Below are 57,671 nucleotides of genomic sequence, written 5' to 3'. Positions count from 1 at the left end.
GACCTGGAGCGCGATGCGCGGTTCGCCCTGCTCGAGCGCCTGACGGGCCACGGCCGCCGCGAGCGCGCCGCCCGCGCTCTGGCCGCCTACCGAGAGCCGCGTCCCGTCCCAGCCGTGGTCGGCTCCGTGGTCGGCGACCCGCCGCACCACCTCGTACGCCTGGTGCGGCGGTGCGGGGAACCGGTGCTGCGGCGCGACGGCGTAGTCGACGTTGACGACGACCACCCCCGCCTCGGCGGCCAGGTACCGGCAGAGCGCGTCGTCGAGCGCCGTGTCGCGCATGACGTATCCGCCGCCGTGGAAGTTGACGTGCACCGGCAGGTCCGGGGCCACACCGGACGGTCGGCCGGTGGGCCGGTAGACGAACGCCCTGGCCGGTCCGATCGAGGTGGGGATGCTGATCTCGTCGACCTCCGCGCGGCACTCGGGGAACGGCACCTCCTTGCCGCGCGAGGCGAGCTTGAGGCCGACCGTGGACAGGCGCTGCATCCCGAGCGCCACGGCCGAGGCCACGTGCACATTGCGGAGTACGGACACGATGAAGCCTTTCAGTACCGGTAGACGGTCTGCGCGGTGTGCACACCGCGGGGACCGTAGGGCGCCTTCTCGAGCCAGACGGCCGCGGCGTCGTCCTGCGGGGCGCGCTCGGCGGCGGACCTGACCTCGGCGGCCGTCTCGGCCGTGGGACGCAGGTGCGCCAGCGCCTCCCCCGCGGCGTCCCGGTTGAACAGCGCGGCCGACCGGCGGGCGAGGGCGAACCCCTCCACCGCCGCGCGGGCCGACGCCCGCGTTCCGGCCGCGAGCGCCAGGACGACGGCGGACGCGGCCGCCTCGGCGTCGGGCACGCCCGAGTTGAGACCCCGGGCGCCGAAGGGCGCGAACAGGTGGGCGGCCTCGCCGACGAGCAGCACGCGGCGGGCGGGGTCGGCGAGGTCGTGGGCGACGAGCTGGAGGAACTGGTAGGTCGAGACCCAGGAGGCGCGGTCCGCGTACCCGGGTGGGAGGACGGCGTCGAGCCAGGTGCGCACGCCGTCCGGGGAGGCGAGCTTGTCCGCGTCGTCGCCGTCGACGAGCTGCAGGTCGACCCGGTAGCCGCCGGCGAACGGCACGACGAGGACGTTGCGGCCGTCGACGGCCGGGTGGGCGTAGTGGAAGTGCCGCTCCTGGGGCAGCGCGGGCTGCTCGATCTCGTCGACGTCGACGACGATGTACCAGCCGTCGTCACGTTCGCCCTCCATCCGGGTGCCGATCTGCTTGCGGACGGCGGAGCGTGAGCCGTCTGCGGCGATCACGTACTGCGCCCGCCAGCGGTCTCCGCCGGTGGTGGTGAGGCGCACGCCGTCGTCGTCGGAGGCGACGGTGTCGACCTCCTGCTCCCAGGCGAACTCCACGCCGGCCGCGACCGCGCGCTCGTGGAGGTACTGCTCGGTCCGCACCTGCGGCAGGCTCGTGAAGTGCGGGTACGTCCCCGGTTCCGGGTCGGGGTAGGTCTTGGCGTAGACCTCCTTGCCCTCGTGGAACGTGCGCTGGGTGTTCCAGTAGACGCCGTGCTCGTACAGTTCGGCGCCGAGGCCGGGGCTGAGGCGATCGAGGATCTGCAGCGTCTGGCTGTGCGTGAAGATCGCCCGGCTGCCCGGCCGCTGCCGCCCCTCCGGCCCGGCCTCCAGGACGGTCACGGGGCGGCCGTAGGACCGCAGCGCCAGGGCCGCGGTCAGACCGACCGGCCCCGCACCGACGACGAGCGTCTCGCGCTCGGTGGCGTCCGCGGCCTCAGGGCTGGCACCCGCGGGCGACCACGCCGTTGTGCTGGGTGGTTGCGTTCCCATGGGCCACGATGGCGTGGTCGACGCCGGCTCAGGGTGCTGCGTGCTGGTCATGGTTCTCCTCTGGTGGGGGTCCGACGACGACGACGGCGTCCAGGACGACCGGTCCGCGGGCGGTGACCCGGACCGGGTTGAGATCGATCTCGGTGATGTCGTGGTGTGTGGTGAGTGCGTCGCTCACCGCCCGCAGGATCGCCGCGAGCGACGCGCGATCCACGGGAGGCGCACCCCGGAAGCCGTCGAGCACGGCTGCCGGTAGCGCGTCCACCATCTCGGCGGCGCGTTCGGCGGACAGGGGGGCGAGGCGCAGCACGGGTTCGGCGCCCGGTCCGCCGGCCAGCTCGACGCCGACGCCGCCGAGGCCGAGCAGGACGACCGGTCCGAAGACCGCGTCGCGGATCCCGCCGACGATGAGCTCGGTGCCGGGCGGGGCCTGTTCCTCGACGAGGTAGCGCCGCCGGGCGGCGGTGGCTGCGTCGATCCCGTCGATCGCGTCGAGGGCGATGTCCAGGTCCGCATGGCTGCGCACTCCTACGTGCACCCCGCCGACGTCGGACTTGTGCAGGAGGGCCGCGTCGAGGACCTTGACGACCACGGGCCGGTCCGGGCCGCCGAGTTCGTCGAGCGCCGCGTGAGCCGCGGCCCGGTCCGCGACCGCGCGGCGACCCATGGTGCGCAGGCCGCGCGCCTCGAAGAGTGTCTTGGCCTCGTCCTCGTCCGGTGCGCGGCCGAGGGTCCGCGTCGCGGTGGCGGGCGGCGCGTCGGCGACGGCGCGCGCGGCGGCGTCGCTCACCAGCGCGGCGAGGCCGGCGGCGAGGTCGCCCGGGCCGGAGTAGAGCGGGACGCCGATCTCCGCCAGCCGTTCGCGGTGCCGCTCGACGACGTCGGCGGGCCCGCCGGTCGCGTAGAGCACCCGGCCGGCGGCGTCCCCGACGGCGGCCACCGGGTCCAGGACGCCGGGCTCGTCGAGCGCGTAGACGCCCACGGCGTCGATGCCTGGCTCGGCGGCGACGAGGCGCAGCACGTCGGGGAACGTGTCCGACGGCCGGCCGGTGTCCACGGGGTTGCGCTGGTAGGTCAGCGGCGGCAGCAGGTCCCCGAGCCGGTCCAGGGTCGCGGGCGCCAGCTCGGGGACCCGCACGCCGCGGGCGCCGAGCGCGTCGGCCACGACGAGGCCCGGCCCGGCCTGGCCGGTGAGTACCGCGACTCCGGTCGCGGACCTCGGCGCGGCGGGCAGCCGCACCGACCGCAGCGCCTGGAGGGCGGCGACCATCTCGTCGAGGCCGTCGACAACGACCGCCCCCGCCTGCGCGAGCGCGGCGCGGGTCAGTTCGTAGGATCCGGTGAGCGAACCCGTGTGCGACTTGGCGAAGTCGCCGACGTCGGACCGCCCGACCTTGAAGGCGACCACGGGCTTGCGGGCCGTGACCCTGCGCAGGGCCGCGACGACCCCGACGCCGTCGGCGATGCCCTCGACGTGCAGGCCGACGGCGGTGGTCGCGTCGTCGGCCGCGAAGAAGTCGAGGAGTTCCGCGAGGCCGACGTCGGCCGCGTTGCCCAGCCCCACGCCGAGGCGCAGGCCGATGCCGGCGCGTTCGAGCAGGAAGGCGATGGCGAGGTTGACGCCGCCGGACTGGGCGACGACGCCGACCGTCCCGGGCAGGAGCGCGACGGCCGCGGGCATGAAGTTCGCGGACACGCCGTCGACCGGGTTCATGAAGCCCGACGTGTTCGGGCCGAGCAGCCGGACGCCCCCGCGCCGGGCCGCCTCGACGGCCTGCTCCTGGAGGTCGTGGCCCGCGGGGCCGCTCTCGGCGAAGCCGCCCGCGCACACCACGGCGGCCCGCACCCCTGCGGCCGCGGCCTCCTCGATGGCGCCCGGGACAGCCCCGGGCGGGACGACCAGCACGGCGAGGTCCACCGGGCCGGGCAGCTCTGCCAGGCTGGTCAGCACGGTGCGGCCCAGGATGGTGCCGCCGCGGGGGTTGACCGGGTACAGGTCGCCGTCGAAGCCGTCGAGCGCCTGCATCATCGCGTGCCCGGCCTTGTCCGGGCTGGCCGAGGCGCCGACGACCGCGATGGCGCGCGGCCGGAACAGGGGGTCGAGGGCGTGCGCCGAGGCGACCGGCAGCGCGGACTGCCCGGACTGCCCGGCGGAACGGAACGGCGCCTCGCCGGCGCGGGTCGCGGTCATCGCGCACCCGGCCGGCGGTCGTAGGGGACCGCCCCGTCGTCGGTCACGGGTACGTCGAGCCGGCCGAGCCGGTCGATCTCGACGACGACACGCTGCCCCGCGGCGATCGGGCCGACCCCCGCGGGGGTGCCCGTCGCGATGACGTCACCGGGGTGCAGAGTCATGACGTGGCTGGTGTACGCGACGAGCTCGGCGACGTCGAGGATCAGCTCCTCGGTCGACACCCGCTGCCGCAGCTCCCCGCCCACCCAGCAGCGCAGCTCCAGCTCGCCGGGGTCGCCGACCTCGTCGGCCGTGGTGATCCACGGGCCGAACGGGGTGAACGTGTCGAACGACTTGCGCGTCGAGCGGTCCTCGGTGGACCGCACCGTGATGTCCAGGACCGGGGCGTACCCGAGCACGTGGTCGAGGGCGTCGGCCACGGCCACGCGGCTCGCCGTGCGCCCGACGACGACGGCGAGCTCGCCCTCCTGGTCGGTCCGCACGTCGGTGTACGGCAGCCGGATCGCGTCGTCGGGCCCGATCACCGAGGAGTTCGCCTTGAGGAACACGCCGTACTCGGCGATGGTCTTCTGCTCGCTCATCTCGGCCTGGTGGTCGAGGTAGTTGACCGGCGCGCCGATCACCTTGCCCGGCCGGGCGATCGGCGCGGCGAGGCGGGCCCCCTCCAGGGGGCGGCTCGGCAGCCCGTCCAGGTCCAGGGAGGTGAGCTCGGCGAGACTGCCGCCACGCTCGAGGAACGCGAGCAGGGGGCCGCCCGCGCCCGCGCCGGCTCCGGCCACGCCCACGGCATCGGTCAGGTCGACAAGACGGTCCCCCACGACGGCGTGCAGGCGGGCGTCGACGGTGCTGGCTAACCTCATCGTCAGTGGCTCCTTCGGTAAGTTGACACAACAATCAACGGTCGGCGGGTCCGCCACCGAGCGCCGCCCGCAGCTCCGCCGGGACCGCGCACGGCACGCCGTCGTCGTCCACGTGGACGCAGAGGGTGGAGCCCTCGACGCAGGTCACGCCGTCCCGCAGCACCCGCCAGCCGTAGGTGACCGACGTCCGGCCGATCGCGGAGGCCTCGATCTCGACCACGACCTCGTCGCCGAACCGCAGCGGCGCGAGGAAGTCCACCTCCAGCCGGCGGCGCGGGAACCGGGTGAGCTCGGACCGGCCGAGGGCGCGCAGCAGCTGGTGCTCCGCGCGCTCCGCCCAGCGCAGGGCGGCCGTGTGATGGATGCGGCCGCCCGCGTCCGTGTCGGCGAACTCGACACGGACCGGCTCACGATGCCGGAACACGGCCTGCTATCCGTCGACCCGGACCACGACGGCCCCGGCGGAGTCGCCGGCGGCGCACCCCGTGAACAGGCCCGTGCCGCCGCCCCGGGCGTGCAGGGCGTGGACGAGCTCGGTGATCGCCCGGGCACCGGTCGGCCCCTGCGGGTGGCCGTAGACGAGCGAGGAACCGTACGGGTTCATCCGCTCGAGCGGGTAGTCCATCTGCTCGGAGAGCCACAGGTCGTTCACCGCGAACGGGTTGTGCGTGGTGACGACGTCGACGCCGGACATCGCGATCCCGGCGTCCGCCAGCGCCACGCGGGCGGCCTCGACGGGGGCCTTGGGCATGTACGCGGGCTCGGCGCGGCCGAACCCGGTGGCCAGGATCCGCGCGGTCACGCCGTCCTGCCCGATCTCCCGGGCGCGGTCGCCCGTCGCGACGACGACGCCGGCGCAGCCGTCGGCCGGGTGGGTCTGCGCGCCGTAGGTGACCACTCCCCCGGGCTTGACCGGCGACAGCTTCGCGAGCCCCTCGGCGGTGGAGGGGAAGACGCCGTGGTCCGCCTCGAACCAGTCCTCACCCTTCCGGCGCGGGACGCGGACGGGCACCATGTACCGCCGCTGGACGGCGCGGTCGTCGGCGAGCGCCGTCGCGTACTGCTCGTAGCGCATCAGCGCCACCTCGTCGACCTGCTCGCGCGTGTAGCCGCCGTCGGCCGCGGTGTTCTCCGCGGTGTCGTTCATGCTCTGGCCGGTGGTCGGGTCCAGCTTCATCGGGTCGAGCACCCAGTGCTCGGCCACGGGCGCGCCGCCGGGGCTGTGCTGGCTCGACCAGAGCATCAGCGGGCCGTTGCTGGTGCGGTCGGTGATCACGCCGATCGTCGTGGCGTGCGCGCCGAGCTCGACCTGCGTCGCCAGGTGCTCCACGACCACCGCCGACGTGGCGCAGGCACGCGAGATCCAGGGCCCGCCGAACCGGCCGGCGCCCAGCCGCCGGGAGACCAGGGTCACGCCGTAGAACCCGTACTGCTGGGGCACCGTGCAGCCGAGGGTCCACTCGGTGATTTCCTCGGGCGGCAGGCCGCGGTCCTCCAGCGCGCGGCCGGTGACGTCCACGGCCATGTCGAGGCTGTTCATCTCCGCCAGGGGTCCCTGCCACTTGGCGAACGGCGAGGTCCAGCTCAGGCCGAAGGGGATGTGTGCGTCGCGGAACTTCATGCGTGGCGACCTGCCTGTCGTTCGGGGACCGGGGCAGGTTCGATCGTGCCTCACCACACAGCATGACGTCAAGCATTTTCGTGACGCCCGTCAAGAGAGTGTCGAATGTCAGGCGGCCGGCGACGCGCCCGACCGGCCGAGCCGCTCGAGGAGATCGGCCCGCGCCGCACCGACGAGGGCCTCGCGCAGGCGCCGGAACGTGGCCGCGGACCGCCCGGACGGCCAGGCGTCCGAGAGGTGCTCGGCGGGCAGCCGGGGATCGGCGCGCAGCAGCGCGATCCAGTCGGCGCCCAGCGCCGTCATGTCCCGCAGCGGGTGGGCCGAGGACTCCACGTCACCCCAGGCGCCGAGGAACTCGAGGTGGTGCGCCCGGATCTCGTCCAGCCGCCAGGCCGAGCGGACCGCCCGCGTCGCCGGGAAGCCCTCGATCTCGTACGCGCGGAACGCGGACAGCTCGACGTCGGCCAGGGCGCCGTCGAGCGGACGGAGCGCGGACTCCACGTCGACCTCGCCGGGGGCGATCCACAGCCCGTCGCGCAGCAGGCCGAAGCCCGACCACGTCAGGGTCGCCCGCACCCGGTGGCGCGTGTCCCGCTGGCTCTCGGGCACGGAGAACGTCACGAGGGTCCAGCCGGTGCCGACGGGCGCGAACGGTTCGTCCGCCTGCACGCGGCCGCGCGCCTCGCGGAGCACCGACTCGCCCGCCGGGGTGAGGCCGTACGCCACCTCGCGGCCGGAGCGCACCTTCGCGAGCAGGTCGCGGCGGCTCATCCGCGCGAGCGTGGCGCGCGTGGCCGCGTCGCCCACGCCGAGCTCGGCGAGCAGCCCGATGAGCACGGCGGAGGGAACGTGCCCGACGTCGCCGTCGAGCACGAACTCCCCGAGGAACGCGAGCAGCAGCTGCTCGGGACGGCCCGAGGCCCGTCCTGCCGCGACGCGTTCCGTACTGTCCTGGACTGCGGGCATGCCCGGAAGTATTCCAGAAGGGTCGCGGTCAGACGTCGTCCCTCGCGTGATGGCCGTGCACGTCGAGGACCCGGGTGAGGAGCCGCCGCAGGGTGACCTTCTCCTCATCGGTGAGGCCCGCGGTGAGCGAGGCGTCCACCTGGGCCGCGTGCGGGACGAGCCGCCGCAGCTCGGCACCGCCCGCCTCGGTGAGCCGGACGACATTCCGTCGGCGGTCCGCGGCGGCCCGGGCCCGCTCGACGAGGCCCCTCACCTCGAGCCGGGAGACGAGGCCCGCGACGGTCGAGCGGTCCAGGTCGAGCGCGTCGCACAGCTCACGCTGGCTGGCGCCGCCGGTCCGGTGCAGCACGTTGAGCACGCCGAACTGCACGTTGCTCAGCTCCGGACCCGCCTCCTCGGCCCACACGGCCAGATGCACCTGCTGGGCACGCCGGATGAGGAAGCCCACATGCTCGGGCAGGTACAGGGAGTGGCGGCCGGCGGCGTCGGCGGTCGAGGGGCCGGTCACTCCACTTCGCTGAGTCATGGACCGATCATCACAGCCAGCGCGGCGGCGCGGGAACTTCACCTCCGCCGGAGACGACCACGCCGTCGGCCCCCCGGCCGGTCGCCCACCGCGTCAGATCGGCCGCGGTCCCCCGCACCACCAGGCTCTCCCGGCCAGCGCCGACCACGCCATCTCGGTCCATGCGAGCGCTGCCATCGGCCGAAACGGCGTGGTCGCGGTCGGTGGGCGCCAGCACGAGGGGCGGCACGTCGGCCGGGTCCAGGCGGCGGCGCCACGCGCCGAGCACGTCGGCGAGGAGCGCGTCGATCAGCTCGGGCGGGAAGTCCCCGAACGAGCCGCCGTTGTCGAGGTCGACGGCGTGCACCCACACCTCCCGGGTCCGCATCCACACGGTCTCGGACGCGGGCACGACCCGCCCGAGCGCCGTGCGCACCGGGGCGCGCCACGCCTCGTCGGGCAGGTCCCGCCACTCCACGTCGAGGTGCACCGCACCATGGGCGGACAGGTTGCGCAGCGCCCGGGCGGGGAGCGTCGCGGCGAACTCGATCTCCGCGTCGCGCTCCCGGGGCGAGCCGTACATCGGCGTCTCGACGCCGGTGGCCGCCCACTCGGTGAGCCGGGTGAGCGCGCGGGCGTTGAGCCCGACGTGCGCGATCACGTGCCGCCGCGTCCAGCCCGCCACGAGCGACGGCGCGTCGAGGCGGTCGTTCCGCAGCTCGTTGAGCTTGCGGGAGAAGTAGGCCTGCCCGCGGCGGGCGAGCAGCAGGCCGGCGCGGAGCTCCGGGTCGGCGGTCCGGTCGGTGCGGGCGGCCACGGTTCAGGCCTCCTTGACGACGTCGTTGCGCAGGGCGCCGAGCCCGCCCACGGAGGTGACCAGCGTCTGCCCGGGCGCGAGGTAGCGCTGGGGCCGCCGCGCGTGGCCGACGCCGCCGGGCGTCCCCGTGGCGATGACGTCGCCCGGGTGGAGGGTGACGATCTGCGAGATGTAGGACACGAGCTCGGCGGGGCCGAACACCATGTCGTCGATCGCCGTGTGCTGCACCTGTTCGCCGTCGACCTCCGTGGTCAGCTCACCGGCCGGGTCCACGGCGTCGGGCGTCGTGAGCCAGGGGCCGAACGGCGTCGTCGCCTCGAAGGTCTTGCCCTGCAGCCACTGCGGGGAGCGGTACTGGAAGTCGCGCATCGTCACGTCGTTGAGCACGGCGTACCCGGCGATCGCGTCCTCGGCCTCCGCGGGCGTGAGCCGGCGCGCCGTCCGGCCGACGACGACGGCGACCTCGCCCTCCCAGTCGACGGCGTCCGCGGCCTGCGCGGGCAGGACGATCGGGTCGTACGGGCCGATGAGCGCCTCGGGGAACTTGGCGAAGAGCGTGGGGTGCTCGGGCAGCTCCCGCCCCATCTCCCGGATGTGGTTGCGGTAGTTGAGCCCGACGCACACGATCTTGGCCGGGCGCAGCACCGGCGGCGCCCACGCCCGCGGGTCCAGGCCCGCCAGGTCGTGCTCGGGGCCGGCCGCGTCGCGCGCGATCGCGGCCCACCGCGAGTCCTGGAGCAGGTGGCCGACGTCGGCGTGGCCCGGCACCTCGACCGCCGTCCGCTCGTCGACGCGGACGGCGGCGGTGCCGGTGCCGAGCCGGAGCGTTCCGAGCCTCATGCGAGGTCCTCGTTCCGGCGGCCGGGGACGTAGGTCCGCGTGAAGTTCAGCCGGTCGACGATCGGGCCGTCGTTGAACCGGAACAGGTCGAACCGGCTGTCGGCGTGCAGGGACCACGGGACCCAGCTCGGCACGGCGAACAGGTCGCCGGTGTGCAGGCGGTGCTCGGTCTCGCCGAGCACCACGGTGCCCTCGCCCTCGAACACCTGCCACACCGAGGAACCGACCTCGTGCGTGACCGGCGTGGCGGCGCCGGCCCGGAGCCGGTGGAACTCGCAGCGCAGCGTCGGCATGACGTCCCCGCCGGTGGTCGGGTTCACGTAGCGGATGGCGGCATGACCCTGCCCGACGGTCGCCGGGTGCCCCGCGTCCTCCAGCGCGAGCTGCTCGCTCAGCGCCCGGTCCGTGTGCTCCCAGCGGTAGGCGGCGAGCGGCGAGCTGGCGGTGTCCTCGAGCCCGCCGAGGGGGCGCAGGCCGGGGTGGGCCCACAGCCGCTCGGACCGGGAGACGTCGGGCGACGCCTCGTCGGTGACGCGCTCCGAGCCGAACTCGAAGAATCCGACGTCGGCGTAGTGCGAGAACGGCACGTCGAGGCCGTCGATCCAGGCCATCGGCTGATCGGTGTCGTTGTGGTGGCCGTGGAAGTTCCACCCTGGGGTGAGCAGGAGGTCCCCGCGCCGCATCGCGACGGGGTCGCCGTTGACGACGGTCCAGACACCCTCCCCCTCGACCACGAACCGGAAGGCGTTCTGGCTGTGCCGGTGCTCGGGCGCGGTCTCGAACCCGCCGAGGTACTGGATCGCGCACCACAGGGTCGGCGTCGCGTAGGCCGTGCCGGTGAGCCCGGGGTTGGCCAGGCCGATCGCCCGCCGCTCGCCCCCGCGCCCCACGGGCACGAGCTCGCCGGACCGCTCGGCGAGGCCGAACAGCGTGGACCACTCCCACACGTGCGGCACCGCCTTCGGCGAGGGCGTGAAGGGCATGAGGTCGTCGCGCTGCGTCCACAACGGCGCCAGGTGGTGGGTGTCGAAGTCCGCGTAGAGCTGCCTGAGCTCCGCGGTGTCCGCCGTGCCGTCCATCTCCTGCATCGCTGCTCCTCCTGGTGGCCTCGTCGCCATTCGTTGGCATGCCAACGATAAGCCCAGGAGCTGTCCCGCGTCCATCTCCGCCTCGTTCCAGGACCTTGACGGGGCCCGGGGAGCGGCTCTAGTTTAACGCTACACTTCCCGGATGGGGCGGCAGCGCGACGCGCTCTCGCAGGCACCCGGGGCTGTTCTCAAAGGAGAGACATGACACGTGATGTGACAAGAAATCCGGCGCCCCGCGCCGGACGGCGGCTGACGGCACTCGTCGCCGCGACGGCACTCATGGGCCTGGCCGCGTGCAGTTCGGGCACCGAGGACGGCGCCGGCACCGAGAACGACGCCGGCGCGATGGCCGACTACGCGGCGGACACCACGTTCCGGGCGACCGAGCCCGTCGAGCTCTCGTTGCTGTGGACCGACTGGCCCGAAGCCCCGATCGAGGACTCGTGGGAGATCTTCGACGAGATCGAGGAGCGCACGAACGTCTCCCTGGAGCTGACGAACGTCCCGTTCAGCGACCATGTGGAGAAGCGGAGCCTCCTGATCAGCTCGGGTGACGCGCCCGACGTCATCCCGCTCGTCTACACCGGTGAGGAGCAGCAGTTCGCCGCCACCGGCGCCGTGCTGCCGCTCAGCGACTACGCGGAGCACATGCCCAACTTCAGCAAGCGCGTCGAGGAGTGGGGCCTGGGCGAGATGGTCGACAACCTGCGCCAGGCGGACGGCAAGTACTACATGACGCCGGGGCTGCAGGAGGTCTCCGTCCCGGTCTTCTCGCTGATCATCCGCAAGGACATCTTCGACGAGGTCGGGGCCCCGGTCCCGGAGACCTGGGACGAGCTGCGCGACGGCCTGGAGATGATCAAGGAGGAGTATCCCGACAGCCTGCCGCTCGCCGACGGCTTCGAGGGCGGGTCCATGCTCAACTACGCCGCGCACGCCTTCGGGACCGTCGCGGGCTGGGGCTTCGGCAACGGGACGTTCTTCGACGAGCAGAGCGGCACGTTCGAGTACGCCGCCACCAGCGACGAGTACCGCGACATGCTCGAGTACTTCCACGGCCTGGCCGAGGACGGCCTGCTCGACACCGAGTCCTTCACCGCCACGAACGAGGGCATGGGCACGGTGACCGAGAAGTTCGCCGCGGGAGAGGTCTTCGCCGCGTCCGGTGCGAACGGCACGGTCCAGGAGTTCGCCACGGCGCTCGACGCGACCGACGCGAAGGGCGAGTACGAGCTCCTCCAGATCGCCCCGCCGGGCGGCCCGGCCGGCCAGGTCGTCGAGCCGCGCAACTTCTGGCACGGCTTCATGGTCACGGCCGACACGGTGGAGGACCCGCACTTCGTCGCGAAGCTGCAGTTCCTCGACTGGCTCTACTACAGCCCCGAGGCGAACGATCTGCTGCGGTGGGGCGTCGAGGGTGAGACCTACACGAAGGCGGGCGACACCTACACCCTGGAGCCGGACTACTCGCTGGAGTCCTTCAACCTCAACCTCGACGGGACCACCGACATCTCGGAAGATCTCGGCTACTCCAACAACGTGCTCAGCGGCTCGACGGAGTCCCGCGCGCTCAAGCAGTCGTACAACGCGCCGGAGTTCGTCGACTACATCGACTCGGTGCTGGCCGCGCGGACACCGCGCGACCCGTTCCCGCCGGCGCCGCTGGACGAGATCGAGCTCGAGCAGGCGTCGCTCCTGGCGACACCGCTCCGGGACACGGTCGACACCAACACGCTCAAGTTCATCCTCGGTGAGCGGCCCCTGAGCGAGTGGGACGCCTACGTGGCGGAGCTCGAGGCGCAGAACCTGCAGGGCTACCTGGACCTGATCAACGGTGCCGCCGAGCGCTTCGCCGAGAACGACGGCTGACCGAACGATGGTGATGTCCGAGCCGCGGCTGGGCAGCACAGGACGTCAGCGCGACCTTCCCCGCGGGCGGCGGCCCGCGGGGAAGGTCCCGTGGCGGCTGGTGCTGCGCCGGGACGGCGTGCTGTACCTGATGGCCGTCCTGCCGCTGCTGTTCCTGCTGATCTTCCGGTACGGGCCGATGGTCGGCAACGTCATCGCGTTCCGCCGGTTCCGCCCGGGCGGCAGCATCTTCGGCGAGGAGTGGGTGGGGCTCCGGTACGTGGAGCTGTTCATCAACGACCCCACGTTCTGGCAGGTCTTCGCGAACACCGCGATCCTCGGCGGCCTGACCCTCGTGGTCGGCTTCCCGTTGCCGATCGTGCTGGCGCTCCTGCTCAACGAGGTCCGCAAGAAGGCGTTCAAGCAGGTGGTGCAGTCCATCTCCTACCTGCCGCACTTCCTGTCGATCGTGATCGTGGCCGGCATGACGATGCAGCTGCTCTCGATGCAGGGCACGGTGAACCAGGCGGTCGAGGCGCTGGGCGGGGATGCGATCCCGTTCCTGCAGCGGCCCGAGTGGTTCCGGACGATCTACGTGGGGACCGAGATCTGGCAGACGGTCGGGTGGGGAACGATCCTCTACCTGGCGGCCCTGACCACCGTGGACAGCTCCCTCTACGAGGCGGCGCGGATCGACGGCGCCAACCGGTGGCAGCAGACGTGGCACGTCACCCTCCCCGGCATCCGCCCCATGATGATCACGCTGCTGATCCTCAACATCGGCACGTTCCTCAACGTGGGATTCGAGAAGGTGCTCCTCCTGTACACCCCGCTCACCTATGCGACGGCGGACGTCATCTCGACCTACCTGTACCGGGTCGGCCTGGTCGCGAACAATCTCAGCTACGCAGCGGCGATCGGCCTGTTCCAGGCATGCATCGGCCTGGTCATGGTCCTGACCGCGAACTACATCTCGCGGCGAGTGGTGGGAGCAAGCCTGTGGTGACCTCTTCCGACGTGACGATGCCCGCCGACCCCCGGGCGGGCGTACCGGTGGGCCCGCGCGACTCCAGGGGCTACCGATGGTTCACCCGGTTCAACACGGGCGTGCTGGTGCTGGTGTGCCTCGCGATGATCTATCCCTTCGTCACCCTGGTGGCCCAGTCGTTCTCGAGCCCGGGCGCGATCAAGGCGGGCCTGGTGAACGCCGTCCCGGTGGGCTTCAACTTCGACACGTACCGCGCGGTGATGCAGGACGAGCGGTTCTGGACGAGCTACGGCAACACGGTGCTGTACACCGTGGTCGGCACGACGATCGCGATGCTGCTCACCACCACGTTCGCCTACGTGATCGCCAAGCGGCACCTCCGGGGCCGGAACATCCTCATCGGCGTGGCCGTCTTCACCATGTTCTTCAACGGCGGGATCATCCCCAACTACGTGCTGATCTCGTCGCTCGGGATGAAGAACACGATGTGGGCGGTGGTCCTCCCCCCTGCGCTGTCCGTGTTCAACCTCCTGGTCATGAAGGCGTTCTTCGAGAACCTGCCCCGCGAGCTGGAGGAGGCCGCGCAGATCGACGGGCTCGGCTGGTTCGGGATCTACGTGCGTATCGTGCTGCCGCTGTCGAAGGCGGTCATCGCGACCATGGTGCTGTTCTACTCGGTGCAGTACTGGAACGACTGGTTCACGGCGTTCCTCTACCTCGACAAGAACGACCTGTTCCCGATGTCGCTGTACCTGCGCAACCTCATCGCGGGGGCGTCGACGACGACGGCGGAGAGCGCGGCGGCCATCGGGAGCACGACCGCGGCCATCTCGGCGAACATCCAGGCCGTGACGATGGTGCTGGCGATCCTGCCGATCCTGTGCGTGTACCCGTTCGTGCAGCGGTACTTCGTCTCCGGCGTCATGCTCGGGTCCGTCAAGGGCTGAGGAGCACCCGCACCTGATCCCGGATCTCCTGGACGACGTCGTCGACGGGCACATCGGTCCGTCCGTCCTGCGGGCATCTTCCCGCGCCGCCGCGCTACCGTGACCCCGGAGGCATCCATGGATCCGACAGGCACCCCGCGCGACCGCACCGATCTGCTGCTCGAAGCGGTCGTCACGGTCAGCCACGGCCTGGAGCTGGAGACGGTCCTGCACCACATCGTGGAGACCGCCGTCGAACTCGTCGACGCCCGGTACGGCGCCCTCGGCGTCCTGGGCGACGACGGCAGGATCGCCCGGTTCCTCACGGTCGGGCTGAGCGACGACCAGATCGCCGCGATCGGACCGTACCCGACCGGTCACGGCGTACTGGGCGAACTGATCCGCCACCCCGTACCCCTCCGCCTGCACGACCTGTCCTCCCACCCGGCCTCCGTGGGCTTTCCCGCACATCACCCGCCGATGCACCGCTTCGTCGGAATGCCGCTGCGCGTGCACGGCTCACCGTTCGGCAACCTCTACCTCACGGACAAACGCGGCGGACACGACTTCACCGGCGAGGACCAGAGGGTGCTGGAGGCCCTCGCCGCGGCGGCCAGCGTGGCCATCGAGAACGCCCGCCTCTACGACGACACACGCCTGCGCGAACGCTGGGCCCGCGCCAACGACCGGATCTCACGCCAGGTCCTGGCCGGATCCTCGCCGGACGACGTCCTGACACTCATCGGCAGCCAGGCACGCGAGGTGGCCGACGCCGACCTCACCGCCATCTCCGTCCCCGACCCGGCCACCGGACGCCTGGTACTGCAGGCGGCATCCGGGCTCGACGCCGAAGCACACATCGGATCGGTCCTCTCCGCCGACGGAACCTTCGCCGCACTCACCTTCCGAACCGGCGTACCGATGGTCACCGATGACGCCACGACCGACGAGCGGGCCGCATTCTCGCTGGACCTGCCCGTAGCGCTGGGCCCGCTCGCCGTCTGGCCCCTCGGCAAACCAGGAAGCGCCCGCGGCGTTCTCGCCGCGGCGCGCCTCCAGGGCCGCGCACCCTTCTCCCCCGTGGTGGTCGAAGCCCTCGGCGCCTTCGCCGCCCAGGGCGCCGTCGCCCTCGAACTGGCCGAAGGACGAGCCAGCGCCGAACGCGTCGCCCTGCTGCGCGACCGCGAACGCATCGCCCGCGACCTGCACGACCTGGCCATCCAACGGCTGTACGCGACCGGGCTGTCCCTCCAGCGCACCGCACGCACCGCACCACCCCAGATCGCCGAACACCTCACCACGGCCGTCGACGACGTGGACGAGACCATCTCCCTGATCCGCACCACCATCTACCGCCTGCAGCCGGGCGACCGGTACGGCGGCACGGGATCCCGGCGGGTCGGCCTGCGCTCACGGGTGATCACGGAGGTCGACGCCACGGTGGTGCCACTCGGGTTCGCTCCCCGGCTCCGGTTCGAGGGAGCCGTCGACACCCTGGTCACGCCGGAGGTCGCCGACCACGTCGTCGCCGTCCTGCGCGAGGGGCTGTCCAACGTCGCGCGGCACGCGTCCGCGACGCGCGCAGGGGTGCTCCTGACGGTGGCCGACGACGATGTGGTGCTCACCGTGGCCGACGACGGCGTGGGGATACCGCCCGGCGCGGCGCACAGCGGCCTGCGCAACCTGGCGCGCCGGGCGGAAGAGCTGGGCGGCAGCTTCGAGGTGGGGCCCGCGGACCCGGACGCGGACCGCCCCGGTACCCGCCTGGTGTGGCGGGTGCCGGTGCCGGCGGACACGGTGCTGCCAGGCTGATGCCGGGCCGTCGCGGCCGCGCTCAGGAGCGGGGACGCTCGTCGCGCTCCAGGCGGGCGGCGAGGGCGGCGGCCTGGGCCCGCCGTTCGAGCCCGAGCTTGGCGAAGATCCGCGAGACGTAGTTCTTGACCGTCTTCTCGGCGAGGAACAGCTCGGCGCCGATCTGCCGGTTGGTCAGGCCGTGCCCGATCAGCACGAGGACGCGGTGCTCCTGCACGGTGAGGTCGGCCAGCGGGTCCGGCTCGTGGTGGGCGTCGGCCCGGAGCCGTTCCATCACGCGTGCGGCGGCGCGGGGATCGAGCATCGAGCCGCCCGACGCGACGGTCCGCACGGCCTCGACCAGGTCCGTGCCCCGCACCTGCTTGAGCACGTAGCCCGCGGCACCCGCCAGGATCGCGTCGTAGAGCGCTTCGTCGTCCGCGAACGAGGTGAGCATGAGGCAGGCCAGGGAGGGCATACGGGAACGCAGATCGCGGCACACGGTGACGCCGTCGCCGTCGGGCAGTCGTACGTCCAGCACCACGACGTCGGGAGCGAGCGCGGGGACGCGGGCCAGGGCTTCGCGGGCGGTGCCGGCCTCGCCCACGACCTTCAGCCCCGGCTCGGACTCCAGCAGGTCGGCGACACCACGACGCACCACCTCGTGGTCGTCCACGAGAAACACTCGCACGTCCATGCGTTCTACCGTAGCGGTGGTGCCCGCCCCGGTCGCTGCCGGGGCGGGCACCACGGGGTGAGACGTCATCGCAGCACGGGGAACCGCTGCACCAGCCGGAGACGTGCCCACGACCTGCCGAAGCCGGCGGTGTCGCCTGCCAGGAACGCGGCCAGCCCGATGAGCAGGACGGCGTCGATCAGGTGGTAGTCGGCGAAGGGGTTGTTGGCCAGGGGCAGCACGGCCAGCCACATCAGCAGCATGAGCAGCGCGCCCGTCCCGGCCGCGATCCGCATGCCGATGCCCAGTGCGAGGGCGGCACCGATACCGAGCAGGCCGAGCATGAACAGCCAGTCGACGACGGCGTTGCCGGCCAAGGCCCCGAAGAACCCGGCGAACGGGCCCTCGACGCCGCCGAGGAAGCCCGCGGTCGGGGAACCCCCGTTGATCCAGGCGCGCTCGGCGGGCGTGGCCAGGCCCCAGCCGAGGAGCTTGTCGCCGAAGGCCCAGAGGAACTCGAACGCCAGCAGCAGCCGGACGCCGGCGAAGGAGTACCGGGCGACAGCCTCGCCCGTGACGTGCGTGGCGACGGCGGCATGCTCGCGCGGGACCGATCCGTGCGCCGGCAGTGCGGTGTGGCTGACCGAACTCATGATGACCTCCTGGTGGATCCGCCGGACCAGCTCCGGCGCCTGTGTTCACGATCCCGCCAGGGCCGTCCGCTCCGGCAGGGTCACCGGCCCCGCGCACACGGGACCTTGGTCCCGTGTGCGCGGATCCACTGCGCCGGGCGCCCTCGCCGGCGTCCTCTCAGCCGCGGAGCGTCAGCCGATCGCCGCCTCGGTCTCGGTGATGAGCTGGTCGGCCGCCTCGTCCGGCGACAGGTTGCCGTACAGCACCTCCTGCGAGAGGCGCAGGAAGATGGCGTTGATCTCGCTGGCGCCCTCGGGCGGCAGCGGACGCGGGTTCTCCGGGTCCTCGAGACGCTCGGCGAGGTACGCCGCGGCCTTCTGGTCGGCCACGCCCAGGCCGTCCTGGATCTCGGCCAGCACGTCGCCGTTCGGCGGCAGGCCGCGGTCGGCACCGAGGATCTCACCGGCGTCCGGGGAGTTGACGATGAAGTCGACCAGCTTCGCCGCCGCCTCCTTGTGCTCGGAGTTCTCCGCGATGGAGTAGTGCATCGACGGCTTGACCCAGTCACCGCGGGCCTCCGCGCCGTCCTCCCCCGGCATGCGCAGCAGCTGGAGGTCGACCTCGTCGTTGAGCGCGCCGACCTGGCCGAGCTGGGTCGCCCAGCCCGGCTTGAACGCCATCTCGCCCCGCGCGAACGAGTCGCCGTCGGTGGTGTTCTCCTCGAGCGAGCGCTCGGGCGACAGCATGCCCTCGGCCTCGGTGAGGTCGGCGACGTACTCCCACCACTCGACGAGGGTCTCCTTGCTGAAGCCCAGACCGCCGTCGTCGTTCCAGAGCTGCTCGCCGTGCTGGCGGGCGAAGAGCGTGAAGGGCTCGGGGTAGAACGAGAACTGGCCCGAGCCGACCGCGTCCGGCACGGCCTCGCCGACGTCCTTGGAGAACTGGGCGTAGTCCTCCCACGACCAGGTGTCGTCGTCGGGCATCTCGAGGCCCGCCGCCTCGACCACCTCGGGGTTGGTCCAGACCGAGTAGGTGGTCAGGCCACCGGGCACGCCGTACACCTTGCCGTCCTCGGAGCTGTCGGTGAGGAGCGCCTCGCCGTAGGGCGACAGGTCGAGCTCGTCGCCGAACTGCGTGAGGTCGGCGAGCTGGCCGTTGCGCCCGTACTCGAGCACGTAGGGGTCGACGGTCTGGATGACGTCCGGCATCTCGCCGGTCGCGGCCTTCGTCGCCAGCGCGTCCCAGTACGCGTCCCAGGTGCCGGGCTCGGTCTCGACCGTGATATCCGGGTTCTGCTCCTCGAAGAGGTCGACCATCTCCTCGGTCATCGCGTGCCGGGAGTCGACGCCCCACCACGCGAAGCGCAGCGTGACCTGGCCCTCCTCGCCGTCGCCCCCGGTGGCCTCGCCGCCGCCGGCGCAGCCGGCGAGCACGAGGGAAGCGCTCGTGAGGAGCGCGGCCACGTGAATGCTCCGTTGCCTGTGAATACGTGACACTGTGCTTTTCCTTTCACTTGAGTCCCGTGGTCGCAATCCCCTTGACCAGGAATCGCTGGCCGACGAGGAAGACCACGAAGAGCGGGACCAGGGTGACGAGCGACATCGCGAAGAGCGCACCCCAGTTGGACGCCGACGTCGTGTCGACGAAGTTGCGCAGCGCGACGGAGACGGTCTGCGTCTCCGGCTTGGTGAGGAACACCAGCTGCGAGTAGAAGTCGCTCCACGTCCAGATGAAGGTGAAGATCGCGGTAGTGGCGAGCGCCGGGACGGTGAGAGGAAGCATCACCTGGAGAAAGGTGCGCCAGTAGCCGGCGCCGTCGATGCGCGCGGCTTCCTCGAGCTCCCGGGGGATGTTGCGGAAGAACTGCACCATCAGGAAGACGAAGAACGCGTCGACCGCGAGGAATTTCGGGACGATGAGCGGGAGGAAGGTGTTCACCCAGCCGATCGACGAGAACATGATGTACTGCGGCACGATGAGCACGTGGATCGGCAGCATGAGCGTGAGCAGCATGGCGGCGAACAGCACGGGCTTCCCGCGGAATCGCAGCCGCGCGAAGGCGTAGGCCGCCGTCGTGCACGACACGAGGTTGCCGATCAGGGCGCCGATGACGACGATCGCCGAGTTCAGGATGTACCGGCCGAAGGGATACGTCAGGGCGTTCCAGCCGTTCGGGTAGTGCTCGAGCGTCACCTCCTCGGGAATCAGCCCCGGACTGAGGAAGATCAGGTCGTTCGGCTTGAAGGAGCCGACCAGCATCCACAGCAGCGGGTAGATCATCAGGATGCCGACGACGATCAGCAGCGCGTGCTGGAGAATGCTGCGCACGACGCCCCGCCGGCTCCGGCGCCTCCGGGGCGCCTGCCGTGCGCCGCGCGCCGGCAGCCTGTCGGTCTTTTCGAGGACGTCAGTCGTCATAGTGGACCCAATACTTCGAGACGAGGAAGTTGATCGCGGTGAACGCCCCGATGATGAACAGGAGCAGCCAGGCCATCGCGGACGCGTACCCCATCTGGTAGTCGGTGAAGCCGCGCTGGTAGAGGTACAGGGTGTAGAAGAGCGTGGAGTCGACGGGGCCACCGGTGCCGCCGCTGACGACGAACGCCTGCGTGAAGGACTGGAACGCGTTGATGATCTGCAGCACGAGATTGAAGAAGATCACCGGGGTGAGCAACGGGATCGTGATGCTGCGGAACTGCCGCCACCTCGTGGCGCCGTCGATCGCCGACGCCTCGTAGTACATCTCGGGGATCTGGCGGAGCCCGGCGAGGAAGATGACCATCGACGAGCCGAACGTCCACACGTGCAGCAGGACGAGCGTGCCCAGTGCGGTCTCCGGGTTGGAGACCCAGCCCGGGCCGACGATGCCGAAGAAGCCCAGCACCTGGTTGACCAGCCCGTCGACGCCGAAGAGCTGCTTCCACAGCACCGCGATCGCGACCGAGCTGCCCAGCAGCGAGGGCAGGTAGTAGACGGAACGGTAGAAGGGCAGGCCCTTGAGTCCCCGGTTGAGCACGATCGCGAGGAAGAGCGCCGCGGCCAGCTGGAGCGGCACACCGATCAGCACGTAGGTGAAGGTCACGCCGAGTGACTTGTGCAGCCGCGCGTCGCCGAGCATCCGCTCGTAGTTCTCCAGGCCCACCCACTGCGGGTCCCGCAGCAGGTTGTAGTCCGTGAACGAGAGCACCAGGGAGGCGATCATCGGCCCGAGCGTGATGAGGACCAGGCCGATGAACCAGGGGAACAGGAACGTCCAGGCCGCGCGCTCCTCCTTGCGCTCCGCCGACGTCCGACGACGGACGCGGGCACCCGCGCCGTCGCGCAGGTGCCGGAACTCCTCGACGACCGCCATCAGCGGCCTGGGTTCCGAGAGAAGGCGCCAGGCTCGGGCGCCCTGGACGCGGCGGAGGCCTGCGGGAACTTGGACACGTGATACTCCGTCGGATCAGCGGGACTAGTGATCGTTCACTAATCAGGTTGGCGGTCAACTTAGTGAACGATCACCTGATGTGTCAACATAAGACCATGACCGGCAACCCGAAAGCACTCAGGCAGGGGGCGACGTGACCCGATCTTCGACACGGCGAGCGACGATCATGGAGGTCGCGCACCTGGCGGGCGTCTCGCACCAGACGGTGTCGCGGTACCTGAAGTTCAGCGGCGAGGGCCTCAAGCCCGCCACCCGCGAGCGGGTGGAGGCCGCGATCGGCGAGCTGAACTACCGCCCCAACCTGCTGGCGCGCTCGATGCGCACCCGGACCACGGGCCGGGTCGCAGTGCTGATCCCCACGCCGGCGTTCAACCCCGCGCGCATGCTCGCCGGCGCCACCGCGACCGCGCACGCGGCCGGATACAGCGTCGAGGTGATCAGCCCCGAGGGCGGCGCCGCCGCGCGCACCGAGCGCATCCTCGATCTCGCCGACACCCGGCAGGTGGACGGCATCGTCTCGCTCTCCCCCGTGCTCACCGGCCGGATCGAGAAGCTGGACTCCGACATCCCCGTCGTCGTCTCGGAGGACTTCGACGACGAGATGCGCGGCATCGGCGACCTGGCGAACGCCACGCCCGTGGACGAGATGATCACGCACCTCGCCGAGCTCGGCCACCGGCGCTTCTTCCACGTCAGCGGCTCGGCGCAGTTCGCGTCCGCCCGCGCCCGCGCCACGGCGTTCCTCGAGTCGATCGAGCGCCTGGGGCTCGATTCCGTCGGCGTCCACGAGGGCGACTGGACCGGCGAGTCCGGGATCGAGGCCGTGCGTTCCCTGCCGGCCCGCAACGCGCCGACCGCCATCATCGCCGCCAACGACCTCGTCGCCGCGGGCGTGATGCGCGGAGCCGTGGAGCGCGGATGGGACATCCCCGGGGACGTGAGCATCACGGGCTGGGACAACAACCAGATCGGGGTGTTCATGACGCCGTCGCTGACCAGCGTCGACGTCAACCTCGAACAGATCGGCGCACGGGCGATGACCCGCCTCATCGGAACGCTCCGCGACGAGGAGCCGCAGTTCGGCGACGAGCCGCTGAACCGCGTCATCTGGCGCGAGTCGACGGCCGCGCCGCGCTGACGTCGCGCGCCGGAAACCCGTGGCACCCCTGCGCGACCACGCCGTGAAGGAGCACCGCATGAACCGGATCATCGGCGGGACGACCCGCCCCGCGCCGCACGGCACGATCGTCAACGGCGTGCCGTGGTTCGACGACCGCGGCGAGACCGTGAACGCCCACGGCGGCTGCATCGTGGAGGACGGCGGGCGCTACTACCTGTTCGGCGAGTACAAGACCGACGACGAGAACGTCTTCGCCGGGTTCAGCTGCTACTCCTCGCCCGACCTGGTCACGTGGCGGTTCGAGCGCATCGCCCTCCCCCGCCAGGCCGGCGGCCTGCTCGGGCCCGCGCGGATCGGCGAGCGAGCGAAGGTCATGCGGTGCCCGGCCACCGGGCGGTTCATGATGTACATGCACACCGACGACCTGACCTACACCGACCCCTGCATCGGCGTGGCCGTCAGCGACACGATCGCCGGCGAGTACGAGTTCCGCGGCGCGCTCCGCCACGACGGCGCCGCCGTCCGCGGCTGGGACATGGGCACGTTCCAGGACGACGACGGCAGGGGCTACCTCCTGCTGCACGAGGGCGACGTCCTGCGCCTGAGCGACGACTACACGACCGTGTCCGACGCGGTCGTGCGCGGCGTCGCCCCGGGCGGGGAGTCACCCGCGATGCTCCGCGGCGGCGACCGGTACTTCCTGCTGTTCTCGAACAAGACGAGCTGGGAACGCAACGACAACTACTACCTCAGTGCGGCCGCGATCGAGGGCCCCTGGGAACACGGCGGACCGGTCGCGCCGCCCGGCACGCTCACCCACAACTCGCAGTGCACGTTCGTGCTCACCCGTTCGGCCGACGGCCGCCCGCTGCCACCGATGTACCTGGGCGACCGCTGGTCGTTCCCGCACCAGGCGTCCGCGGCGACGTACGTCTGGCTCCCGCTCACGATCGAGGGCGACCGGCTCTCGATGACCGAGTACCGGCCGGCGTGGGACCCCGCCACCGCCGAACCCGTCGACCTGCGCCGGCTCGGGACGTGGCAGGATCTCGAGTTCACCTCCACGATCGCGTCCAGCGCGGTCGAGGCCCCCTTCGACGGGCGGCGCGTCGCCGTGCACGGCACGTCGACGCCGTCGGGCGGCTACGCGCGGGTCGATGTCCTCGCCGGCGAGCACGCCGAACCCCTGCACTCGGCGGTCGTCGACTTCTACAGCAAGGTGCCCGACGACGGCTGGCGGTACCTCAGCCCCGAACTACCCGCCGGCCCCAAGCGGATCCGAGTCACGAATCTCGGCGAGTCGCCCGTCTGGTACGACAAGGCACGCCACCGCTTCGGCTCCGACGGCACCCGCGTCACGACAGCCGGGCTCCTCACCCTGAACTGACACCCCGACCTGCGCGTTTCCCGTCGATTGACACAAAACGTGATCGATCACTACGCTAAGGTGAACGATCACATTTTGCTGTGTCGACGACGAGAGCAGGCCATGATCCTTCCTCCCCGTTCCCCGCACGGATACCTGACCGACGACGCCGGCAGCGGCGTGACCGTCGCGGAACGCGGCCGAGCCGTACGGATCTGCGTCGGCGAGGCGGAGTCCGCCGCGGTCCGCCGGGCGGCGGAGAATCTGGCCGACGATCTCGCGAGCGTCTGCGGCGCCGACGCGGTCCTCGTCGCCCACCCCGCGGGCGCACGCGTCGTCGTCGGCACGCTCGGCCGGTCCGCGGCGGTGGACGCCGCGGTGGCGGACGGCGCCGTCGACGTCGCCGCCCTGTACGACGACGACGGCGCGCCGCGATGGGAGGCGTTCCTCGTCACCGTGCACGACGACGTGCTCTACCTGGTCGGCACCGACCGCCGCGGCACGATCTACGCGATCTACGACTTCGCCGAGGCCATCGGCGTGTCGCCGTGGCGCTGGTGGGGCAAGGTCGAGCCGCGGCGTCGCGAGCACGTCACGGTCGCACGCGGCACGTGCCGTGCCGACTGGCCGTCGGTGCAGTACCGGGGTGTGTTCCTCAACGACGAGGAGGAGCTGCTGCACTGGGCGCTCGCCCACACCGACGACGGCACCATCGGACCCCAGACCTACCGGCGGGTGTACGAGCTGATCCTGCGGCTCAAGGGCAACTACCTCTGGCCCGCGATGCACGTGGGCGCGTTCAACCACGACCCGGAGAACGGCCGCCTCGCGGACGAGATGGGCGTGGTCATCGGCACCAGCCACTGCGACATGCTGCTGCGCAGCAACGAGCACGAGTTCCGGCCGTGGGCCGCGCGGCAGTCCGAGCCGGTCGCGTACGACTACTCCCTGCCCGGCCGCAACCGCGAGAAGCTGCGCGAGTACTGGCGGGGCAGCGTCGAGCAGAACCGCGACCACGAGGTCACGTGGACCGTCGGTATGCGCGGCGTGCACGACTCCGGCTTCCTGACCACCGCCATCGACGAGGACGACACGCTCGACGAGGAGCAGAAGTTCCGCGCGCGCGTCGAGCTGCTGCGGACCGTCATCGACGACCAGCGCTCCCTCCTCGGCCAGGTCCTGGAGACGGATCCCGCCGCGCCCCCGCAGCTGTTCGTCCCCTACAAGGAGGTCCTGCCCCTCTACGACGCGGGCCTGCGGGTGCCCGACGACGTGACGCTGGTGTGGGCCAACGACAACTTCGGCTACATCCGGCGGTTCCCCTCCGAGGCGGAACGCGCGCGATCCGGCGGGCACGGCCTCTACTACCACTCGTCGTACTGGTCGAACATGACCACGAGCTACCTGGCGACCTCCTCGACACCACTGGCGCTGATGAAGTCCGAGCTGCGCAAGGCCTGGCAGCGGGGCATCCGCAAGCTGTGGGTCGACAACATCGGCGGGCTCAAGCCGCTCGAGCTCGAGATGGAGTTCTTCCTGCGCAGCGCGTGGGAGGCGGGCAGGGAGTCACGCACCGCGGACGTCCGGGAGTTCACCGCGACCTGGATCGACGAGAAGTTCACCGGCGGGCACGGCCGCGCCGCCGGCGCGATCTACGCCGAGTACTACCAGGTGAACAACCAGCGCAAGTTCGAGCACCTCACCTCCGGCGTGTTCTCCCAGACCGGCTACGGCGACGAGTCGCAGCGCCGCCTGGACGTGCTGCGCGACCTGTTCGACCGCACGAACGACATCCTGACCGCGCTGCCGGCAGCACAGCGCGACGCCTTCTTCCAGCTGTTCGCCGTCAAGATCCATATGGCGTATCTCGTGAACGGCCAGTTCGCCCACGCGGATCGCAGTGCCCTCGCCCACCGCCAGGGGCGACTCGCGGCCGCCGACCACCACCTCGACGTCTCGCGCCGGTTCGACGAGTACAAGCGCGCGCTCATCCACTACTACAACCGCACGATGTCGGACGGCGCGTGGGACGGGATGTTCACGCCCGAGGACTTCCCGCCCCCGGTCATGCCCCTCCATCCCCCGGCCACGCCGGCGCTGCGGCTCGACGACGCGCCGGGCCTCGGGGTCGCGGTGTGGGGCGACGACATGCCCTCGCGGGCACCCGCGCTCACGTTCTGGCCGCACGGCGTGACCGACAAGTGGATCGACGTCTTCAACACCGGCGGCGGCGAACTCGCCTGGACGATCGACGCCGATCCGTGGATCGAGGTGTCGCCCCGATCGGGCACGATCCGCACCGAGAGGCGGATCGCCGTGCGAATCCCCGACCCCGTCCGGGACGCCGGACGCTCGGGCACCGTGCGGGTACGCCGCCCCGACACGGGCGACGAGGTGACCGTCACGGTCACGGTCGCATCCGCCCCGGCACTCGAGGACGGATTCGCCGGAGCGGTCGAGGCCGACGGCTATGTCAGCCTGGACCCGTCCCGCGCCGGTCTCCCCGCCGACGGCGCCGACTCGGCGTGGGCGGTCGTGCCGCACCTGGGACGGTACGGGAACGCCGCGGTCGAGGCACGTCGCACGACGCACGAGCACGACGGCGAGCCCGCCCCGCTGGAGCACCGTTTCCACCTGCGCACCGCGGGCGCCCACCTCCTCGAGCTCCATCGCCTGCCCACGCTGAACGCGACGGGCACCATCCGGGTGGGCGTGAGCGTCGACGGGCGCTCCCCCACGATCCTGTCGAGCCCGATCACCGACGAGCACCGCGGCGACTGGGAGCGCGGCATCCAGGACAACGTGGAGCGGCTGACCGTACGACTCCCCCGCCTCGACGAGGGGGCGCACGTGCTGCGCCTGCACGTCATCGACGAGGACGTGACCGTGTCGAAGCTCGTGATCTACACCTCGGACATCAGGCCCACGGCGCTGGGCCCGGACTTCAGCTCCTGCGTCACGGCGACGCCGGCCGGCACCACGACGCCCCGCATGCCGCCGTCCGATCCCGCCGATCCCCGGCTGGCCGCCGTCGAGCACGCGGCGCGGGAGTTCTACCGGACCGACCCCGCGCTCGTTCCGCCACCCCCGCAGGTCTACGCCGGCCCTGGGTTCTGGGACGGGGACACGACGTTCCGCCGCAACCAGGTCGTGCCGCAGACCGCACTCGGCCCCGCACGGCATCGGACGCGCGCCGACGGCGGCAAGGACGTCGTCGCCGGACTCGGCTCCGGCACGGTCGCCGAGAGCGGCGGACGCGTCGCCATCGAGGCGGAGTACGTCCTGGCGCAGGACGCCGGCGCATGGACCTCGCCCGCCGACGATCCCCACGAGCTCACGTGGACGCACACCCAGGCCGAGACCGACGGCCGTACCGGCCTGGCGATGCACGTCGTACCGCGCGGCCTGCGGTGGGAGGATCCGCAGACGGCGCCTGGCATGCACTTCGCGCTCGACGTCGCGACGCCCGGCCGCTACCACGTCTGGCTGCTCGTGAAGTACGACGACCGCACCGACGACGCCTGCCTCATCGCGCTCGACGGAGCCGTGCAACCGGCATCCGAGCAGTTCTCCGGCGGGGAGATGTGCACCTACGGCACCCGGCAGATCTGGCTGTGGGCGCTGGTCTCCGATCTCGAGATCACCGCGGGCCGCCACACCCTGTCGGTGCTCGCGCGCAAGTCGGGGCTGCGCATCGATCGCCTCTACCTCACCACCGGCGACGAACTGCCGCCGGCCGACGTGGCCTGGCGGCCGAGCCCTCGCACCGCGAGCACCCGCACCGCGCCCGACGTCGACCCCGCCACCGTCCGGTAGCCGCGTGAGCCGCCCGCGCGCAGGGTTCACGCGCGGGCGGCTCACTTGCGGGGCGTGAGCTTGCCGTCGGCTCAGTCCTCCGCCGACGCGGCGACGTCGAGGAGCGCTCGCGACACGATCGGCGCGTAGAACTCCTCGATGGCAGGGAAGTTGGGGTGGGTGCCGCTGGGGCGGTCCCCGTCGTCCCAGGAGCCGGTGGTCTCGGCCGTTCCTGGCAGGCCGTTGTCGGGCTGGAGGGAGTCGAAGGAGTAGGTGACGCGCATGTCGTCGTCGGTCGTGTCCAGGTCGCTCGTGTACACGTCGGCCACGGGGACGTCCCACTTGGCGAGGATGTCCAGCTCGATGTCTCGCAGCGTCTCCTGGACCGCGACGTCCCGTGCGCCGAGCTTGGCGACGGCGAGGTAGACGACGTCCGCGGTCGGGTACTTGGCCTTCAGCTGGGCGATGAGGTCCTCGAAGGCTCCCGCGAACGTGGTGGTGTCGAACGGGCCGTCGAAGCCCTCGGTGATCGTGCCGAGCTTGTCGAGTGTCGCCGGGTACGCGTCGTTGGTGCCGCCGTCGAAGAGCACGAGGTCGGGGTCCTCGCTCGGCGCCGCCTGCACCTGGGCCGCGATGTCGTTGGAGCCGTCGATCACCGAAGCACCGTTGACGGCGTACTTGCGGACCGTCATCTGCTCCTGATCGGCGACGAACTCGCCGATCCCGGCACGGCGGTACATGTGTCCCGCGATGATGCTGTCGCCGAACGTGTAGAGCGTGGATCCGCTCAGTGCCGCCGGGGTCGCGTCGCCGCGGCCGCGGATGACCAGGTCGTCGATCTCCTGGGCGTTCGTCGTCGTCTTGTACGCGCTCGTCGCGACGATCCGGTGCAGTTGCGCCGCACGGATGGGCACGTCGGCGTTCTCGACGAGCGTCGTGGAGCCGTCCGAGATCCGGTAGCTCACGGTCCGCGCGGCGAAGTCGGCGCGCACGCGCACCTGGTACGTGTGACCGACGGTCAGCGGCACGGACCGCCAGGTGGGCTCGATCGCGTACTTCGAGCTCGTGGAGTCGGAGTCGATCGCGGTGGTCGAGTACCGCAGCTCCCGCGTGCCGTCCGTCTTCGTCGCGCCCTGCATCGCGAAGGCGAGGCGGCCGTAGCGGTCGCGGAACTCGAGTCCGCCCTTGGAGTTCGACTCGCCGTGGTACGTCCAGTCGAAGGAAACGTCGGCCAGCGAGTCGCGCGCGACCGCGGGGTCGAACTTCTTCACGGCGACGCCCTCGTTCGACAGGTCGTTGGTGAGGCGCAGCACGCCGTCGGCGATCGCCGCGTCACGATCGAAGCCGAAGGCGGGCGCGGCCGCCGGGGAGTCGAACGACTCCGAGAGCAGCACGGTGGTCGCCTCGCGCAGCGTGATCACGTCCACGCCGAGACCGTAGCCGCTGCTCGCCTCGTTCTTGCCGGTCACCGTGTACCGGAGGGTGATCGGGCCCGGCTCGGCCACCGTGATCGCGCCGGCCGTGACCGACGGGAACGACGCGGTCTCGGCGTACAGGTCGTAGGGCTCCCCCACGTCGTCGCCGTCGACGGAGGCCTGCGCGATGCCGCGGATGCTCGCCGTCCGGTAGACGGTGCGCAGTTCGTAGGTTCCCGCCTCGGGCACGTCGACGGTGTACTCGATGTAGTCGCCGACGGCGGTCGCGAGCAGCTTGTTCCAGGCGGCGCCCGACGCGCCGTCGTCCCACGTCTCGATCGGCTGGTTGGCGACCGGGCTCGAGGACTCGGCCTCGAAGCGGTACTCGGCCACGGCCGGCGGGATGCCGGAGGTGGTCAGTACCCGTGCGACGTCGCCCGCGGGGACGGTGACGACGAGATCGTCGCCGTCCGTCGAGGTCTCGGCGTCGCCCAGCTTCGTCCACGAGTTGTCCGTCCGTGCGTTGCCGGTCGTGACGTCCCCGTCGCTCGCGTCGGCGTCATAGGTGCCGAGCTCGACGCTCGCGACGTCGCCGGCGAGGCCGGCCAGGCGGAACGTCGTCTCCTCGGTCGTGCCCAGGGCGATCTCGTCGGCCGCGCGCTCGATGGCGAAGCCGCGGGAGTTCGTGTCGAAGCCGTCCGGATCACCGACGACGGCGTAGGAGATGTTCACCGACCGGATCGACTGCTCGACCTCCTCGCCCTGCGGGGCCACGCCCTTCGGGTCGAAGAACTTCAGCGCCGAGCCGCCGACCGCGTCCGTGTTCCGTGTCGCGAGGTCGTGACCGACCTTGTTGTAGAGGTGGTTCACGAGGGCGACGCGCTCGATCTTCTGCGCGAAGGTCATCGTTCCCGGAGTCCCGTCTCCCGTTCTCGCGTCGGCGGGCCTGTCGGTCCGGCCGCAGGCATCCTCCTGGTTGAACGAGTCGTAGAGGCCGTCGCCGTCGAACGAGCACGCGTTGTAGCCGTTGTGCAGGGCTCCCCCGGCGACCGTCGCGAACTTCTTCTCCGCGGCGTACGTGTTGTTCATCCCGTCCTCCATGACGACGGGGAGGTTCTCACCCTTGTCGATGTTGAACGGATGCCGCCCGTTGCCGATGTTGTACATGCGCTCCACGGAGACGTTGTACGTGTCGATGCCGACGGAGTCCAGATACGTGCCCACGTCGGGGTTCGCGCGCATCGCCTCGTTGATGTCCACCATGTAGGTGGGCGAGTTCTGCTGGTGGTTCACCCGGGTCCACACCGGCAGCGAGCTCTCCTTGACGCGCCTGCCGAGGTAGTCGTTGTAGTACCAGGTCTGGTACTTGCGGAACTCGGAGTCACTGGTCACGAGATACCCGCCGTGGTCGGCGTCCCCCTCGGTGCGCCAGAGGTCGCGCTGCGCGAGCGAGATCGGCGAGCGGGACATGCTGTCGGTCGCGAGCCCGTCGTCGTTGTCCGGCCACCTGATCGGCGAGCCGTTGAGGGTGCCGTTGTACGGCTCGTTCTGGGTCTGCACCCCGATCAGCGTGTCGCCGATGCTCTCGCCGTCCTCGTCGGTAAGAGTGGCGGTGTGCTCCACGACGGCGTGAAGCATGTCGCCCTCCTTCTCCATCAGCGCCGTGTCGGCGCGGTCGCCGAGGAACGTGTACATCGAGTTCGGCTCGCCGATCTTCTTCTCGAAGAGCGGGGTGCCGACCGAGCCGTTGTAGAGCACGTTGACCGGGTCCTGGTCCACGGTGGTCATCTGGTAGTCGTGGAACACGTAGAACGGCACCCGGTAGTCGGAGGCCCATCCGGTCGAGTCGGAGCCGAACCAGATCACCTCGAACTTCAGCCCGTACTTCTCGGCGTACCGCACGAGCTTGTCGTAGTACGTCCAGTCGATGTTCTCCATGCTCGCGTCCGAGAAGAACATCCGCGGGCGGAGCGGCTGCTTGAGCCAGGCGTTGTTGGTGTCGCTGTCGTCGCGCGTCGAGGCCGCGGTCTCGAAGGTGACCGCCTCGGCGGCGACCTCGGCCTTGTCGGTGCGCTCCGGCGGCGTCGAGGAGGCGACGAGGAAGCTCACGCTCTCCTCGCCGGCGGCGTGCGCCTGCGCGACATGGTCGGTCACGTCGAGGTCGTAGAAGTAGGTGCGCTTGACGCGGTCCCACTTCGGCGTCACCGAGGTGGGCTCGATGACCGAGCCGTCCGCCGCCTCGACGTCCGTGCCGTCGTAGGTGATGTCCCCGAGACCGGCGTCGTCCCAGGTGAGATCCTCGACGGCCGGGCCGGAGGGCACGCCGTACAGGTTCAGGTAGTGGCTGTAGTACATCCCGCCGGTCCCCGGGAACTCCCCCTGACGCGGGTCCGAGCTGTTCACGTACAGCCGGATCTTGGAGCCGTCCACGTTCTCGACGTCGTCCGGGATGTCGAACCGCAGATAGCCGAGCTCCTGCGCCGAGGCGTCGTCCTCGACCCAGCCCGTCCGGAACGTCGTCGGATCGGCCGGCGAACCGTCCGCCGAGATCGTCGCCGACTGCGCCTGCTCGGGAGTCGTCACCTTGTCCTTCTGCAGGTCGGACCACAACACCTGGACGTTGACGGTGTTGTATCCGTCCTCCGCGACCTGCTTGTAGATCTGTTCGAGGCTGCGCTTCTGCGGATCCGACGGGTCGTGCTCCTCGATGGGCACGTCCGCCCGGTAGCCGATCTGGGTCAGCAGCTTGTCGGCACGCAGCTGGATGCCGTTGTACCAGTACGGTTCGCCGTCGACCAGCAGCACCTGGTCACGGTCGAAGCCGCTGCCCTCCGACTTCAGGGCCACCTCGGCATGGGCCTGGCCGTCCTCGGCCGTCGCCGGGGCGGCGACGCCCCCGGCCATCGCCAGCACCACGGCTCCTACCGCAACCGCGCTACCCGTTGCTCTCGCTCTCATGTTCGTGCTCCCTTGCACCTCATGGATGGACGATGCGAATGTGAACGTTCATCATTGCGCTGGCGCCGAGATTAGTGATCGATCACCATTGGTGTCAATCACTTCCGGTCGCACGCCGGCGGGGCGAGCTAGGGTGAACCCACCCACGCCTTCGACGAAGGAGTACCGCATGCCCGAGACCCTCCGTGACCTGCTCACCCGTCACGTCGACGCCGGCACGATGCCCGGGGCCGTCGGCACGATCGGCACGCGGTACGAGCCGGTCGCCGTCGGCCTGACAGCTCCGGGCGGGACGCCGCTACGGACCGACGCGATCTTCCGCATCCAGTCGATGACGAAGGCGGTCACCGCCGTCGCCACGCTCCGGCTGGTGGAGGACGGCGTGATCGCCCTGGACGACCCGGTCGCCACCTGGCTGCCGGAGCTGGCCGAGCCGCGGGTGCTCACCCATCCAGACGCTCCGCTCACGGACACCAGGCCCGCACGCCGCCCGGTCACCGTGCGCCACCTGCTCACCAACCAGTCCGGCTACGGCGCCATGACCACCGACTCCCCCCTGCGGAAGGCCATGACCGACGCCGGGGTGGACGCGGGTGCCGAACCCGTGGATCGCGGCGCACAGGACTGGCTCGACACCCTCGCCGCCCTGCCGCTCGCGTTCGAACCCGGCGAGGGATGGCGATACCACCATTCCTTCGGCCTGCTCGGCATTCTGCTCGGCCGCGTGACCGACCACGGCACGCAGCACGTGCTCGAAGCGACGGTGTTCGAGCCCGCGGGCATGCCGGACACCGGCTTCACCGTCCCGCGCGACCAGGCGCATCGCCTGCCCGCGGCATTCCGGCACGGAACCGGCGGCCTCGAGGAGGCCGAGCCCGCCGGAGCGGGCTTCTACGTCGCGCCGGCGCCGTTCGACGTCAGCCATTCCGAACTGGTCTCGACCCTCGCGGACTACCACGCGTTCCTGCGGGCGCTGGTCGACGGCCGCTTGATCAACCCCGACCTGCGGGACGAACTGCGCCGCGACCAGGTGGAGGCCGCGGCGAAGACGCCGGACAGCTTCTTCCCCGGCTTCTGGGAGAGCACCGGCTGGGGGTACGGCGTGTCCGTCGTGGCGAGCGGCCCGCACCGTGGCCGGTTCGGCTGGTCCGGCGGGCTCGGCACCGACTTCTTCGTCGAGCCCGACGGCACGATCTGCATCGTCATGACACAGGTGGAGATGGACGAGCGGATCTTCGCACTGCTCGGCGAGCTGCAGGGGCTGAGCGGGACATAACCGTCGTGGCCCCAGGCATGCCTTCGCGGCATCGAGGCGCGTTCGGCGTAGTGCCGGTGGCGTGCAGCGAGGAGGACCGGGGGGCTTTGGTCCGGTCCTCCTCGCCCGCCGATCATTGGCGCTCGAACGCCCACACCGTGCTGCCACTGGTCGATCCGGTGTTCCATCGCGGCTGACCGCCCGAGGCGTAGAGGTAGTCGCGGCCGTCGAGCTGGTTGTTCAGCCGGAAGCCGCCGGAGGCTTCTTCGAGACTCCACCGCGAGTCGTCGTAGACGAAGCCGGAGTTCCAGATGACCTCGTTGTCCGGCTGGGTGTCGAGGTTGCCGCGGCCGGACCTGGCGTTGCCGAACACCCAGGCGCCGGTGGAGTCCTTCGTGGCGACCCACTCCTGGTCGTCGTAGGAACTGGAGTCCGTCAGCACGAGCGCGCCGTCCAGGTCCGAGTCCAGGTACTGGCCGGTGGCCACGTTCCTGATCTTGTAGGTGGCGCCGCTCACGAGGGGGTCATCCCCGCCACCGCCGTCGTCGCTGGTGTAGGCGCGGAAGTAGTCGACGACGAACTCCTTCGGCCGCGGGTCGTCGGGGTCGACGCCGCCGGTCCAGCCGGCGTTCTCGTAGGCACCCAGCAGGAAGACGGCGGGGTAGTCGAGGGACTGGTCGATGGTGCGCACGTGGACGTTGTCGACGAACAGCTTCAGCTGGGTCGGGGTCCACTCGACGGCGTAGACGTGCATCTCGGTCGTCATGTCGAACCCGACGCCGACGCTGTCGGTGTCCCGCGTGAGGTTCGGGTCCGACCAGGGGAACAGGTTGTAGTTGAAGTGGCTGCGCCCGTGGATGCCGGCGTGCTCCATGATGTCGAGCTCGCCGCGCTGCTCCCAGGTGTCCTGCCGGCCGATCATCCAGAACGCCGTGTGGAAGCCGCTGCGTGCGCTGCTCTTCGCGCGGATCTCGAAGTACCCGTACTTCGGGGTGTACTTCATGTCCGTCGGGACGGAGTGGTCGAAGCGGTCGTCCTTGTGCAGGTGGGTGCGCTGACCCGTCTGGATGCTGGACACCTTCATCGCGTTGTCGTCGTAGTACGTCGGCTGATCGTCGTCGATCCGCAGGACGAGTGCGTCGTCGCGGAAGTGGTAGCGCGCCTCGGAACGCCATTCCGGGGTTCGCGACTCGAGGTAGTTCGTGATCCAGAGGCTTGAGTCGAGACTGCCGTTGAACTCGTCGTGCCGGTCGAGGCGCCAGCCCGGCTTCTCGATCGGGTTCGGCGGGAAGTCCGCCGCGGCCACGTTCTCGGCGGCGACGGTGGCCGCATCGGCCTCAGCGGCCTGGCCCGCGCCCATGGCGAGGGTCGAGGCAAGGAGCACGCTGAGCGCTCCCAGGCCGGCCATTCGTCTCGTGCCCCGGTTCGTTCTCGTCATTGACGTCATTGACAACGACCTCCTTCGACAGGTGCGGGCGTGCTCGTTCCCGCGGCGCGGCACACGACGGTGCCGGCCGATGTGCACGTTCACTGTGTACGTTCACTTTTTCGGCGAGGGAAGTCCACCATGCCGGCATTCGCGCCGTCAAGGCCTCTCGTGCCAGACGGCGCGGTCGACAAGGCGGGGCGCGACCAGCTCGCCGTCGGGCACCCACGCGGGCACGACGCGCAGGACCGCGGTGGCCGGGACGGTGCCGTACACATGCGGGAACCGTTCGCTGTCCGGGTCCGCGGGATCCGCCGGCTCGGACCGCACGTCGATTCCCGCGGCGCGGAGCGCCGCCATGCTGATCTCTAGGATCGCGAGCGGCACGGAGTCCGCGTAGAAGGCCGCGGCCACGCGCCGCACCTGGTCGACGTCGAACGACGCGTGGAGGAACCCGACCTCGGCGACACTGCGCCCCCGCGTGGACACGGTGTACACGCCGCTCGATTCGGCCGCTTCCCAGTCCTCGCGCAGGGCGATGTGCCAGATGGTCTGGTCCATGAGCTACGGCTCCCGGTCGAGGTCGAGGTGGCGGCGCAGCGCGGTCGTGACGTCGTCGACGTGCGCCAGTTGCTCCGGGGAGAGCGCGTCGACGAACAGTTCGTGCACGGCGCGCAGGTGAGGCACGGAACCGTGCCGGAACCGCTCCGCGCCGAGGTCCGTCAGCAGCACCTCGACGCCGTGGGGGTCGTCGGCGCACGCGGTCCGGTCGATCAGACCGCGCTTCTCCATCCGCCCCAGATGATGGGACAGGCGGCTGCGCTCCCAGCCGATCAGGGCGGCCAGCTCCGAGGAACGCAGCGCCCTCCGGTCCGCCTCGCTGAGCGCGAGCAGCACCTGGTAGTCGCCGGAGGACAGGGACGACTCGCTCTGGAGCCGCGCCGCCAGCCGGGTGCGCAGCGCTTCCGCGGTCTCGATGTAGTTGCGCCAGACGCGCAATTCCTCCCGCGTCAGCCTCGCGCCACGCTTCTGCTCGGACATTGCACCTCACCTGGAAGATTGACATGTCAACTCTAAGAGATGCAAGATTGACATGTCAATCTGATCGTCAGAGCCAGGAGAAACCATGTCCGGCAGCACACCCCTCGAGTTCGGCATCGACAGCTTCGGTGACCTCCCCCGCGACGACCAAGGCAACGTCGTCTCCCATGCTCAGGCCATCCGCGCCGTCGTGGACGAGGCGGTCCTGGCCGATCAGATCGGTATCGACGTCGTCGCCCTGGGCGAGCACCACCGCCCCGAGTTCTCGATCTCCACGCCCGAGACCGTGCTGGCGGGCATCGCCACCAGGACCGAGCGCATCCGCCTCGCCTCCGGCGTGACCGTGCTGAGCTCGGACGACCCGGTGCGCGTCTTCCAGCGCTTCGCGACCGTCGACGCTCTGTCGAACGGGCGCGCGGAGGTGATCCTCGGCCGCGGATCGTTCACCGAGTCGTTCCCGCTGTTCGGGTACGACCTGGCCGACTACGAGATCCTCTTCGAGGAGAAGATCGACCTGTTCCACAAGCTGCTGGACGAGGGACCGGTCACGTGGGAGGGCACCACACGCGCGGCGCTCAAGGACGCCGACGTGTTCCCCAAGACGGAGTCCGGGCGCCTGACGACCTGGGTGGGCGTGGGCGGGTCACCCCAGTCCGTCATCCGCACCGCGCGGTACGGGTTCCGGCTCATGCTCGCCATCATCGGCGGCGCGCCCGACCGGTTCGCCCCGTACGTCGACCTGTACCGGCGCGCCGCCGAAGAGCTCGGGACCACGGCCCACCCCGTCGGGATGCACTCCCCCGGCTTCGTCGCCGAGACCGACGACGACGCCAAGCGGCTCTTCTACCCCGGCTACAAGGAGATGCGCGACCGCATCGGCGCCCTGCGCGGCTGGCCACCCCTGCGCCGCGAGGAGTTCGAGGCCGACGTCGAGCACGGCTCCCTCTACGTCGGCTCGCCCGAGACCGTCGCCCGCAGGATCGCCCGCGCGGTCCGGGCGCTCGACGTCGGCCGCTTCGACCTCATCTACTCCGCGGCCGGCGCCGGCTCGGCCGCCGCGCGCCTGCGGTCCGTCGAACTGTACGGCACGAGGGTCATCCCGCTGGTGCGCGAGCTGCTCGCCGAGCAGCCGGAACGGCTCGAGGTCGCCCGATGAGCGCGCGGACGATCGGCATCATCGGGGCCGGCAAGGTCGGCACCGTCCTGGCGCGGCTCGCCCTGGCCGCCGGCTACCGGGTCCTCGTCGCAGGCTCGGGCGACCCTGCCCGGATCGCCCTCACCACCGAGGTCCTGACGCCCGGCGCGACCGCGGTCCGGGCCGACGCCGCCGCGCAGGACGCGGACGTCGTGATCCTCGCCCTGCCACTCGGCAGGTACCGGGCGCTGCCCACCGAGGACCTGCGCGGCAAGCTCGTCGTCGACGCCATGAACCACTGGTGGGAGGTCGACGGGCCTCGCGACCGCATCCTCGAGGCGGACGCCTCCTCCAGCGATCAGGTCCAGGAGTTTCTCGACGGCGCACGCGTCGTCAAGGCCTTCAACCACATGGGCTATCACGACCTCGAGGACGGGGCCCAGCCGGCCGGCGCGCCCGGTCGCAAGGCGATAGCGATCGCCGGCGACGGCGAGGCCGACGTCGCGGAGGTCGCGGCGCTCGTCGACCGGCTCGGCTTCGACCCGGTGCTCATCGGGCCCCTTGCCGAGGGCATCCGGCTGGAGCCCGGCAACGCCTCGTTCGGCGCCAACGTCGAGGCCACCGAGCTCCGGCGCCTCACTCGGGAAGACGTACTGAACAGGTGACGAGCAAGCGCGATCTGCAAGGCTTGGCGCCTGCCGGGAGATTCGAAGGACTCACAAGTTGGGAGTGGTTCAGATGAGCAACGTGGAAGCAACCTCCGAGGCGATCCGGTGCGGAGGGCAGACCGGAAGCGCGACCGGGGTCGACGTGCTCTCGGCGCGCGATGTGCCGCTGGGCGGACCGCGGGCCCTGGAAGTGCGTCGCACGATCCCGCAGCGGGCGCGGACGCTGATCGGAGCCTGGTGCTTCGCCGACCACTACGGCCCGGTCCGGGTCCCGGCGACCGGCGGCATGGACCTGCCGCCGCATCCGCACACCGGCCTGCAGACCGTGAGCTGGCTCTTCAGCGGCACGATCGAGCACCGCGACAGCCTCGGCACCCACTCGCTCATCCGCCCGGGCGAGCTCAACCTCATGACCGGCGGCCACGGCATCGCCCACTCCGAGGTCTCCACTCCGGACACCACGGTTCTCCACGGTGTCCAGTTGTGGGTGGCCCTGCCCGAAGCGGACCGGAATGCCGGGCGCGACTTCCAGCACCATGTCCCGGAGCCGGTGCGGATCGACGGGGCCGAGCTGCGAGTCTTCCTCGGCTCGCTGGGAGGCGAGACCTCACCGGTGCGGACGTTCACGCCCCTGCTGGGCGCGCAACTCGACCTCGAACCGCACGCGGCGGTCACGCTGTCCGTCGATCCCGGCTTCGAGCACGGCCTGCTCGTCGATGCCGGTGACGTGCACCTGGACGACACCGCGATCCGCCCGGCCGAGCTCGGCTACGTGGCGCCGGGCGCCGACACCCTGACGGTGACGAACCGCTCGGACGACCCGGCACGCGCCATCCTGCTCGGCGGCCCGCCGTTCGAGGAGGAGATCGTCATGTGGTGGAACTTCGTCGTCCGCAGCCACGAGGAGATCCTGCGGGCCCGCCAGGACTGGGAGACCGCCTCCGACCGCTTCGGCACCGTCGAGGGCTACGACGGGCACCGCCTCCCGGCGCCACCGGTGCCGGACGTGGTCATCACGCCACGCCGCAACCCGCCGGCCCGCACCGATCGGGCTGCGGGCGAGACCGCGGGAGAGGCTGCGGGCGAGGCTGCGGGCGAGGCTGCGGGCGATCCGATCGTGCGGCGGGTCGACGACGAGCGGCTCTACGAGATCACCCTCGACGGTGTCCGCGTCGGCCTGACCGCCTTCCGCGACCACGGCGACGAGCGGATCTTCTACCACACCGAGGTGAGCAAGGACGTCGGTCGTCGTGGCCTCGGGTCGCAGCTGGCCGCAGAGGCGCTGGCCGACACGCGCGCAGCAGGAATGCGGATCGTGCCCGTCTGCCCCTTCATCGCGAGATTCGTCGAACGACACGCCGAGTTCGCCCCCGTCACCGACGCCGTGACACCCGAACTCCGCCGGTGGCTGGCGGCCGAACTCGCCGCACCGGACGGGAGCTGAGCGGCGGACCGGCAGGTGCGGGCTCGCGCCGACCCGTTGCGTGAGTCCGCGCCTGCGTCCCAGCACACGAAGGAGAACGATCCATGGGTCTGTCCGGCGAAATCCTCCTCGCGCACTACGAGCAGCCGCTGGAGACGATGCCATTCCTGGCCGAGCAGGTCGAACAAGACCCTGTCGCGTCCATCGACCCGTGCTGGGCCAACGAGCACGGATGGCAACTCGTCGAGGTCGGGCCCGCGATCGTGGGCGAGGACCTCTTCGCCGACCTGGCCGAGCTGATCCGCATCACCGGCGCGCCCGTGGCGATCGCGACCGTCAACGACAGCGACTGGACCTGGATCACCGGCCAGGCCCCGGGAGGCGAACCCTGGCACGCAGCGACCCACCCGGACACGCTCATCGCACACATGAAGGATGACGCCTTCCTCCGCGAACACCTCATCGGCGCGCAGGACGCCACGTTGTTCGGCGCCGAGCTCAAGGCCCGGGTACCGCAGACCGCCAGTGACATCCTGCACTGGGCGCAAGCCGCCGGGTTCACCAGCGGACGCCAGGACACCATCGAGAGCCTGCTGCGCGCCAAAGACGTCTTCGCCGAGGGCCTCTGGCACGACATCCTCGAAGAGGCTTCCCCTGCGCCCCTTTCACCGAGTACTGACCGCCGCTCGACCGCACGCATCCGCTGGACCGGTTCTTCCTGCTCTCAGGCGGGACCATCCGGGGTTCGCGGCTGAGCGAAGCCACAGGCTGCGTCGGCTCTGATGGATCCGCCTCGGACTACTCCTGCAGCGACGGTGCGCGGCTTGGCAACTGCGTGGGGACCCTTCAGCTCAAGCCGCAGCCGCGCTGGCACCTCATCCCGGCGTTTTCACCCTCCCGGTCAGCCTGACGGGGCTCCGATGACGGACAGGACGGCCCACCGGTAGAGGGGCTCCTTGTCGTGCCGGCCTTCGCGGAGGATCCGGCAGAGCACAGCCGGCAGGTCGCTGTCGTGCGTGAGTTCCGTGTAGAGCCGCCTGAGGCAGTCCGTGGCCAGTCCCTCGTCCGCATCCATCTCGAACGACGAGGACACCACCTGCTGGACCCCCGCGGTCAGTGCCGCGAGAGCGAGACCGAGGGGTTCGTGCGGGTCTTCTCCGCCTGGGTACCCGCTGTGGCACGAGGCGAGAGACAGGAAGCGTGGTGGTTTCCGCTTGCCGTCCAGGTAATCGGAAGCGGACAGCACCGGCCGGTCTCCGTCCAGTACGGCCTGCGCCATGCCGGGCTTGCGGTTCCCGTGCGCCGCCAGAACCGCGGTCCGGAACCGGTGACCTCCGCGGACGAACGCCTCGCGAACCTCGGTGGGGTCGCTCAGTTCGACGGTCTCCCCGCCATGGTGTCGGAGCGCATCAATCTCCGGTGCGACGATCCCCTGGTCAGGCGCAAGCCAGGACACGGCACCGGTGCCGTGCTCGGCGTCCACCACGCGGCGGTTCGCGAGTTCGACGAAGAAACGGATCGACGGCGCAAGGACGATGTCAGCCCTGTCGACGAGGAGGCCGGCGCCGTCCTCGCCGAGCGGCACTCCTGCGAACGGGACTGCCCACATCCAGGACGTGGGGACGATGACCAATCTGACCGGCGACGACGCGTTCCTCAGCGCCGCGGCGAACTGCGGCGGCAGGAGGCGCCCCACGGGATGCAGGTCGGAGGTGGTGAGATCGACGCGCTCCGCCAGGCCGGAGTTTCCCGGGCTCACGAGCGTGTCACGCAGGCGCACCAGGTCCTCGTCGACCTCGGTGACGGCGACGGCGCTCTCCCCCTCCGACGAGCGCCAGACCGCGATGACCACGTCTCCCGTGTCGTCAGGAACGGTCACCAACGCCAGGATGTCCTGCTCTACGGCCACGATGGCCTCCCAGTCGACCGGGACCGCCCCCACGGCGGAGGCGAAGAGGTCAGAGGTATGCCGTCCCAGCTCGGCGTAGAGAGACTCCAGCCGATCGGTCAGCGCCTCCGCCGAAAGACCGGTCAGCGCTCCTTCGGCCTCCGCGGACCGCACGGCGCGAACGACCCTCGCGCCCGGTGTTGCGCCCAGCAGTACCGAACTCGTACGGTCGATCTCGGCGAGAAGCGCTCGCACGTCGTCGGGCAGCGCCTGGGTCTCGCTGCGTAGCAGCCCCGCCAGACGCTCGGTGCGAAGACGTTCGACGAGCTCGAGGGCAAGGTCCGCATCATCCAAGCGGGCAGCGAGTACCGCGGCCCGCTCGTAGTTGGAACGGGCGACGAGTCCCACGTTCCCCCGGGCGGAACCTTGCGAGACCGCACCCCTGATCGCCTCCGAATGACGCAGCATCGATCGGATCGCGTCCAGCGCCTCGTCCGCGGCACCGGCGGCATAAGCCGCCTCCGCGCGGCACGCCGTCGCGGCCACCGCCATCGCCGTCGCCTCGCAGGCGATCGCCCTCGACTCGGCCTCGACGTAGGCAGCCCGGGCAGCCTTCCATCGCCCTGTCGTCCGGAACCTCTCTCCCTGAACGAGCTTCTCCAGGGCCATGTCGAACTGGTTCGCGACGTCGGCCGACAGCCGGCGTTTCAAGGGCCTTCCCACAGCCATCAGATCCAGCACGCCGATGTGCCACTCGATGCTGCGCTGGCCGGGTTCGAGTCCCGCATCGCGATAGGAACGTGCTGCGCGACGCAGATCTCGACGCGCAGCGGTGACCGCGGCGATCAGGCGGGGAGTGTGCCGGACCGAGCGAATGGCCCCGCCACCACCTCCGCGAGCCAGGGCGAGCCGTGCCTGCGCCTTGTAGTAGTTGCCCGTACTGACCCTGTTCCCGCCGGCCGCCGTATACAACCGCATGTACTCGTCAAGCTCGTCCGCCGCCTGGTCGAACTCCCCTGCCGCCAGGTGGAGGTGTGCGAGCGGAAGCAACATCTCGGCTCGCGTGATCGAAGGGCGAGTGTCATCGACCTCCTCGGCCAGCATCGCCTCGGCAGCCTGCCAACGGGCCGAGTCGGGCGCGGCACCACGCTGGAGGATCTGCCCGAGATAGGTGACGGACAGCAGCCGCAGGTCGACCGAACCGATCTCGACGGATCGTGCGCGGACTTCTTGGAGCAGGTCGATCGCCCGGTTCTCGTCCCCGCCGGCGTTCCATGCCCGGGCCACGAGAACATCGGCGAGTCCCGCAAGGTACTGATCACCGGTTCGTCGATGGGTCTCCGACGCCACACCCGCGAATCGTCGGGCGGCATCGTGCTCACCGTCGATCAGCGCCCACGCCGCACGTTCCCGCTGCAGGTCGGCAAGGAGGTCCTCGTCGCGGACCTCGACTGCCGTCCGCTCGGCGGCATGGAGCGTCGACCGCTCGGTTCGTCCCACCGTGATCCGCTCGCAGCGCGCGAACCCGAGCTGCGCGGCAAGGCGTCCTTCCCGGTTCCCCGCCTGATCCCATGCTTGATAGGCAGCACCGTAGAGGGTCCTCGCCCGCTTCAGATCATCTTCGTTCCATCGCAGGTTCGCCTCGGCGAAGGTCAGCAGCACATGGTCCGGGCCATCACGGCGGACAGTCTGAAGAACGTGCGCAGCCTCGGGAAGGCGTCCACGCCTCCGGAGCACCTCGATCAGCTGGACCGTCTCGATTCCCTGAGGACGCAGGAGCCGTTCCGCTGCGGCGAGGTCGGTGCCTGCCAGCGCCCAGCCCGATGTCGCCGGGCCGGAGCCGACCGGATCCAGGCCCGGGTACCTCATGCGCCCTTGTCCTCGATCTCCACCGAGGCCTGGCCGTCAACCTGGCTCCTGGCGATCTGGGCGATCTCCTGCACACCCTTGCCCGTCATCCCGCCGAGGACATCAACGACGGCCTTGACGATCTCGAACGTCTGGTTGGGCAGTTCTTGCACGTGAACCGTCACGGTGCCGTCGACGGCGTGGACGATGACGTACCCGTACGCGAGCCCGGTATCGCGACGGGCCACCTGCTCCGCATCCGGCCGCAGATCGATCACCTGCCCACCGAGAAGCCGGTCGTGCCAGCGCTCCACCACGAACGAGACGACGGGCACCAGTCCGACGAGCGCCAGGAGCAGCACCGGATCCGGCGCCCGGACGCCCACCCGCTCAACCGCCACACCATGCTCAACGCACAGCGCCCGCAGGTACCGCTCCCCCTCCTCGTCGACAGCGTCGACCGTCTTCCGAACCGTCTCCGACCCCATCAGTCCAGCGCCCCTCTCCGATGCGGCGACAGCCGCGTTCGCCTTCGGCCCCACACTTGCTACCTAATTGTCGCTCTTGTCCGATCGTAGCCGTCGGCGGACATGCGCGCCCGGGGAACATGACAGGCTCTAGCCCCGGACCGTCATGAGCCCGACCTGCTCGGTGAGCCGTTCCGTCTCGGCCGTGTCGACGACTCCCTCGACGAACGCCTCGAGCCGCAGGGAGCGGCCCGACCTCGGCTCCCGGGCGGTCAGGGTCAACCGGCCGTCGAGGGCGATGTCGAAGGTCAGCTCGATGACCGACCCGGCGGGGAGCGTGCCGAACCCGCCCAGCTCGCCGTCGATGACGCGTCGGTTGCGGTCCACCTCGGGCACCGCGACGGCGCCCGCCTGCTCGAAGATCTGGATCCGCACGCTCTCCTGGTCGTCGAGGATCGTGCCGAGCCCGCCGACGACGACGTGCGCGGGCAGCGCGGTGTTCGCCGCGACCACGTGGTCCACGAAGGAGCGCTGGCCCGCCGGGTCGTGGCTGTCCTCGACGAGCACCCCGATCGCCCGCGGCGTGGCCGGGGTGACGCCGACCGCGAGCCCGGTCCGCCCTGGGTGCATCGTCTTCCGGGCGGCGGGCGGCGCGACGTCCTCGCTGAGCAGGGCCGCGTAGCGAGCGGCACCCTTGGCGACGGCGAGGTCGGGCTCGACGAGCCTCGGAGCGCGGCCGAAGCGCGCCGTGAGCCGGTCGGCCAGGGCCGGGAGCCGGCTCGACCCACCCACCATGATCACGTCGTCGATGCTTCCCACGCCCTTGGCCCGGGCCGCGTCGAGCACCCGCTCGACGATCTCCGTCGTGGTGTCGGCGAGGTCCTCGCAGGCGGCGGCGAGGTCGTGCCGGTTGAGCACCACCGTCGCCCGGTCGCGGGCCGTACGCACCGTCAGCGAACGGCTCGTGACCCCGCTCAGGCTTCGCTTGGCTGCCTCCACGTCAAGGCTGAGCTGCCCGAAGAGCGTTCGGTCCCCGGTCAGCTCCTCGTAGTCCTCCGGCGCGAGCTGCTGCTCGAGCTGCTCGAGAACGACGCCGAGCAACCGCTCGTCGACATCGGCTCCACCGAGACGGTGGTGCCCGTCCGTCGCGACGACGGTCACGGCACCGTGTTCGACCTGAAGCACGGTGGTGTCAAAGGTCCCGCCGCCGAGGTCATAGACGAGGACCGTCTGGGAGATCTCGGTGCTGAGCCCGTAGTGGACGGCGGCGGCGACCGGTTCGTCGAGGAGCGCGAGGACATGCAGTCCGGCGATCTGGGCTGCCTGCCAGGTGGCTTCGCGCTCGGCGGTCCCGAAGAAGGCCGGCACCGTGACGACGACCTTCGGCTCCGGGGCGTCGGTGGCCGCGGCGACGAGCTGACGCAGGATGAGAGCGGAGATCGCTTCGGGGGCATGCACCTGGCCCGCTACATGGACAAGGCTGTCCGTGCCCATGCTGCGCTTGATCAGCACGACGCCGTTCGCCGGGTCGAGGGACGCGAGATCGCGAGCCTCGCTGCCGACGACGACGCCGCGTGACGTCTCGAAGTACACGACCGATGGCGTGATCTCCTCGCCCGACGCGTTGGGAAGCACCCGGACCTCACCGTTCACGTCGAGCGACGCGACCACGGAGTTCGTCGTGCCCAGGTCGATCCCGAGGACGGATGGCCCCATCACTGCGCTCCCAGCTGGCCGGCGGTCCAGTCGACCGCGACGGCCATCGGGCCACCCAGGACGGCGAGCGGGCCGTGGCCGCCGAGCCCGAGCCCGAGGATCGTCAGCTCCGCGACGACAAGGGCGACAACGACGGTCCGGTGAGCCTTGTACGAGGGTGGCTCGGTGATGGTCATCCGTTCAGCTCCCCACAGGTTCCGGTGTCTTCTCGGTGGTCCGGCCGGGCTCCGTGGCGCCCGGGACCCGTGATCGGTGGACGCCGAGCAGCCAGTGGAACGGTGCACCGGCGTCATGTCCGAGGTCGGGTGGGATGGTCGAGGACACGGCGAAGTAGCTCACCGCCGCGAAGTCGGCCCGCGCGCCGGCCACGAGGTTGTGCAGGCCCTGGTCCCGCAGCCACGCTGCGAGATCGGCATCGTTCGAGGGCACGTCGACCCCGGCACGTCGCAGGAGGTCGATCTTCGAGACGACGACGGCGAGCCGTTGGTGCCGTGCCTGCGTCGTGGCCCGGATCCGCTGGACGACCTCGCTGTACGCGGTTTCGACGCTCCCCGTGGAGGGGTGCTTCCGCACGAGCGCCGGCGCGGCACGGGCCGCGAGACGCACCACGGGTTCGAGCGCGAACGGGTCGACGACGAACACCAGCCCGTGCGCCGTGGAGAGGAATCCGTGGTCGTCGTGGAGTGACCCGTTCCGGTACCTGTGGCCCGCGACATCGAAGACGTGTACGTGTGTCGCCGAGAAACCGCCCCGGAACTGCACGACGGCTGCCGGACGGGCGCCGCCCCCGGTCGGGTCGAGATCGGAGTCGTCGAGGATCCTGTCGCGTTCCTCTTCGAGGACCAGGCCCGCTCCCGAGAACGAGGCCTCGACCCCGGAGGCGGTAGCGGCGCTGACGAGTCGGTGCAGCCCGGCGGCGACGAGTCGCGACTTGCCGGCACCAGGGTCGCCGAACACCGCGATCCGCACCTGGGTCGCGACACCGCTGAGTCTCGGGAGCGTCTCACCGCATCGCACGCAGACCGGGTCGAGGTGGTGGGAGGCGCGGACGACGGTCAGAGGGAGTCGTGTGCCGCACTCGCACCGGCGCCAGAGAACTCCCAGCAGTCCGGGCCGGACATCGGAGTGCGTCGCCCCGCAGCCGCCGCACCGGTAGGAGGGCCGTGCCATGACGTAGTAGCACTTCGGGCAGGAGGCACCTCGACGACCTGTCACGGCGTCAAGGACGTACAGCGTGATCCTGGCGAGGCCTCGTAGCGGCCTGCCCACCCCGTTCTGGAGCATGTGGGCGAGGGCGTAGGCCACCATGATGACGAAACCGAAGAACTCCGCCAACAGCACGGTCCCCCCGGAGACGGCCCCGAGCACGATGGACGCGCCCCCGGGAATCGCCGCGATTCCGAGCCACCATATCGGGACGTCGGCACTCGCCACGGCGATCCATGCGACGAGGGGCAGCACGACGACTGCGAGAAAGCCCCACTTCCACAGGAACGCCATCGCCACGCGTGAGAGTGTCCAGGCTCGCCCGTAGCGTCTCCGGATGTCCTTCCCCAGCAGGTCGATGTCCGTCCCGGGCTGCGAGACCAGGTACCCGGGCCAGGCGCGGTCGCGGACCCCACCACCCCGTACCGCACCCTCTCGCGTCCGTCTGCGGAACTCCTTCAGGTCGACCGGCGCCGGATGCAGGTAGAACACCCGGGCCGTGGCCGACACCGCGATGGCGACCGCGAGAGCCAGGCCCAGGCCGACAGCCGCTACGGCCGAGATCTTGAGCGTGCCGAGGACGGCGGGCCCGAGGACACCGGAAAAGTAGGAGCTGGTCATGAGTCCCCCTCGTTCCGGCTCGGACGCGCTCGGAATCCGAGTCGGGGACGACGGCCGCCGGGGGTCTCCGGCTCGCGTGACGCAAGCTCGTCGGAGACACGGCGCTTGCGCGCGCGGGGAATCGCGTCGTCGGTCAGCCAGGCCCGCCCGTGTGCTGCGGCGACCGAGCCGTCGGCACCGTCGAGCCGGCGTTCCCACGCGACGAGGAACTCGGTCGCGACCCTCTCCGGCAGGTCGCGGAGCAGCACGCCGCCGAGCCACGGGACGAAGGCTTGCATGTCCGTGGTCACGAGCTGCTGACCCGCGAGCTGGGCGGCGGCGCCGTCGAGGCCTCGTGCGCCGCGCATCGGGTCCGCGAGCCGGGCGACGTCCGCGCCGCGGCCGACCACCGCCGCGGCCTCGACGAGATCGCGCACCACCCGTACCGCGCCCAACGCCTTGCGCAGGTTCTTGTTCCGGTCGAGGACCCCCTGGGTGTCCTTGCGGATCTCGAGGCGCAGCATCGCCCTGAGCGCGGCGAGGCCGGGATCCCGTCCCTGGGACCCCAGCGCACGGAGGACGGCGTCGAGCAGCCTGGGATGAGCAGCCGTGGTGGTCGGCAGCTGCACGATGACGTCGAGGGCTCCGGTTCCGTCCAGCAGCGACCAGTCCGCCAGTGCGCCCTGGTACGCGAGCGCGAAACGGGCGTCGGACGCGGTGTGCCGCAGCGCCTGGGTGATGCGGTCACCGCGGTCCGTAGAGCCGAGAGTCGCGGCATACGCGGCCTCGACCTGCGCGGAGAACTCCGTCCCGTGCTGCCCGACCAGGCCGATCAGGTCGCCGGCGACCCCTGGCAGGGCAGCTCGCAGCGTGGCCTTGTCGCCGGACGAGTGCGCGTCCGCGAGCAGGTCGGCGACATAGCCCAGGACGTACGGCCCCGCTTCTCCCCAGGTGCTTGCTTCGTAGCGCGTCGCGGGCACCGCCACCCACGACCGTGCCAGGTTGACGAGACGTGACTCGAGCGCCGGTCTCATCTGCCGTCGCGTCGCGTGGGCGACGACCGGCTGCCAGGCGCCGTGCCGTGCGGACACGCCGAGCAGGAGGTCCAGCTCGGCGTCCCGCGCCCGCAGGATCGCGTCGACGAGCCGCTCGACCGCACCCTGTCCGCCGCCGGTGCGCAGCGGCAGTGCGGGGAGGGGTTCCGCCGGGCAGGCCGTCCCGGCGGCTGCGAGCCGGATCTCCGCGTCCAGGAGCCGGGCACGGGCGGCGACGGGTTCGACGCCGATGCGACGCGACGTGGCGAGTGCGTCGATGACGCGCAGCACGTCGACGGACGAGTCGGTGGCGCCCAGCAGCAGCCTGGACACGCTGTCGCCGTGCGCCCGGACCAGTGCGTGGTCGGCCCGCAGGAGCCAGCGCCCGAGGGCGGCGACGTCGTCGGCCGGTGCCTCGCCCGAGCAGACCGCCCATGCCGTGACGCGCGCGTCCGGCCACTCCTCGAGCGCACCCTCGACGCCGGTGCCACTCCACCGTGCGGCGAGCTCGACGGCCTCGAGGACGTCGTACGGCTCCTCGCAGGTCGCGAGCTTGTCGACCCAGAAACCTGCCCGGCTGCTCACCGGCACGTCGTCGGACTGCTCGATCGTCGCGTCGATGACGAACGTGCGGCCCTGCCGGCCGGGCACCACGTCCCGGTGGAGGTCGGCGGGGAGTGCCGACACGGTGAACCGGGCGTCGTTCGCGCCGTCGTTGAACACGCAGAACGAGGTCGCCAGGGCTCGGGCCATCGGCAACAGGAGGGTCGCCGCGGCGATCCAGGTCAGCGCCTGCTCGGGTGTCTCCGCGCGGATCAGGACGCGTGGGGTCGCCCCCTCCAGCACGCTGAGGAACCGTGCGAGCACCGGGCCGCGACGCTCGTCCTTCCGCAGCCACTCCACGACGGCGTCCCGGCCGAGCTCACCCTCGTCGATGTCCGGGAACTGCGGGCACTGCGTGCCTGGCCACGGGCTGTCCCGCCAGAACTCCGCCTGCCAGAGCTGTGCGGGCCGCACGACGCCATACGCGTCCGCGTCCCGTGCGAGCAGGCAGTCGGTCAGGAAGTTTCCCGTCTGCCGTGACCCGCTCACCTCCGCTCCCAGGTACCGGCCACGACCCGTCGCGTAGATCCCCGTGGTCGTGACGTGCATGAGAGACCGCGGGAACTCGTCGACCGGCTTGCGATCCGCGACCCATCGGGCCGCGACCCGGTACTGGACGGACATCGCCGCGCCACGAAGGTCGACGTCCGTCCCCGAGGACTGCGCCTGCACCTGGTAGCCCGAGGTGCCGTCGTATCCCTGGCCGACGGAGCAGTCCGTGTACAGCAGGCGCTCGAACACCGGACTCTTCATGCCGAACGCACCGTCCCCTGCTTGGCGAGGAGCCACAGCACCGGGTCCTCGACGCGGTGCGGCCGGACACCGCCCGGCGCGGTCCGGGCCGCGTCGTAGTCCGGTTCGGCGCCGAGCGCCGACACCCCGAAATAGCGGAAGTCGCGGTAGTTGAACCTCAGGTGCTGGTCGACGTCATCGGCGCGCCAGGAGTGGAGCAGCGCGAGCATGTGCTCGTGGACGGCCTCGCCGTCCGCCTCCCCGTAGGAGGCCTGGTCCGTGCTCCGCGTCATGAGCGGGTTGCTGCGGTCCATGAGGGAGAAGAAGGCGTCCATCTTGGTGAACACGACGGCGAGGGGAAGGCCGATCTTCTTGCCCGGCTTGACCTTGTGGACGACCCTGAGCAGCTCGGTGACCCGGCCGAGGACCTCGAGTGCGGTCTGCTCGCTCGAACGCTGGACCGCCTTCTCGTGCAGGCTGACCGACGACCGCGCACCCGGCAGGGAGAACGGGTCGAGCGCGAGCACGAGCCCCGAGCACACCGTCAGGTAGCGGAGCGTGAAGACGTCGCCCTGCTTGCCGAAGTCCTCGCCGGCGGAGTCGACGAACGACAGCAGCGTGGACCGGATCCTCGTGCCGCGCAGGATGCTGGTGTACTGGCCCTGCCACAACATGACGAGGGAGTTCCGTCGGGCAATTGTGTTGGGCGGGGTGCCGGGCGGGAGAATGCCGTCATCGAACAACGGGTCCTCGCGCTCCATCTCGTACTCGGACACGCTCGCGAAGCCGTCAGGATTATCCGTGGCGAACCGCACGGAGGCGGCGAAGCGCCGGCTCACGTTCTTCCGGAGCTCCTTGACCAGCGACGTCACGTACACGGTCTTACCGCTGCCCTTGGTGCCGACCACGCCGACCATGGGGCTGTCGGACCCGACGAGGGCCTCCGGGACGGCCATGTGGCACTCCGGGCAAGCCCGTCGCAGGATCGTACAAGCGCACTTCGGGCACGACTGGACGGACACGTCGGCCACGGCTCGGAACGTCGGATACGTCTCGTCACTGCGCTTCAGCAGGGCGATCCGGGCCTCGTCCGCGTCCGTGACGCAGGGGACCCGGCCGTTCCCCGTGCACTGGTACCAGAGGGCGGCCGTGTTGATCCTGTTGAAGCAGAACGGACACGGAGCGGAGGGCATTCAGGACTCCTTCAGGAAGCTGGTCGGTGGGTCGACGAGGCGGGCGTTGCCCTCGGTGATGAAGCAGAGCACCCAGTAGGGGCGGGAGAAACCCGCCGGGACCCTGACGCTCTCGACGTGCGGGACCCCGGCTCGCAGGTCGAGCCGCCGGTCGAGGATCGGCACGCCGTCGTCGACCGTCAGGGGCTTGACCACCCCGCGCGACGCCACCATCACGACGCGGACGCCGGAGCAGTCGCGGGGTGCGGTGAAGGTGACCTCCTTGGACCGCCCGCCCCATCTCCCCAGGGACGGGCTCGAGGCCACCTGGTAGCGGACCTCTGCGCCGCCACCACTGTCCACGGTCCGCACGACCGGCGGGCCCAGGTGCGCCTTCTGGCCCACCTGGACGATCGGGCGCACCGTGACGTCGGTGAGTCCGATCCCCAGCGGCACCCGCACCCCGCCGTGGTCGTCGTACTCGGCGCGGGTGCACCTGACCAGGTCGCTCTCACCCTCGCTGTCCACGACCACCTCCGCCGACGCGGCGCCGGCAGGCCACGTCCAGGCGGCACGCAGATGGTCGGCGAAGACGGTGACCGTCAGGTCGCGGACCGGATCGACGACCCCGACCGTCGCCGGCCTGCCGACGACGATCCCCGTACCACCTGTGGAGAACGGCACGATGTGGTGGACACCCGCCGGGAGGCCGGCCTCGAGGCTGGCCTCGCCCCGGACGGTCTCCGTCGCGCCGGCGACGTCGGCGCCGAACCGCGCCAGATCGTCGGCGCTCACTACGGCGCCCTCGGCCCAGCGGGGTGGCGTCGCCGCATACCGGAACCGCACGGGCGACCGGTCGGTCGTCCGCCAGACGAGCAGGACTCGCGGCTGGTCGCCGCGCGTGACGGTCCGGGCGCGCAGGGTCGTGACCGGTGCGGCCTCGGACCGGGGCGTCGCGTCGATGCCCGACGTCGGGGCGTGCACCTCGCGCCCGTCGGCGTCGCGGTAGACCGCGGTGACCTCGATCCGGACGGTCTCACCCTCGCGCAGCCCGTTCAGACGGACGCTGTCGCTGCGCACCGGGAGCATGACCGGTGCGGTCCCGGGGTCGTGGCGCATCGCACGGACCGCGACGGCAGCCGGGTCGATGGACCAGTGCACGACGACCGAGCTCGCCCCCACGTCCGCGCGCAGGTCACGGACGGGCGGGAGCACCATGACCGATCCCGTCACGGGCCGGGACGACGGGCGACCCTGCTGCACGGCGAACACGGAGTAGAAGGCCTTGCGACCCGCCGGCGGCTCGGGGTCGAGACCGCTCGTCGCGTGGTCCTCGCCGACCCGCTTGCCGTGCGCGGGAGTCGGCGGTGCCGAACCTGGGTCGCGGCACACGACGTACCGCACGTCGTCGTGCCCGACGCCAGGTTGCCAGTGCAGGCGGACCGCGCTGCCGTCGACGCCGAGCCGCAGGTCGCGCGGTGGCAGCAGCGGGACCGTCGTGAGCAGCTCGTCGGCGTCGTCCACGCTGACGTCCGCGACGTCGCGGACGGCGACCGCCGCCGCCGCCTCGTCCCCTGCCGCGAGCAGCTCGCGAACCCGGGCGACTAGACCCTCGGCCTCCGCCTTCGCCTCCTTGAGCCGCTTGAGGGCGGCCCTGTTGACGGTCGTCCCGGTGAGGGCCTGCGCGACGCGGTTCGCCTCGCGCAGCCTGCCGGACGCCAGCAGCTCCAGGACTTGCCCGGCGCTGGTGCGGGTCTCGCCACTCGCGAGCTGGTCCGCGAGGGAAACCGCCAGGACCACCGCTTCCAGTGGATCGAGGCCCGCACCGATCAGCCGGTCACGTGCGCGCCCCGGGCTGACGGCCGCATCTTCCCGCACCTTCTGCACGAGGTGGTAGAGCGCGGTCTGGCGGAGGTCCGCGCCGGACCGCACCGCCGTCCGCAGGAGGGTCAGCGCGTCACGTCTCGCGTCCCACAGGGAGGTGGTGGGCATGGAGTCGGCGTCCTTGGAGCGCGCGGAGACCGCCGACTCCGTGAGTTCGAGCGCCCGGCCCGAGAGCGCCTCGAACCGCGACAGGATCCGGAACGACCCCACGTCGGGGTGGACGAGGTGGACCACGGACGGGTCCTGGGCCAGGTCGAGGGCGTTCGCGAAGCTCTTGTACTGCGCGAACGGTGGGTCCTGCGGCAGCCGGACGGCGTCCACGACCGCCAGGCCTGCGGCGGTCGCCGCGGTCGCCGCGCGCTGCGGCCCGAGCCCGTCCGGGGTCGCGGCCCGTTCCAGGGCGCCGCGGGTGACGACCCCCAGGTCGCCGTAGTGAGCGCGGAGCACCTTGACGAGTTCGTCGGCCGCGGCCGAGGCCGCGTTTCCGTGCAGGTCGACCTGCTTCTGCCACCACTCGGCCTTGAGCATGGCACTGCCGTGCTCGTCCTGGAGCTTCTCGTCCGCGATCCGGCACTTCCTGCAGAACTGGGCCACCGGCGTACCGTTGACGGCACCGCCGTTGCTCTGCCAGACGGCACGCACCTCCTTGAGACGCGCGGCGATCTCCACGTCGCTCGACGGGAGCTTGATGGCATACCGCGCCAGCAGGTCGTCGTCGAGACGCTTGTCCTTGCGCCGTGCCTGCGGCTCGAGGTAGTCGGTCCGGTATCTCGCGGCGTCGAGCACCATCGATCGCTCCCGGCCGTCAGGAGATGACCGTCAGGGCCGCGACGTCGGCCTTCGACCGGTCGACCTCGGCCTTGTCCAGAAGCTTGACCTCGGCGTGGACCTCGACGTCGTTGCCGCTGCGCGGCTCCTTGGCGTGGACCGTGACGAAGCCCTCGGCGGACACGGCGAAGTACACCTCGATGGGCGAGCCCGCAGGCAGGTCGTACTGCCCGAGCCCGCTGATGGGACCGGCCGCGAGGCGGCTGTTCTGCCGGAGCTCCCGTCCGGGCGCCCCGCCGGCCTGCTCCCAGATCTCGATCATGACCGAGTCCTGGCCGTCGACGACCGTGCCGGGGACGAACGGCTCCGCCTCGAACGGAAGGGCCGTCTGCGGCTGGACAAGGTGCTCGACGTAGTCCTCGTCCCGGGCCGTGTCGAGGAGCATGATCCCGACCGCCTTCGGGAGCACGTTCTCGACCGCGACGCGCCCCAGCCGCTCCGCCTGCTCGGGATCGATCCCGTAGGTCTCCGCGAGGCTCGTGGCGGCGGCCCGCTCGACGGCCTCGGCGGTCGAGCGCGTCCCGTCGGGGGCAGGCGTCGCGTCGTCGACGATCTCCCGGAACGCCTGGCCGACGGCGTACAGCGCCGCGCCCTTGGCGACGGCGAGATGGGGGTCCGTGAGCTGCGGGGACCAGCCGAACTCCCGCCCGAGCGCGGTCTTGACCACGGGCATGAGGGTGGACCCGCCCACGAGGAGAACATCGTCGATCTCCCCGGTGATCCCGGGAACCTTTGCCTCGGCGGTGGACAGTGCGCGACGGGTGATCTCGACCGCCCGCTCCAGGAGATGCCGGGTCATACCCTCGAACTCGTCCCGCGTCACCTCGACCTTGAAGCTGCCTCCGTCGGCCCGGAACACGACGACCGACGACGTCCTGGTCGTCAGCTTCTTCTTCATGCTCTCGGCCTCGTCCCACATCCGCTGCAGCAGGTCGTCGTCCATCTCGAAGTCGGGCCCGAACTCGGCCTCCGCCTGCGCCTGGAAGTGCTCGACCAGGGCTCGGTCCCAGTCCGCACCACCGAGCAGGCGGTCGCCGTCGACCACGACTACCCGTACGGACGAGGCGGTGACCTGGAAGATCGTCACGTCGAACGTGCCACCGCCGAGGTCGAACACGAGCAGCGTGCGATCGCCGGAGTCCTTGCCCAGCCCGTACGCGAGCGCTGCCGCCACAGGCTCCGGGACGATGCCCACGACATCGAGCCCGGCGATCTCGCCCGCCTGGCGGGTCGCCGACCGCTCGAGCTGACCGAAGTACGCCGGCACCGTGATCACGACCTTGCTCGCCGTGCCGCCCATGTCGCCCTGCGCGTAGGAGGCGAGGTACTTGAGGATCAGCGCGGAGATCGCGGGGGCGGAGTGCTCCCTGCCGAAGAACGACCTGCGGTACGCCTCATTGCCCATCTCGCGCTTGACGAGGGACACGACCCGCCCGGGCTCGACATGCGCCATCTCCTTGGCGGCATTGCCGACCACGACGTTGTCCTCGTTCTCGAAGAACACGACGGACGGGGTGATCTCGCCGTTCGTCGTCTGGTCCCGCACCACGACGGGCCTGCCCGCGTCGTCGATGTACGCGATCACGGAGTAGGTGGTGCCCAGGTCGATCCCGAAGATCCCGGCCTGCTCGTCCGCCATGTGTGTCACCTCTCGTTGTCGTCCGACGTCGTGTCGCCGTCCACCGGGGCGGCGACGTACACCAGCACCTCGGCCGGGGAGAGCAGACCGTCGGTCTCCAGGTCGCGGTAGACCGGCCGGCGGACCTCGGCGACCCGTCCCACGGAGCCCACGTCGGGCGCGACAACGGTCCGGCGAGCCCGGTGCCGACGCGGGTCGAACGTGTCGCCGACGCCCGGCGCCTCGACGACGATGCCGTTGTCGTCGAGCAGGATCTCGACCGTCTGCGCGAAGCTGCGCAGCAGCCTGCCGGCTTGCACCGAGTCGAAGTCGGCGGGCAGGGTCTCCGCCTGGCGCAACAGGTCGTCCCTCAGCCGCGCGACGGCCGTGAGCGCCGGCCGGAGCACCCCGCGGCGCTCGCCGGTCCTCAGCCGCTCGACCTCGGCGTGCAGGTGGTCGATCACCGCCTCGCGATGCGCCGCACGCTCGTTGAGCCGCTCGATCTGTGCGGTGAGCCGTGCGAGTTCGACCGCCACGGGATCGGGCTCCGGCGCATCCGCAGGTTCCGTGGGGGACGGCGTGGTGGGGCCTTCTGCCTCGAGCTCGGTCACGTCTCACCTCTCGCGTCCCGGACCTGTTCGGAAGCATCCGCGCCGTGTGCTGGAACAATGACATTAGTAGTCCCAGGATCGGGTGGGAAGGGTGAAGTCAGACTTGCAGGGGTCATCGGTCTTTTTACGGACAATCGACTCTACGGATGATTTTTGCCCTGAAGGCTTCCGCCGGCCGTTGTCCATCAGGACCATGGACCCATGACTGCCGCCACCTGGACGCGACGCGTGTTCTCCACGACGGGCCTCACACAGGCACCGCCCGGCCCGCATCTCGAGGCGCTCCAGCGACGCTTCGGTGGTGGCACGGTCATGCTCATGATCGACGTCTCGGGCTCGATGGACGGGCCGCCGATCCTGGAGGCCGTCCGCGGGGCGCAGGTCTTCGTCCAGGAAGCGCTCGCGGCCAGGTACCAGGTCGGCGTCATGCTCTGGAACACCGCCGTCGTCTCGGTCTGCGCCCCGACCGCTGACGGACAGGACGCGCGAGCCCTGTTGGCTCCGGTCCGGTCGGCGTGGGGCGGCAATGCGCTCGACGGGCCGCTCGTGCACTGCCAGGAGATCCTCGACGGTTTCACCGGAGACCGGGTCGTCGCGCTCTTCGGTGACGGCGACATCAGCCCGGAATCCGCCGTGCTCACGCAGGTCGCGCGCATGAAGGCGGACAACATCCGCTTCGTGACCCGGGGCCTCGGCGCGTACGCGGCGGCGGCGTTCGCGAAGATCTCCGACGAGAAACCGCAGGACGTCCTCATCGACTCCGCCGCTGGTCTCGCAGACGGGATCGCCAGCATGGCGACCGGGCTGCGCACCAGGCGCTGACCCGGCCAGGCAGGCTGCGTCTCGGACGCTCAGCGCTCCGTGGCGAACGCCCGTTCCGCGAGTCCTCGCGCGCCCAGGGCACCGAGGCCGAAAGTGATCAGGATGGCGAACCACACCGCGTAGAGGCTGACCATCTCCACGGTGTAGCCGGCCGTCGCGCTCCCTGTGGCAAGCGAGAGGACGACGAGGCCGACGGCGCCGACCACCACGGCACAGAGCAGGCTCAGCACGCCGGCGGGTCGACAGACGACGCCCAGCGTCGCGGCGACGACACGCATCCGGAAGGCGACGGCGACGTCGATCCCCAGGACCCAGCCGACGGCCACGAGCGCGGCCTGGACGGGGAGCGGCTCGGCAGCGGTGTAGGTGGTGGCGTGACTCCAGAGCTGTTCCCAGGTGAACGAACTGCCATCGGCGATGTTGCGGCCGTTCGGGAGCGGCTGCGACATGGCCACCGAGAGCCGGAAACCCGAGTAGACGGCGGCGACCACGAGCGCCTGGCCGACCGTCAGGAGGGCGAGGCGCGTCGGCCGGAGCGCGGCGATCCGGTCGGCGATCCGTCCGACGGAAACGGCGCCGCGGCCGATCGCCCGGGCGGTCTTCACCCACTCCGCCACCGCGAGCGCGACGACGAACGGCGCCAGCACCAGCGCGGGCACGCCGAGCCATTGGAGCGTCATGAAGGCGACGTCGGAGGGTGAGGGGACCTCGGGCACGATGTCGATCGTAGGACCCGCCTCAGGCCCGTGACCAGGATGAACCCCGGGACACTCCGATCCGGCCTCGCTTTTTGCCGTCCGGCCCTGGCGCGCCGAGCGCAACCCCCGATGACGGGCATGAAAACGCCCCTCACCTGGTGTTTCAGGTGAGGGGCGATCTGTCGGGCTGACAGGATTTGAACCTGCGACCCCTTGAAGGTCTCGCGGGCTCCCGGAGCCGACCAAACATCTCTAGAAGCTCTTGGATTTCTTTGGAATGGTGCGCGTCGGCTCATACCGACGGCTGGCAGCCTAGCGGGTTCGTCCGGGTCCGCTCGGGTTGTATCTGATGAGCTTCTGATGACCAGTCGGTTCCTGGCTGCGCGCTTCTCGCGCGCCGCGGCGGGCGAGCATGACTGCGGAGTCGATGATCGGTGCTGGCGTCCCGAGCACCAGTTATGACCGAAGCCAGCCGGAGCCCCTGCCCGAACGGGAGGAGTGTGGATCTCGGCGCACGGAGCGCTGGAGGCGCCAGAAGCCCTGCACGCTTTTACTCCTTGGACCAGGCGCCCCAGCCATCTCGCCACTCGTTCACGGAGAGTTCTCCGGTCCGGCTCAGTGCGAGCACCTGGTTCGGGGTTCCGTCCGCGAAGCCGCCGGCCACCGATGTCGGTCCTGCTCCAGGAACGCTCATCCAGGCCCAGTCGGACCAGTCACTGCCCAGGCGCCAACGGTGCCGGATTCTTCCGCTGACGTGCACCGCCCACAACTCGGATCCGTCAGTCGACAGGTTCGCATCGACCAGCCCGTCCTGGCCCGCATACTGCCACGGGCGCCAGGCGCCATCGACCCAATCCTTCGCCCAACAGCGCCCGACAGTGTCGACGACGACGAGGTGCTGATATCCGATCCTGTCCGAACCGGCTGTCACGGATCGCGCGTTGACGCCGTCCGGTAGCTCCATCAGCGTCCAGTCGGACCAAACATCGCTGTGAGTCCAACGGTGGAGCAGGAGCCCGCCTGCAAGGACGACCCACATCTCCAGGTGACACAGCTCGAACGACGAGATGGCGACGTTGGTCGCGTTGACAAGTCCAAGACGTTCCCATTCGAGCCACCCCTCATCGAAGCGTCGGGTCCACGTCCCGCCGTCGGCGTCCGCGGCGAGCAGTCTGTAGTCCCAGTCAGGGCGCGAGCCTCCTGCGACCGATCGCATCCCGGCTATCGATGGCAGATCCATTTCCTCCCAGCCAGACCACCCACGCTGCCCGCCAGGGCTTCGGCAAAGTCGTGGCTATAGGAGCGGTGTGAGGGTGTCTTTGCTGTTGAGACG

General features: G+C 70.8%; 45 protein-coding genes (1 of these 45 running past the window's edge). 13 read left to right on the top strand and 32 right to left on the bottom strand.

Annotation, left to right across the window (positions count from 1 at the left end; genetic code table 11):
- The 11 genes from ACYVK5_RS19330 to ACYVK5_RS19280 form a co-directional block, all read right to left on the bottom strand.
- Nucleotides 1-537 carry the 5' portion of an alpha/beta hydrolase fold domain-containing protein gene (locus ACYVK5_RS19330; protein WP_460707598.1) on the bottom strand. 405 nt of this gene lie to the left of the window's left edge, so 537 of the gene's 942 nt are visible here — the first part of the coding sequence; its start codon is at nucleotides 535-537; the stop codon falls past the left edge of the window.
- A gap of 11 nt (nucleotides 538-548) precedes the next feature.
- A complete protein-coding gene (locus tag ACYVK5_RS19325; RefSeq protein ID WP_460707597.1) occupies nucleotides 549-1,877 on the bottom strand; it encodes an FAD-dependent monooxygenase in 1,329 nt (442 codons plus the stop codon).
- Nucleotides 1,855-4,017, bottom strand: a complete 2,163-nt coding sequence (locus tag ACYVK5_RS19320) for an acetate--CoA ligase family protein (protein ID WP_460707596.1) — start codon at nucleotides 4,015-4,017, stop codon at nucleotides 1,855-1,857. Before ACYVK5_RS19320 ends, ACYVK5_RS19325 begins: the two co-directional genes overlap by 23 nt.
- Nucleotides 4,014-4,880 (bottom strand): fumarylacetoacetate hydrolase family protein, encoded by an 867-nt coding sequence (locus ACYVK5_RS19315; RefSeq protein WP_460707595.1) that lies wholly within the window; start codon nucleotides 4,878-4,880, stop codon nucleotides 4,014-4,016. Before ACYVK5_RS19315 ends, ACYVK5_RS19320 begins: the two co-directional genes overlap by 4 nt.
- A 34-nt stretch (nucleotides 4,881-4,914) precedes the next feature.
- Nucleotides 4,915-5,304 (bottom strand): acyl-CoA thioesterase, encoded by a 390-nt coding sequence (locus tag ACYVK5_RS19310; RefSeq protein ID WP_460707594.1) that lies wholly within the window; start codon nucleotides 5,302-5,304, stop codon nucleotides 4,915-4,917.
- Nucleotides 5,305-5,310: 6 nt separating this feature from the next.
- Nucleotides 5,311-6,501, bottom strand: a complete 1,191-nt coding sequence (locus tag ACYVK5_RS19305) for a thiolase family protein (protein WP_460707593.1) — start codon at nucleotides 6,499-6,501, stop codon at nucleotides 5,311-5,313.
- 108 nt (nucleotides 6,502-6,609) lie between these two features.
- Nucleotides 6,610-7,467 carry a PaaX family transcriptional regulator gene (locus tag ACYVK5_RS19300; protein WP_460707592.1) on the bottom strand — a complete coding sequence of 286 codons (858 nt, stop codon included), beginning with the start codon at nucleotides 7,465-7,467 and terminating at the stop codon, nucleotides 6,610-6,612.
- 28 nt (nucleotides 7,468-7,495) lie between these two features.
- Complete coding sequence (locus ACYVK5_RS19295) at nucleotides 7,496-7,993, bottom strand: MarR family winged helix-turn-helix transcriptional regulator (RefSeq protein ID WP_460707591.1); 498 nt, start codon at nucleotides 7,991-7,993, stop codon at nucleotides 7,496-7,498.
- A 10-nt stretch (nucleotides 7,994-8,003) separates the two neighbouring features.
- Nucleotides 8,004-8,789: a maleylpyruvate isomerase family mycothiol-dependent enzyme gene (locus ACYVK5_RS19290; protein WP_460707590.1), complete on the bottom strand. Its 786-nt coding sequence runs from the start codon at nucleotides 8,787-8,789 to the stop codon at nucleotides 8,004-8,006.
- A gap of 3 nt (nucleotides 8,790-8,792) precedes the next feature.
- Entirely contained in the window at nucleotides 8,793-9,629 is an 837-nt protein-coding gene (locus tag ACYVK5_RS19285; RefSeq protein ID WP_460707589.1) for a fumarylacetoacetate hydrolase family protein, read from the bottom strand.
- Nucleotides 9,626-10,717, bottom strand: coding sequence for a cupin domain-containing protein (locus ACYVK5_RS19280; RefSeq protein ID WP_460707588.1), 1,092 nt, complete (start codon nucleotides 10,715-10,717; stop codon nucleotides 9,626-9,628). The genes ACYVK5_RS19285 and ACYVK5_RS19280 overlap by 4 nt, the downstream gene beginning before the upstream one ends.
- A gap of 201 nt (nucleotides 10,718-10,918) precedes the next feature.
- Between ACYVK5_RS19280 and ACYVK5_RS19275 the strand changes: the two genes are divergently transcribed.
- From ACYVK5_RS19275 to ACYVK5_RS19260, 4 genes are all read left to right on the top strand, one after another.
- Complete coding sequence (locus ACYVK5_RS19275; protein ID WP_460707587.1) at nucleotides 10,919-12,586, top strand: ABC transporter substrate-binding protein; 1,668 nt, start codon at nucleotides 10,919-10,921, stop codon at nucleotides 12,584-12,586.
- Nucleotides 12,587-12,593: 7 nt separating this feature from the next.
- The gene (locus tag ACYVK5_RS19270) at nucleotides 12,594-13,571 is read left to right on the top strand and encodes an ABC transporter permease (protein WP_460707586.1); all 978 of its coding nucleotides are present in this window, start codon (nucleotides 12,594-12,596) and stop codon (nucleotides 13,569-13,571) included.
- Between the two features lie 17 nt (nucleotides 13,572-13,588).
- The gene (locus tag ACYVK5_RS19265) at nucleotides 13,589-14,500 is read left to right on the top strand and encodes a carbohydrate ABC transporter permease (RefSeq protein ID WP_460707643.1); all 912 of its coding nucleotides are present in this window, start codon (nucleotides 13,589-13,591) and stop codon (nucleotides 14,498-14,500) included.
- 117 nt (nucleotides 14,501-14,617) lie between these two features.
- Nucleotides 14,618-16,291: a sensor histidine kinase gene (locus tag ACYVK5_RS19260; RefSeq protein ID WP_460707585.1), complete on the top strand. Its 1,674-nt coding sequence runs from the start codon at nucleotides 14,618-14,620 to the stop codon at nucleotides 16,289-16,291.
- A gap of 22 nt (nucleotides 16,292-16,313) precedes the next feature.
- Here ACYVK5_RS19260 and ACYVK5_RS19255 read toward each other — a convergent pair whose 3' ends face one another.
- From ACYVK5_RS19255 to ACYVK5_RS19235, 5 genes are all read right to left on the bottom strand, one after another.
- A complete protein-coding gene (locus ACYVK5_RS19255; protein WP_460707584.1) occupies nucleotides 16,314-16,967 on the bottom strand; it encodes a response regulator transcription factor in 654 nt (217 codons plus the stop codon).
- Between the two features lie 65 nt (nucleotides 16,968-17,032).
- Entirely contained in the window at nucleotides 17,033-17,599 is a 567-nt protein-coding gene (locus ACYVK5_RS19250; RefSeq protein WP_460707583.1) for a hypothetical protein, read from the bottom strand.
- 171 nt (nucleotides 17,600-17,770) lie between these two features.
- Nucleotides 17,771-19,042 carry an ABC transporter substrate-binding protein gene (locus ACYVK5_RS19245; RefSeq protein WP_460707582.1) on the bottom strand — a complete coding sequence of 424 codons (1,272 nt, stop codon included), beginning with the start codon at nucleotides 19,040-19,042 and terminating at the stop codon, nucleotides 17,771-17,773.
- Between the two features lie 46 nt (nucleotides 19,043-19,088).
- On the bottom strand, nucleotides 19,089-19,997 hold the full coding sequence (locus tag ACYVK5_RS19240) for a carbohydrate ABC transporter permease (protein ID WP_460707581.1): 909 nt from the start codon (nucleotides 19,995-19,997) through the stop codon (nucleotides 19,089-19,091).
- Entirely contained in the window at nucleotides 19,987-20,931 is a 945-nt protein-coding gene (locus ACYVK5_RS19235; RefSeq protein WP_460707580.1) for a carbohydrate ABC transporter permease, read from the bottom strand. Before ACYVK5_RS19235 ends, ACYVK5_RS19240 begins: the two co-directional genes overlap by 11 nt.
- 211 nt (nucleotides 20,932-21,142) lie before the next feature.
- On the opposite strand from ACYVK5_RS19235, the gene ACYVK5_RS19230 reads away from it, so the two are divergent.
- The 3 genes from ACYVK5_RS19230 to ACYVK5_RS19220 all read left to right on the top strand — a co-directional run bounded on the left by ACYVK5_RS19230 (nucleotide 21,143) and on the right by ACYVK5_RS19220 (nucleotide 27,311).
- Nucleotides 21,143-22,147, top strand: coding sequence for a LacI family DNA-binding transcriptional regulator (locus tag ACYVK5_RS19230; protein ID WP_460707579.1), 1,005 nt, complete (start codon nucleotides 21,143-21,145; stop codon nucleotides 22,145-22,147).
- 58 nt (nucleotides 22,148-22,205) lie between these two features.
- Nucleotides 22,206-23,516, top strand: a complete 1,311-nt coding sequence (locus ACYVK5_RS19225; protein ID WP_460707578.1) for a family 43 glycosylhydrolase — start codon at nucleotides 22,206-22,208, stop codon at nucleotides 23,514-23,516.
- A 102-nt stretch (nucleotides 23,517-23,618) separates the two neighbouring features.
- Nucleotides 23,619-27,311 carry a glycosyl hydrolase 115 family protein gene (locus ACYVK5_RS19220; protein ID WP_460707577.1) on the top strand — a complete coding sequence of 1,231 codons (3,693 nt, stop codon included), beginning with the start codon at nucleotides 23,619-23,621 and terminating at the stop codon, nucleotides 27,309-27,311.
- Nucleotides 27,312-27,382: 71 nt separating this feature from the next.
- On the opposite strand, the gene ACYVK5_RS19215 is transcribed toward ACYVK5_RS19220, so the two are convergent.
- The gene (locus ACYVK5_RS19215) at nucleotides 27,383-31,663 is read right to left on the bottom strand and encodes a GDSL-type esterase/lipase family protein (protein WP_460707576.1); all 4,281 of its coding nucleotides are present in this window, start codon (nucleotides 31,661-31,663) and stop codon (nucleotides 27,383-27,385) included.
- Nucleotides 31,664-31,832: 169 nt separating this feature from the next.
- Between ACYVK5_RS19215 and ACYVK5_RS19210 the strand changes: the two genes are divergently transcribed.
- On the top strand, nucleotides 31,833-32,939 hold the full coding sequence (locus tag ACYVK5_RS19210; protein ID WP_460707575.1) for a serine hydrolase domain-containing protein: 1,107 nt from the start codon (nucleotides 31,833-31,835) through the stop codon (nucleotides 32,937-32,939).
- Nucleotides 32,940-33,051: 112 nt separating this feature from the next.
- Here the strand turns inward: ACYVK5_RS19210 and ACYVK5_RS19205 are convergent, their stop codons facing one another.
- From ACYVK5_RS19205 to ACYVK5_RS19195, 3 genes are all read right to left on the bottom strand, one after another.
- The gene (locus tag ACYVK5_RS19205) at nucleotides 33,052-34,356 is read right to left on the bottom strand and encodes a family 16 glycosylhydrolase (protein ID WP_460707574.1); all 1,305 of its coding nucleotides are present in this window, start codon (nucleotides 34,354-34,356) and stop codon (nucleotides 33,052-33,054) included.
- Between the two features lie 147 nt (nucleotides 34,357-34,503).
- Nucleotides 34,504-34,905, bottom strand: a complete 402-nt coding sequence (locus tag ACYVK5_RS19200; protein WP_460707573.1) for a DUF952 domain-containing protein — start codon at nucleotides 34,903-34,905, stop codon at nucleotides 34,504-34,506.
- A gap of 3 nt (nucleotides 34,906-34,908) precedes the next feature.
- A complete protein-coding gene (locus ACYVK5_RS19195; protein ID WP_460707572.1) occupies nucleotides 34,909-35,385 on the bottom strand; it encodes a MarR family winged helix-turn-helix transcriptional regulator in 477 nt (158 codons plus the stop codon).
- Nucleotides 35,386-35,470: 85 nt separating this feature from the next.
- On the opposite strand from ACYVK5_RS19195, the gene ACYVK5_RS19190 reads away from it, so the two are divergent.
- From ACYVK5_RS19190 to ACYVK5_RS19175, 4 genes are all read left to right on the top strand, one after another.
- Entirely contained in the window at nucleotides 35,471-36,541 is a 1,071-nt protein-coding gene (locus ACYVK5_RS19190) for an LLM class flavin-dependent oxidoreductase (RefSeq protein ID WP_460707571.1), read from the top strand.
- Complete coding sequence (locus tag ACYVK5_RS19185; protein ID WP_460707570.1) at nucleotides 36,538-37,185, top strand: NADPH-dependent F420 reductase; 648 nt, start codon at nucleotides 36,538-36,540, stop codon at nucleotides 37,183-37,185. The genes ACYVK5_RS19190 and ACYVK5_RS19185 overlap by 4 nt, the downstream gene beginning before the upstream one ends.
- A gap of 73 nt (nucleotides 37,186-37,258) precedes the next feature.
- A complete protein-coding gene (locus ACYVK5_RS19180; protein ID WP_460707569.1) occupies nucleotides 37,259-38,632 on the top strand; it encodes a pirin family protein in 1,374 nt (457 codons plus the stop codon).
- Nucleotides 38,633-38,715: 83 nt separating this feature from the next.
- Nucleotides 38,716-39,366, top strand: coding sequence for a hypothetical protein (locus ACYVK5_RS19175; RefSeq protein WP_460707568.1), 651 nt, complete (start codon nucleotides 38,716-38,718; stop codon nucleotides 39,364-39,366).
- Nucleotides 39,367-39,512: 146 nt separating this feature from the next.
- Here ACYVK5_RS19175 and ACYVK5_RS19170 read toward each other — a convergent pair whose 3' ends face one another.
- From ACYVK5_RS19170 to grpE, 10 genes are all read right to left on the bottom strand, one after another.
- Nucleotides 39,513-42,368, bottom strand: a complete 2,856-nt coding sequence (locus tag ACYVK5_RS19170; protein WP_460707567.1) for a CHAT domain-containing protein — start codon at nucleotides 42,366-42,368, stop codon at nucleotides 39,513-39,515.
- Nucleotides 42,365-42,835: a hypothetical protein gene (locus tag ACYVK5_RS19165; protein WP_460707565.1), complete on the bottom strand. Its 471-nt coding sequence runs from the start codon at nucleotides 42,833-42,835 to the stop codon at nucleotides 42,365-42,367. Before ACYVK5_RS19165 ends, ACYVK5_RS19170 begins: the two co-directional genes overlap by 4 nt.
- Before the next feature lie 129 nt (nucleotides 42,836-42,964).
- Nucleotides 42,965-44,530 (bottom strand): Hsp70 family protein, encoded by a 1,566-nt coding sequence (locus tag ACYVK5_RS19160; RefSeq protein ID WP_460707564.1) that lies wholly within the window; start codon nucleotides 44,528-44,530, stop codon nucleotides 42,965-42,967.
- The gene (locus ACYVK5_RS19155) at nucleotides 44,530-44,706 is read right to left on the bottom strand and encodes a hypothetical protein (protein ID WP_460707563.1); all 177 of its coding nucleotides are present in this window, start codon (nucleotides 44,704-44,706) and stop codon (nucleotides 44,530-44,532) included. The genes ACYVK5_RS19160 and ACYVK5_RS19155 overlap by 1 nt, the downstream gene beginning before the upstream one ends.
- 4 nt (nucleotides 44,707-44,710) lie before the next feature.
- Nucleotides 44,711-46,357 (bottom strand): TRAFAC clade GTPase domain-containing protein, encoded by a 1,647-nt coding sequence (locus tag ACYVK5_RS19150; RefSeq protein ID WP_460707562.1) that lies wholly within the window; start codon nucleotides 46,355-46,357, stop codon nucleotides 44,711-44,713.
- On the bottom strand, nucleotides 46,354-48,726 hold the full coding sequence (locus ACYVK5_RS19145; RefSeq protein ID WP_460707561.1) for a GAP1-N2 domain-containing protein: 2,373 nt from the start codon (nucleotides 48,724-48,726) through the stop codon (nucleotides 46,354-46,356). The genes ACYVK5_RS19150 and ACYVK5_RS19145 overlap by 4 nt, the downstream gene beginning before the upstream one ends.
- Nucleotides 48,723-49,898: a hypothetical protein gene (locus tag ACYVK5_RS19140; protein ID WP_460707560.1), complete on the bottom strand. Its 1,176-nt coding sequence runs from the start codon at nucleotides 49,896-49,898 to the stop codon at nucleotides 48,723-48,725. The genes ACYVK5_RS19145 and ACYVK5_RS19140 overlap by 4 nt, the downstream gene beginning before the upstream one ends.
- The gene (locus ACYVK5_RS19135) at nucleotides 49,899-52,550 is read right to left on the bottom strand and encodes a fibronectin type III domain-containing protein (protein WP_460707559.1); all 2,652 of its coding nucleotides are present in this window, start codon (nucleotides 52,548-52,550) and stop codon (nucleotides 49,899-49,901) included.
- A gap of 16 nt (nucleotides 52,551-52,566) precedes the next feature.
- Nucleotides 52,567-54,228, bottom strand: coding sequence for an Hsp70 family protein (locus ACYVK5_RS19130; RefSeq protein ID WP_460707558.1), 1,662 nt, complete (start codon nucleotides 54,226-54,228; stop codon nucleotides 52,567-52,569).
- A 5-nt stretch (nucleotides 54,229-54,233) separates the two neighbouring features.
- Nucleotides 54,234-54,818 (bottom strand): nucleotide exchange factor GrpE, encoded by a 585-nt coding sequence (grpE, locus tag ACYVK5_RS19125; RefSeq protein ID WP_460707557.1) that lies wholly within the window; start codon nucleotides 54,816-54,818, stop codon nucleotides 54,234-54,236.
- Between the two features lie 201 nt (nucleotides 54,819-55,019).
- Between grpE and ACYVK5_RS19120 the strand changes: the two genes are divergently transcribed.
- The gene (locus ACYVK5_RS19120; protein ID WP_460707556.1) at nucleotides 55,020-55,640 is read left to right on the top strand and encodes a vWA domain-containing protein; all 621 of its coding nucleotides are present in this window, start codon (nucleotides 55,020-55,022) and stop codon (nucleotides 55,638-55,640) included.
- Nucleotides 55,641-55,669: 29 nt separating this feature from the next.
- On the opposite strand, the gene ACYVK5_RS19115 is transcribed toward ACYVK5_RS19120, so the two are convergent.
- Together ACYVK5_RS19115 and ACYVK5_RS19110 are read right to left on the bottom strand one after the other, a co-directional pair.
- On the bottom strand, nucleotides 55,670-56,356 hold the full coding sequence (locus tag ACYVK5_RS19115) for a hypothetical protein (RefSeq protein ID WP_460707555.1): 687 nt from the start codon (nucleotides 56,354-56,356) through the stop codon (nucleotides 55,670-55,672).
- 532 nt (nucleotides 56,357-56,888) lie between these two features.
- Entirely contained in the window at nucleotides 56,889-57,554 is a 666-nt protein-coding gene (locus ACYVK5_RS19110) for a PLL family lectin (protein ID WP_460707554.1), read from the bottom strand.
- Between the last annotated feature and the right edge of the window lie 117 nt (nucleotides 57,555-57,671).

This window comes from Myceligenerans halotolerans, assembly GCF_054782975.1.
Note: the sequence above shows the minus strand (reverse complement) of the source record. Positions and strands in the feature narration are given on the sequence as shown.

What these genes read in the sequence shown, in the direction of transcription:
- ACYVK5_RS19305 (WP_460707593.1), bottom strand. Translation starts at nt 6,501, where the DNA reads ATGAAGTTCCGCGACGCACACATCCCCTTCGGCCTGAGCTGGACCTCG.
- ACYVK5_RS19170 (WP_460707567.1), bottom strand. Translation starts at nt 42,368, where the DNA reads ATGAGGTACCCGGGCCTGGATCCGGTCGGCTCCGGCCCGGCGACATCG.
- ACYVK5_RS19265 (WP_460707643.1), top strand. Translation starts at nt 13,589, where the DNA reads ATGCCCGCCGACCCCCGGGCGGGCGTACCGGTGGGCCCGCGCGACTCC.
- ACYVK5_RS19195 (WP_460707572.1), bottom strand. Translation starts at nt 35,385, where the DNA reads ATGTCCGAGCAGAAGCGTGGCGCGAGGCTGACGCGGGAGGAATTGCGC.
- ACYVK5_RS19280 (WP_460707588.1), bottom strand. Translation starts at nt 10,717, where the DNA reads ATGCAGGAGATGGACGGCACGGCGGACACCGCGGAGCTCAGGCAGCTC.
- ACYVK5_RS19220 (WP_460707577.1), top strand. Translation starts at nt 23,619, where the DNA reads ATGATCCTTCCTCCCCGTTCCCCGCACGGATACCTGACCGACGACGCC.
- ACYVK5_RS19165 (WP_460707565.1), bottom strand. Translation starts at nt 42,835, where the DNA reads ATGGGGTCGGAGACGGTTCGGAAGACGGTCGACGCTGTCGACGAGGAG.
- ACYVK5_RS19155 (WP_460707563.1), bottom strand. Translation starts at nt 44,706, where the DNA reads ATGACCATCACCGAGCCACCCTCGTACAAGGCTCACCGGACCGTCGTT.
- ACYVK5_RS19180 (WP_460707569.1), top strand. Translation starts at nt 37,259, where the DNA reads ATGAGCAACGTGGAAGCAACCTCCGAGGCGATCCGGTGCGGAGGGCAG.
- ACYVK5_RS19260 (WP_460707585.1), top strand. Translation starts at nt 14,618, where the DNA reads ATGGATCCGACAGGCACCCCGCGCGACCGCACCGATCTGCTGCTCGAA.
- ACYVK5_RS19240 (WP_460707581.1), bottom strand. Translation starts at nt 19,997, where the DNA reads ATGACGACTGACGTCCTCGAAAAGACCGACAGGCTGCCGGCGCGCGGC.
- ACYVK5_RS19235 (WP_460707580.1), bottom strand. Translation starts at nt 20,931, where the DNA reads ATGGCGGTCGTCGAGGAGTTCCGGCACCTGCGCGACGGCGCGGGTGCC.
- ACYVK5_RS19295 (WP_460707591.1), bottom strand. Translation starts at nt 7,993, where the DNA reads ATGACTCAGCGAAGTGGAGTGACCGGCCCCTCGACCGCCGACGCCGCC.
- ACYVK5_RS19160 (WP_460707564.1), bottom strand. Translation starts at nt 44,530, where the DNA reads ATGGGGCCATCCGTCCTCGGGATCGACCTGGGCACGACGAACTCCGTG.
- ACYVK5_RS19255 (WP_460707584.1), bottom strand. Translation starts at nt 16,967, where the DNA reads ATGGACGTGCGAGTGTTTCTCGTGGACGACCACGAGGTGGTGCGTCGT.
- ACYVK5_RS19270 (WP_460707586.1), top strand. Translation starts at nt 12,594, where the DNA reads ATGGTGATGTCCGAGCCGCGGCTGGGCAGCACAGGACGTCAGCGCGAC.
- ACYVK5_RS19135 (WP_460707559.1), bottom strand. Translation starts at nt 52,550, where the DNA reads ATGGTGCTCGACGCCGCGAGATACCGGACCGACTACCTCGAGCCGCAG.
- ACYVK5_RS19215 (WP_460707576.1), bottom strand. Translation starts at nt 31,663, where the DNA reads ATGAGAGCGAGAGCAACGGGTAGCGCGGTTGCGGTAGGAGCCGTGGTG.
- ACYVK5_RS19200 (WP_460707573.1), bottom strand. Translation starts at nt 34,905, where the DNA reads ATGGACCAGACCATCTGGCACATCGCCCTGCGCGAGGACTGGGAAGCG.
- ACYVK5_RS19315 (WP_460707595.1), bottom strand. Translation starts at nt 4,880, where the DNA reads ATGAGGTTAGCCAGCACCGTCGACGCCCGCCTGCACGCCGTCGTGGGG.
- ACYVK5_RS19275 (WP_460707587.1), top strand. Translation starts at nt 10,919, where the DNA reads ATGACACGTGATGTGACAAGAAATCCGGCGCCCCGCGCCGGACGGCGG.
- ACYVK5_RS19320 (WP_460707596.1), bottom strand. Translation starts at nt 4,017, where the DNA reads ATGACCGCGACCCGCGCCGGCGAGGCGCCGTTCCGTTCCGCCGGGCAG.
- ACYVK5_RS19190 (WP_460707571.1), top strand. Translation starts at nt 35,471, where the DNA reads ATGTCCGGCAGCACACCCCTCGAGTTCGGCATCGACAGCTTCGGTGAC.
- ACYVK5_RS19185 (WP_460707570.1), top strand. Translation starts at nt 36,538, where the DNA reads ATGAGCGCGCGGACGATCGGCATCATCGGGGCCGGCAAGGTCGGCACC.
- ACYVK5_RS19120 (WP_460707556.1), top strand. Translation starts at nt 55,020, where the DNA reads ATGACTGCCGCCACCTGGACGCGACGCGTGTTCTCCACGACGGGCCTC.
- ACYVK5_RS19130 (WP_460707558.1), bottom strand. Translation starts at nt 54,228, where the DNA reads ATGGCGGACGAGCAGGCCGGGATCTTCGGGATCGACCTGGGCACCACC.
- ACYVK5_RS19285 (WP_460707589.1), bottom strand. Translation starts at nt 9,629, where the DNA reads ATGAGGCTCGGAACGCTCCGGCTCGGCACCGGCACCGCCGCCGTCCGC.
- ACYVK5_RS19250 (WP_460707583.1), bottom strand. Translation starts at nt 17,599, where the DNA reads ATGAGTTCGGTCAGCCACACCGCACTGCCGGCGCACGGATCGGTCCCG.
- ACYVK5_RS19210 (WP_460707575.1), top strand. Translation starts at nt 31,833, where the DNA reads ATGCCCGAGACCCTCCGTGACCTGCTCACCCGTCACGTCGACGCCGGC.
- ACYVK5_RS19150 (WP_460707562.1), bottom strand. Translation starts at nt 46,357, where the DNA reads ATGACCAGCTCCTACTTTTCCGGTGTCCTCGGGCCCGCCGTCCTCGGC.
- ACYVK5_RS19140 (WP_460707560.1), bottom strand. Translation starts at nt 49,898, where the DNA reads ATGCCCTCCGCTCCGTGTCCGTTCTGCTTCAACAGGATCAACACGGCC.
- ACYVK5_RS19325 (WP_460707597.1), bottom strand. Translation starts at nt 1,877, where the DNA reads ATGACCAGCACGCAGCACCCTGAGCCGGCGTCGACCACGCCATCGTGG.
- ACYVK5_RS19175 (WP_460707568.1), top strand. Translation starts at nt 38,716, where the DNA reads ATGGGTCTGTCCGGCGAAATCCTCCTCGCGCACTACGAGCAGCCGCTG.
- ACYVK5_RS19205 (WP_460707574.1), bottom strand. Translation starts at nt 34,356, where the DNA reads ATGACGAGAACGAACCGGGGCACGAGACGAATGGCCGGCCTGGGAGCG.
- ACYVK5_RS19300 (WP_460707592.1), bottom strand. Translation starts at nt 7,467, where the DNA reads ATGCCCGCAGTCCAGGACAGTACGGAACGCGTCGCGGCAGGACGGGCC.
- ACYVK5_RS19110 (WP_460707554.1), bottom strand. Translation starts at nt 57,554, where the DNA reads ATGCGATCGGTCGCAGGAGGCTCGCGCCCTGACTGGGACTACAGACTG.
- ACYVK5_RS19145 (WP_460707561.1), bottom strand. Translation starts at nt 48,726, where the DNA reads ATGAAGAGTCCGGTGTTCGAGCGCCTGCTGTACACGGACTGCTCCGTC.
- ACYVK5_RS19225 (WP_460707578.1), top strand. Translation starts at nt 22,206, where the DNA reads ATGAACCGGATCATCGGCGGGACGACCCGCCCCGCGCCGCACGGCACG.